36 protein-coding genes (1 of these 36 only partly in view) are annotated in these 57,671 nt (G+C 44.5%); 24 read left to right on the top strand and 12 right to left on the bottom strand.

The window, feature by feature from the left end; all coding sequences use genetic code 11:
• Window positions 1-512 precede the first annotated feature (512 nt).
• Together AAFP11_RS00825 and AAFP11_RS00830 are read right to left on the bottom strand one after the other, a co-directional pair.
• Window positions 513-1,427 carry a DUF1822 family protein gene (locus tag AAFP11_RS00825; protein ID WP_341735295.1) on the bottom strand — a complete coding sequence of 305 codons (915 nt, stop codon included), beginning with the start codon at window positions 1,425-1,427 and terminating at the stop codon, window positions 513-515.
• A 25-nt stretch (window positions 1,428-1,452) separates the two neighbouring features.
• Window positions 1,453-2,052 (bottom strand): hypothetical protein, encoded by a 600-nt coding sequence (locus tag AAFP11_RS00830; protein ID WP_341735296.1) that lies wholly within the window; start codon window positions 2,050-2,052, stop codon window positions 1,453-1,455.
• 296 nt (window positions 2,053-2,348) lie between these two features.
• Between AAFP11_RS00830 and AAFP11_RS00835 the strand changes: the two genes are divergently transcribed.
• The 4 genes from AAFP11_RS00835 (at window position 2,349) to AAFP11_RS00850 (ending at window position 22,052) form a co-directional block, all read left to right on the top strand.
• Entirely contained in the window at window positions 2,349-3,032 is a 684-nt protein-coding gene (locus AAFP11_RS00835) for a hypothetical protein (protein ID WP_341735297.1), read from the top strand.
• A gap of 451 nt (window positions 3,033-3,483) precedes the next feature.
• The gene (locus tag AAFP11_RS00840) at window positions 3,484-16,863 is read left to right on the top strand and encodes a DUF4114 domain-containing protein (RefSeq protein WP_341735298.1); all 13,380 of its coding nucleotides are present in this window, start codon (window positions 3,484-3,486) and stop codon (window positions 16,861-16,863) included.
• A 115-nt stretch (window positions 16,864-16,978) separates the two neighbouring features.
• A complete protein-coding gene (locus AAFP11_RS00845; RefSeq protein ID WP_341735299.1) occupies window positions 16,979-21,139 on the top strand; it encodes an RHS repeat-associated core domain-containing protein in 4,161 nt (1,386 codons plus the stop codon).
• Window positions 21,140-21,158: 19 nt separating this feature from the next.
• Complete coding sequence (locus tag AAFP11_RS00850; protein ID WP_341735300.1) at window positions 21,159-22,052, top strand: RHS repeat-associated core domain-containing protein; 894 nt, start codon at window positions 21,159-21,161, stop codon at window positions 22,050-22,052.
• Here AAFP11_RS00850 and AAFP11_RS00855 read toward each other — a convergent pair.
• Window positions 22,041-22,337 carry a hypothetical protein gene (locus AAFP11_RS00855; RefSeq protein WP_341735301.1) on the bottom strand — a complete coding sequence of 99 codons (297 nt, stop codon included), beginning with the start codon at window positions 22,335-22,337 and terminating at the stop codon, window positions 22,041-22,043. The genes AAFP11_RS00850 and AAFP11_RS00855 overlap by 12 nt on opposite strands.
• A 126-nt stretch (window positions 22,338-22,463) precedes the next feature.
• On the opposite strand from AAFP11_RS00855, the gene AAFP11_RS00860 reads away from it, so the two are divergent.
• Both AAFP11_RS00860 and AAFP11_RS00865 read left to right on the top strand, forming a co-directional pair.
• Window positions 22,464-22,694 (top strand): DUF433 domain-containing protein, encoded by a 231-nt coding sequence (locus AAFP11_RS00860; protein WP_340523706.1) that lies wholly within the window; start codon window positions 22,464-22,466, stop codon window positions 22,692-22,694.
• Window positions 22,645-23,058, top strand: coding sequence for a DUF5615 family PIN-like protein (locus AAFP11_RS00865; RefSeq protein WP_341735302.1), 414 nt, complete (start codon window positions 22,645-22,647; stop codon window positions 23,056-23,058). The genes AAFP11_RS00860 and AAFP11_RS00865 overlap by 50 nt, the downstream gene beginning before the upstream one ends.
• A 177-nt stretch (window positions 23,059-23,235) precedes the next feature.
• Here the strand turns inward: AAFP11_RS00865 and AAFP11_RS00870 are convergent, their stop codons facing one another.
• Entirely contained in the window at window positions 23,236-23,454 is a 219-nt protein-coding gene (locus AAFP11_RS00870; protein ID WP_341735303.1) for a hypothetical protein, read from the bottom strand.
• 118 nt (window positions 23,455-23,572) lie between these two features.
• Between AAFP11_RS00870 and AAFP11_RS00875 the strand changes: the two genes are divergently transcribed.
• Window positions 23,573-24,016, top strand: a complete 444-nt coding sequence (locus AAFP11_RS00875) for a retroviral-like aspartic protease family protein (protein ID WP_341735304.1) — start codon at window positions 23,573-23,575, stop codon at window positions 24,014-24,016.
• Between the two features lie 228 nt (window positions 24,017-24,244).
• Window positions 24,245-25,294, top strand: a complete 1,050-nt coding sequence (locus AAFP11_RS00880; protein WP_341735305.1) for a GNAT family N-acetyltransferase — start codon at window positions 24,245-24,247, stop codon at window positions 25,292-25,294.
• 184 nt (window positions 25,295-25,478) lie between these two features.
• Here the strand turns inward: AAFP11_RS00880 and AAFP11_RS00885 are convergent, their stop codons facing one another.
• Window positions 25,479-26,048, bottom strand: coding sequence for a type II toxin-antitoxin system Phd/YefM family antitoxin (locus tag AAFP11_RS00885; protein ID WP_341735306.1), 570 nt, complete (start codon window positions 26,046-26,048; stop codon window positions 25,479-25,481).
• Window positions 26,049-26,139: 91 nt separating this feature from the next.
• On the opposite strand from AAFP11_RS00885, the gene metH reads away from it, so the two are divergent.
• Window positions 26,140-29,703 (top strand): methionine synthase, encoded by a 3,564-nt coding sequence (metH, locus tag AAFP11_RS00890; RefSeq protein WP_341735307.1) that lies wholly within the window; start codon window positions 26,140-26,142, stop codon window positions 29,701-29,703.
• A gap of 280 nt (window positions 29,704-29,983) precedes the next feature.
• Here metH and AAFP11_RS00895 read toward each other — a convergent pair whose 3' ends face one another.
• Complete coding sequence (locus AAFP11_RS00895; RefSeq protein WP_341732315.1) at window positions 29,984-30,607, bottom strand: hypothetical protein; 624 nt, start codon at window positions 30,605-30,607, stop codon at window positions 29,984-29,986.
• A 257-nt stretch (window positions 30,608-30,864) separates the two neighbouring features.
• Window positions 30,865-31,191 carry a YbjQ family protein gene (locus AAFP11_RS00900; RefSeq protein WP_341732316.1) on the bottom strand — a complete coding sequence of 109 codons (327 nt, stop codon included), beginning with the start codon at window positions 31,189-31,191 and terminating at the stop codon, window positions 30,865-30,867.
• Window positions 31,192-31,344: 153 nt separating this feature from the next.
• Here AAFP11_RS00900 and AAFP11_RS00905 point away from each other — a divergent pair, with 153 nt between their 5' ends.
• The 7 genes from AAFP11_RS00905 (at window position 31,345) to AAFP11_RS00935 (ending at window position 41,059) form a co-directional block, all read left to right on the top strand.
• The gene (locus AAFP11_RS00905; RefSeq protein WP_341735308.1) at window positions 31,345-32,445 is read left to right on the top strand and encodes a tetratricopeptide repeat protein; all 1,101 of its coding nucleotides are present in this window, start codon (window positions 31,345-31,347) and stop codon (window positions 32,443-32,445) included.
• A gap of 325 nt (window positions 32,446-32,770) precedes the next feature.
• The gene (crtO, locus tag AAFP11_RS00910) at window positions 32,771-34,468 is read left to right on the top strand and encodes a beta-carotene ketolase CrtO (RefSeq protein WP_341735309.1); all 1,698 of its coding nucleotides are present in this window, start codon (window positions 32,771-32,773) and stop codon (window positions 34,466-34,468) included.
• Window positions 34,469-34,673: 205 nt separating this feature from the next.
• Window positions 34,674-35,768: a saccharopine dehydrogenase NADP-binding domain-containing protein gene (locus tag AAFP11_RS00915; RefSeq protein WP_341735310.1), complete on the top strand. Its 1,095-nt coding sequence runs from the start codon at window positions 34,674-34,676 to the stop codon at window positions 35,766-35,768.
• A 100-nt stretch (window positions 35,769-35,868) separates the two neighbouring features.
• Window positions 35,869-36,216 carry a hypothetical protein gene (locus tag AAFP11_RS00920; protein WP_341735311.1) on the top strand — a complete coding sequence of 116 codons (348 nt, stop codon included), beginning with the start codon at window positions 35,869-35,871 and terminating at the stop codon, window positions 36,214-36,216.
• A gap of 268 nt (window positions 36,217-36,484) precedes the next feature.
• Window positions 36,485-37,006, top strand: coding sequence for a hypothetical protein (locus tag AAFP11_RS00925; protein WP_341735312.1), 522 nt, complete (start codon window positions 36,485-36,487; stop codon window positions 37,004-37,006).
• Window positions 37,007-37,313: 307 nt separating this feature from the next.
• Window positions 37,314-38,648, top strand: coding sequence for a hypothetical protein (locus AAFP11_RS00930; protein ID WP_341735313.1), 1,335 nt, complete (start codon window positions 37,314-37,316; stop codon window positions 38,646-38,648).
• Between the two features lie 524 nt (window positions 38,649-39,172).
• Window positions 39,173-41,059, top strand: a complete 1,887-nt coding sequence (locus AAFP11_RS00935; RefSeq protein WP_341735314.1) for a PAS domain S-box protein — start codon at window positions 39,173-39,175, stop codon at window positions 41,057-41,059.
• A 356-nt stretch (window positions 41,060-41,415) separates the two neighbouring features.
• Here AAFP11_RS00935 and AAFP11_RS00940 read toward each other — a convergent pair whose 3' ends face one another.
• Window positions 41,416-41,733, bottom strand: a complete 318-nt coding sequence (locus tag AAFP11_RS00940; protein WP_341735315.1) for a hypothetical protein — start codon at window positions 41,731-41,733, stop codon at window positions 41,416-41,418.
• Window positions 41,734-41,845: 112 nt separating this feature from the next.
• On the opposite strand from AAFP11_RS00940, the gene AAFP11_RS00945 reads away from it, so the two are divergent.
• The 5 genes from AAFP11_RS00945 (at window position 41,846) to AAFP11_RS00965 (ending at window position 50,277) form a co-directional block, all read left to right on the top strand.
• Window positions 41,846-42,745: an ion channel gene (locus AAFP11_RS00945; RefSeq protein WP_341735316.1), complete on the top strand. Its 900-nt coding sequence runs from the start codon at window positions 41,846-41,848 to the stop codon at window positions 42,743-42,745.
• Between the two features lie 126 nt (window positions 42,746-42,871).
• Entirely contained in the window at window positions 42,872-44,047 is a 1,176-nt protein-coding gene (locus AAFP11_RS00950) for an exonuclease SbcCD subunit D (RefSeq protein WP_341735317.1), read from the top strand.
• Window positions 44,048-44,129: 82 nt separating this feature from the next.
• Window positions 44,130-47,171, top strand: a complete 3,042-nt coding sequence (locus AAFP11_RS00955; RefSeq protein WP_341735318.1) for an SMC family ATPase — start codon at window positions 44,130-44,132, stop codon at window positions 47,169-47,171.
• A 49-nt stretch (window positions 47,172-47,220) separates the two neighbouring features.
• On the top strand, window positions 47,221-48,390 hold the full coding sequence (locus AAFP11_RS00960; RefSeq protein ID WP_341735319.1) for a pyridoxal phosphate-dependent aminotransferase: 1,170 nt from the start codon (window positions 47,221-47,223) through the stop codon (window positions 48,388-48,390).
• A gap of 3 nt (window positions 48,391-48,393) precedes the next feature.
• Window positions 48,394-50,277, top strand: a complete 1,884-nt coding sequence (locus tag AAFP11_RS00965) for an aminopeptidase P family protein (protein ID WP_341735320.1) — start codon at window positions 48,394-48,396, stop codon at window positions 50,275-50,277.
• 200 nt (window positions 50,278-50,477) lie between these two features.
• Here AAFP11_RS00965 and AAFP11_RS00970 read toward each other — a convergent pair whose 3' ends face one another.
• Window positions 50,478-51,890: a CHAT domain-containing protein gene (locus AAFP11_RS00970; protein WP_341735321.1), complete on the bottom strand. Its 1,413-nt coding sequence runs from the start codon at window positions 51,888-51,890 to the stop codon at window positions 50,478-50,480.
• A gap of 49 nt (window positions 51,891-51,939) precedes the next feature.
• Here AAFP11_RS00970 and AAFP11_RS00975 point away from each other — a divergent pair, with 49 nt between their 5' ends.
• Window positions 51,940-52,680: a DUF1995 family protein gene (locus AAFP11_RS00975; protein WP_341735322.1), complete on the top strand. Its 741-nt coding sequence runs from the start codon at window positions 51,940-51,942 to the stop codon at window positions 52,678-52,680.
• Window positions 52,681-53,082: 402 nt separating this feature from the next.
• Here AAFP11_RS00975 and AAFP11_RS00980 read toward each other — a convergent pair whose 3' ends face one another.
• On the bottom strand, window positions 53,083-54,804 hold the full coding sequence (locus AAFP11_RS00980; RefSeq protein ID WP_341735323.1) for a CHAT domain-containing protein: 1,722 nt from the start codon (window positions 54,802-54,804) through the stop codon (window positions 53,083-53,085).
• Window positions 54,805-54,987: 183 nt separating this feature from the next.
• Here AAFP11_RS00980 and AAFP11_RS00985 point away from each other — a divergent pair, with 183 nt between their 5' ends.
• On the top strand, window positions 54,988-55,116 hold the full coding sequence (locus tag AAFP11_RS00985) for a hypothetical protein (RefSeq protein WP_341735324.1): 129 nt from the start codon (window positions 54,988-54,990) through the stop codon (window positions 55,114-55,116).
• A gap of 204 nt (window positions 55,117-55,320) precedes the next feature.
• On the opposite strand, the gene AAFP11_RS00990 is transcribed toward AAFP11_RS00985, so the two are convergent.
• Window positions 55,321-57,210, bottom strand: a complete 1,890-nt coding sequence (locus AAFP11_RS00990) for a ThiF family adenylyltransferase (RefSeq protein WP_341735325.1) — start codon at window positions 57,208-57,210, stop codon at window positions 55,321-55,323.
• A 26-nt stretch (window positions 57,211-57,236) separates the two neighbouring features.
• Here AAFP11_RS00990 and AAFP11_RS00995 point away from each other — a divergent pair, with 26 nt between their 5' ends.
• On the top strand, window positions 57,237-57,458 hold the full coding sequence (locus AAFP11_RS00995; RefSeq protein ID WP_341735326.1) for a hypothetical protein: 222 nt from the start codon (window positions 57,237-57,239) through the stop codon (window positions 57,456-57,458).
• On the opposite strand, the gene AAFP11_RS01000 is transcribed toward AAFP11_RS00995, so the two are convergent.
• Window positions 57,429-57,671 carry the final stretch of a hypothetical protein gene (locus AAFP11_RS01000; protein WP_341735327.1) on the bottom strand. The gene runs 300 nt beyond the window's last position, so only the last 243 of its 543 coding nucleotides appear in the window; its start codon lies beyond the right edge, outside the window; it ends in the stop codon at window positions 57,429-57,431. The genes AAFP11_RS00995 and AAFP11_RS01000 overlap by 30 nt on opposite strands.

Here is a 57,671-nt window from a genome sequence, read left to right on the forward strand (position 1 = left end):
AGAGGCTCTGCCTCATGGGATGGAAGAAGAGGCAGAGCCTCTGGATCTGCGTTACTAGGCAGAGCCTAGTAACGAGGAAAGCCTAGTAAATCTTATGTTTGTCTCGTTTCCAGGCTCTGCCTGGAAATGCAGATCTAGAGGCTCTGCCTCATGGGATGGAAGAAGAGGCAGAGCCTCTGGATCTCCGTTACTAGGCAGAGCCTAGTAACGAGGAAAGCCTAGTAAATCTTATGTTTGTCTCGTTTCCAGGCTCTGCCTGGAAATGCAGATCTAGAGGCTCTGCCTCATGGGATGGAAGAAGAGGCAGAGCCTCTGGATCTCCGTTACTAGGCAGAGCCTAGTAACGAGGAAAGCCTAGTAACGAGGAAAGCCTAGTAACGAGGAAAGCCTAGTAACGAGGAAAGCCTAGTAACGAGGAAAGCCTAGTAACGAGGAATGTAATTTTATTCTCAGTCCTCTTAGGAGGACTTTAGCTTTGAGGCAGGGGTTTTAACCCCCTGCCTGACTACAAACTACAAACGAAAAGATTGCCTGATATTTGCATCTCCTAACACGATATTAATGCTGAACAATTCCCTTAAATCTGGAGTAAATTCAAATTTAATAACGTTGTCAGCTTTTCTCGATTCTACCTGATAAAGTAGCTCCTCTGACTCATTAATCAGCATCAACTTTAACCCTGGTGGCAAATAAGTTTGGTTTCCCATTGGATGCACTGCTATCTCAATCTTCACTTCTAGCTCTGGTTCTGGGGGGAGACTGACTATTAGTGCTACGGAGTGTTCTGCTAGTTGCATTCCCAGGTCTATTTTATGACCGCGATCGATAGGTAATGCGTTGTTGCTTCTAAAAGAGCGAAACTGAAATTGTTTTGGGTTTAATAGCTCGTCAATTACTTGCCAGCCCGCATCAAAAACTTCATCGAACCAGTTCATTAAGTTAATTGGTTTCAGTTGTTTGATTCGATTCATGTATATGAGCAAATCTTCGAGGGAATTCATTTCATCCAGAGGTACTTGTTTAGCTACTTTTCTGGTAAATCCTAACAGCGTTGCTTGTCTCAAAGATTGGTCAAACTGTACGGCTACATAACCAATTCTGTCTCCCCAAGCATCGTAGGAAATCTCACAAGCGTCTGCATCTGGCAAGACGGGACAGCATTCTATTTTTCCTATTTGTTTAACGTGTAAATCTGCTACATCCATCAGTTTCAGCATTAATGGATTGCGACTGTCACTAACAGGCCAATCTGTCTCAAATCCCATGCAGCGCAGGTAAGAATCTACTGCATACACTGCGAGGGTATTGAGATAAACTTGTTTGAATTTTTTAGGACTGGATTGTTTGCCACACTGTTGGGCGATTTCGTGCGCTTCAAAGGATAGTGGCACTGTGAAAGTTATGGTTTCAATCATTTTACTCATCATTAATTTCTCCGCTTCCGCTCAATTCCTACTGTAATTTATTACGAATGTAATCTGAAAAATTCCGCAAATTTCGATCGAAAAAACTTTGGAGTGTGGAAATGCTTTTGTCAAACTTTTGAGATATAGTCTCCCATTTTTCATCATCTAATCTAGCTAAAGCTATGACTTGCCAAGTGATATCGGGACGACCTCTCATAGTTTTATTTCGGAAAATATTGTCTGGATCTTCTTCTATTAATTCCCGTAGTCTTTCGGTATCTTCAATTTCTTCTTGTTCAAATTTTTCTAATTCATCTAAACGTGGAATTCTTGTTTCTCTTCTATATCGATCGCACACATCTCTAAATCTAAAGTTAAAGAAGTAATTCACCCAAGCCATGACTGGTTTTTGTGAATCATAGATGTCAATGTTTTGACAGATGTATTCAACTATTTTCAACCGGGCTTCGCTGTAAATGTCTTCGTAAAAAAGATGACGAAGGTTATCGTCATTTATGGGGGGACGAGTAAGTCTGTTATGACGGTAAATTTGGTCTATCAATTTGGTTAATGCTATCTGTCGCTCTTGGCTTCCGGCTGGGTGCTGTTGAGCTTCTAGGGCTAGCTGTCGAAGTATTTCGTCCATCGGGCTCTCCTCACTCCTCTGGGCATTTTTATGCAGTTTGGTGAAACCTCTATTTATATTTCGGATATCGTCGGAAGTTTTTACGCATTTCTGGGGAAATTGTTACAAAACTTTATGTTTTAGGGGTTTTGGAAAAAAGTTTTGAGGTTTGCGGAAAAAGTTTGGGTGGATTTCGTAAGTAGGAATAGGGGGGCGATTTCCTGGGGTATGGCTTTGCTGGCGCGGGCTTTTGGAGGAAAGGGCGATCGTCCTTCTGAAATATTGCCATTTTTTACTTTTTCAGGAGAATCATTTCTATGGCTACTGTGAAGAAATTATCAATGATTGCGATCGGAGCAGCAGTTTGGGCTGGAATTACCAATCCAGTAAGTGCAATTACGCTGTCTATTGGAGGTACATCAGTTCCCGGACAAGGGCAATTCTCTAGCGTAGCTGAGGCAACAACTATTAATTTTGAGTCGGGTGCGCCAACATCTGGCCCTGCTATTTACTCGGCTCCTGGTGTCGGCCCCACTGTTGTTTCAGGCAATATCGCCTCTGTTTTTTCTGCACCTGGGGATGACTACACGAAATACCTTACAGTTGCACCATTTGGCGATTGGCGAGGAAATAATCCTGTCACAATTAGCTTTACTGAGAAAATTGATTACTTTGGTTTGTACTTGAACTCGTGGGATAATTATAATAGCATTGCTTTCTACCAAGACAATACTCTTCTCAAATTGTTGACTGGCAATGTTTTTGTAAATAACAGCAATTTTTACGCGAACTTTTTTGCTGATAAAAACGAGTCTTTCAACAAAGTAGTTCTAGCTTCGACTGCTCCTGCATTTGAGACTGATAACCATGCTTATCGTGTTGCGGAACCTGTTCCCGAACCGACTACTGTGTTGGGTAGTTTAGCTTTTGGTGCTGTTGTTTCTAGTTGGCGGATGAAGCGGAAGCAGCAACAAAAAGTTTTGAATTCAACGGTTGCTTAATTTGAGATATTTCACTTCGTTTTAGTCCGGCAGGGGTTTAAAGTTTTGCCTCATAGCGAAAGTCCGGCGGGGGTTTAAACCCCCGCCTCATAGCGAAAGTCCTCTGAAGAGGACTGAAGAATTAATTAGATATTTCCCATAAAAATATCTATTATTCTGGTCACGTTCAGGTGAAAACAGAAATTATACCCATGTCTATTAGTCCTCTTTAGAGGACTTTAGCTATGAGCCAGGGAATTAATTCCCTGGCGGCCTTTCGGGTGAAGTCGAGACTAATAAACATCTTGCGATCGCCCGTTTAAAAAAAGTTCCAAGATTTGCGGAAAAAGTTCTATCGAATTCCGTAAGTAATAACAAGAGGCCGATCGCATTTTTGGCAATATTGGCTTTGGCTTAATTTGATTTTATTGTATCATTTTTTACTCAATCCTAGACTAGGAGTGCAATTTCAATGGCTACCACAAATGAAGTTTCCAGCAACCAGCTCATCGATGTTTTGATAACTGACACTTTACCGGGAAGTGCAGCCAAAAATTCCATCCTCAATCCTTTAAGCAGCAGCAACAGTCAAAATATTGGCGGTAGTCCTTTGATAGCTGATACCAAAACTCAGCCGATTATTGAACCAGAAAAGCTATTGAGTTCGACAGACACGCTTAACTCAAAAAATGCGATTGCGGAACCCAATAGCAAAAAAATAGATGATTCATTAATTGTTTCGGACACTCTAAAAGGCGGTTTAAGCGGCTCACCCAGCACCAGTATTAGTCAGAAAACTCTATCTTCCAGTCCTGGTACAGATGTCAAAGATACCCTGACTGGAAGCACAAAAGATGCACAGTTAGTTGTGATTAAAGGCGACAGTATTACAGCAACTGATTCCTTGACTAATCCTCAGAGTGTGGAGAAGATAGCATCTGATAAAACTCCCACTACCTTAGCGGAGAAAGAAACTAAGTCGGAAATTGCGATCGCCCCAAATACCTCTGTCACAGAATCCAAACCAGCAACGACTACCTTAGCTGAAAAAGAAACTAAGTCGGAAATTGCGATCGCCCCAAATACCTCTGTCGCAGAATCCAAACCAGCAACGACTACCTTAGCTGAGAAAGAAACTAAGACAGAAATTGCGATCGCCCCAAATACCTCTGTCACAGAATCGAAAACCACAACGACTACCTTAGCTGAGAAAGAAACTAAGACAGAAATTGCGATCGCCCAAAATACCTCTGTCGCAGAATCCAAACCAACAACGAGTTCAGAACCGATTAAATCCGACAAATCGACAACAGAACAACCAGCCACTACTGTCGCTGATATCAGCAAGGATAGCAAACAAAACTCTACATCCAGCAGCCCTGAATCAGACAAAAAAGTTGCAGAAAAAACTGAAGTTACCGCAATTGAAACACCAAAATCAACAAATACAATCTCGCCTAAGCCAGAGATATTAGCAGCAAATAACCCTTTTGTATCTGGGAAGTTTCTGGTTGATTCAAAAGGTCAAGTGGGCATAGATTTTGTATTTGACGGTGGCTTGTTTCGGGGACAGCTAGCCATCTTCAGCCTCAAAGGTATGGAGAAGTTTGTACCGGGTTCAGACGAATTTATTAAAGAAACAGCTTCGAGAGCACTTAGTAACTCTGCAAAAGGTCATGTAGTGATTAATGATTTGAGTGAAGGTGCAAAATTTACGGGTAATTTACCAGAAGGCAATTCTAATGAAGGAAGTTACTTAGGAGTTAAGACTTTTGCGATGACTCCGGGTGAGGAATTTGGGGTGATGTTAGTGCCGAATGGGACTGTACAAGAAGTTTTGAATAATCCGGCGATCGGAGGAAGCAAACGTCCTTTGTTTTCTATGGCTACGGCGAACCCCAATCAGGCGTTTCAGGTAGGACAAATTGCTGATGTAACAGGGGATGGAAACACCTTCGCAATGGAGGATATGCGAGTCGATTTGGGAAGCGATCGCGATTACAATGACTTCGTGTTTCAGGTACGGGGTGCGAAGGGTAATGCGGTTCACTTGAATGATGTGATTAATCCTGATAAAGATTGGCGCAAAACGGACATGGGTAAGGCTTTGATTGCTTATGCTAAGCCCTACGTTGAACTGAAGGTAGAACCGAAAAAAGAAGATGCAAAACCTGTAAATAATAATGGATCTGGTTCAGTTTTAGATGTTCCTATTCCTGATGTTGCAAGTGCTTCAAAAGATGAGGATAAAAAGGCGATCGCACCTGTTTCTCCTGGTACTGAATCTGTATCGAAAACCGAAGTTGTTACTTCAGATAAGGCTGTAACGCCAGCGGTGAAGATTGAAGAGGAAAAAAAGGCGATCGCACCTGTTTCTCCCGCGACTGAATCTGTAGAGAAAACAGAAGTTGTTACTTCAGATAAGGCTGTAACAACTGCGGTGAAGATTGAAGAGGAAAAAAAGGCGATCGCGCCTGTTTCTCCTGCTGCTGAATCTGTCAATAAAACTGAGGTTGCTACTTCAGATAAGGCTGTAACGCCAGCGGTGAAGATTGAAGAGGAAAAAAAGGCGATCGCACCTATTTCTCCTGCTGCTGAATCTGTCTCAAAAACCGAGGTAAAAACTTCAACAAAAATCACGCACGAGGGCTCAGAAACCGGGTTTTTCTCGACAGATACTGCGTCACAGCCAACAGATTTGGTAAAAAACCCGGTTTCTTCAGTCGTAGCGCATCAGTCATCTTCCGAGACAACTGTAGCGTCGGTGGTGAAGATTGAAGAGGACAAAAAGGCGATCGCACCTATTTCTACTCCGAATGAATCTGTCGAGAAAACCGCAGTTGTTACTTCGGAAACAAGTGTAGCGCCAGTGGTGAAGATTGAAGAGGATAAAAAGGCGATCGCACCAGTTTCTCCTGCGGTTGAATCTGTGTCAAAAACCGAGGTAACAACTTCAACAAAAATCACGCATGAGGGTTCAGAAACCGGGTTTTTCTCAACAAATACTGCGTCACAGCCAACAGATTTGGTAAAAAACCCGGTTTCTTCAGTCGTAGCGCATCAGTCATCTTCCGAGACAACTGTAGCGTCGGTGGTGAAGATTGAAGAGGATAAAAAGGCGATCGCACCTATTTCTCCTGGTACTGAATCTGTGTCGAAAACCGAAGTTGTTACTTCAGATAAGGCTGTAACGCCAGCGGTGAAGATTGAAGAGGATAAAAAGGCGATCGCACCTATTTCTACTCCGAATGAATCTGTCGAGAAAACCGCAGTTGTTACTTCGGAAACAAGTGTAGCGCCAGCGGTGAAGATTGAAGAGGATAAAAAGGCGATCGCACCTATTTCTACTCCGAATGAATCTGTCGAGAAAACCGCAGTTGTTACTTCGGAAACAAGTGTAGCGCCAGTGGTGAAGATTGAAGAGGATAAAAAGGCGATCGCACCTATTTCTACTCCGAATGAATCTGTCGAGAAAACCGCAGTTGTTACTTCGGAAACAAGTGTAGCGCCAGTGGTGAAGATTGAAGAGGATAAAAAGGCGATCGCACCTGTTTCTCCTGCTGCTGAATCTGTCGATAAAACTGAAGTAACAACTTCAACAAAAATCACTCACGAGGGTTCAGAAACCGGGTTTGTTGATAACAATACTTCGTCACAGCCCACAGATTCGGTAAAAAACCCGGTTTCTTTGGTCGAAGTGCCTGAGTCATTTTTAACTGAACCTCAAACAACAACTAATACAAATCAGTCAACAGCCGGAACAGATAGAACTGAAAATCCAGTTATTCTGCCAACTCCAGAAGTTCCTCAATCAAAATTAGATATTCCTGCAAATAACTCCCTGTCGAATCTCACACCGGGAGTATGGACTGTTGACAAAACAGGTCAATTTAGCTTTGATTTCCTCGTTGATGCCGGTTTTTATGAGGGAGAAATTGCGATCGTTAATTTATCGGGAATGGAGCAATATCCGCTGAATTCCGATGCTTTTAAACAAGAAGCAGTTAAACGTGCTTTAAGTAGTTCCGAATTGGGTCATGTTGTGATTCGCGATCGTCTGGAAGGTGCGAGATTTAGCGGTGAATTTGGCGAACCAAATGTTAACAGCGGTGCATACCAAGGTATCAAAACTTTTGCAATGCCTCCTGGTGCCAAATTTGCTGTGATGTTAGTTCCTAATAGCACCGTGCAAGAGATATCGGAATCTCCCAGTCTTTTGGCGGATAAAACTCCCCTGTTTTCAATTCCAGCAGCTAATCCCGATAGTCAAGGAATGCTGGCTGATTTCACTGGTAATGGTAATACTTTTGGTTGGGAAGATATACCGGGAAATCGGGGCGATCGCGATTTTAATGACTTGATTTTTGCGATCGATGGCGCGACTGCCAACGTACCAGAACTCGCAGCCAATGTCAATGCCAATACTCAATGGCTGGAGTCAAAAGCAGGTCAGGAAATTCTAAATATAGCCCTATTTAATGATAAGCCTCCTGCGATTAAACCCGTTGCAGATGTGGCATTAACTCCCGCACAACCTACGCGCACGATCGACCTATCTCAAGTATTTGTTGACCCGGAAGCTAGCACTTTAAAATATGAAGTGGTTGAGGGTAACAGTCCGTCTTTAGCTGTTAGTTTGCAGGGCAATAATTTACAACTGACAGGATTGCCGCAATCGGGGGTAACAGATGTCGTAATTCGAGCAACGGATGCGGCAGGTAATTCTGTCATTCACAACTTTGCAGTTACTAATAGCAATCTCAGTACGGAGTCAATTGCTGCTGTCAATACTGCCCTGACAGGTTTCACAAAAGTCATCAATCAAAATTCGCAAAGTTTTAGCGACGCTTTGAGTACAGATGCAGCAGCAGAATCTCTGGAAAACTTGGCAACTTTATTAGAACAATATCCCGATGCTCTCCCGCTATTTAATAACCCAGATTCTCTGGCTAAACTTGGCATAAGTGACAGCAATATTCCGACTATCAAACAATTGCTGCAAAGTCCAGAAGTAGCGGCGGAATTCGGGCTTTCAGTGTCTTTAGGAGAAGCTTTGAGCCATCCTGATTCCACGGGATTTGATGAGTTTTTGTTGAATGCTGATGAGGCGATTTCTCTGCTGCCCTCTGATGCTCAGCAGCCGAAAATTGGGTTTATTGATTTTACTGAGGGAGAACACGTTCAGCGAGTTACTTCTGCATTTTCAGCGATTAATTCTCTGGCTAATTATGATACTTTTACTGTCAATAGCGGGGATTGGGCGGAGCAATTGAGGCGGTTTGTAGATGGGGTGAAGGCCAATGGTGAAAATCGGGCGATCGCCAATTTAAGTTTCGATTTATCCCAATTAGATGATATCGGCATTACCACTCGTTACGAACTGACTCCTGAAGAACAAGCAGCGATTAAATATGCCCGCGAAAACAATGTTTTGCTAGTTGTTTCCGCAGGCAATACTGGCGGTGTAATGTCAGCTTTGGGGCAAGCTAGCAAGCAATTTGATAACATTATTACTGTCGGTGCTGTTAATCAATTTGAGTCGAAAACTGACTATTCTGCCTACGGTGAGGGACTCGATTTAATGGCCCCTGGGGGTTCCTGGGCGAACGATGCTAATGCTTTTGTCGGTACTTCGCGATCGGCATCCTATGTCACAGCCGCAGCTTCTTTAGTGTGGGCGGCAAATCCTGCATTGAGTTTGACACAAGTCAAGCAATTGTTGATAGATACGGCAGCAGATTTGAATACACCTGGATGGGATAAAGAAACTGGGGCGGGATTGGTAGATGTCAAAAGTGCGATCGATCGCGCTTTGTCACTTGAACCAAAACCCCTAGAACCAGTAAAACCAGGGATGCAGGTAAGTTTATTCAGCGGGGAAGGCCGCGTTGAAACCTTAGCAAGAGCTGCATCTGAGCCAACTCAAAAGGCGATTTCTGAGTTAGAGAAAGCCCAGCAAGATTTACTCGAACAGTGGCAAGTATTAGCAGATTTGGGTAATCCGTATCTCACTTTATCTGAGTTACAAGCTGACTCAGTTCAGAAAATTGCCGATGCTTTGAATAAGTATCGAGAAGTTAGTACGAAGGCTGGGATTACTGACGCTCACAACCAACAAAGAGTAGAAGAATTAGCCCTGGCAACAAGTCACTATCTGATTGAAAACGACCGACTGCAAAAGCTTTTGGCACAGCGCAAGGAACTTGAGGAAAGATTAGCTAAACTTGGGAAAGATAAATCGGCTTTAGAGGCAGAAACTCAAAAACTGTTAGAAGCCATTCAAGCACAAATTGCCAAAGCTGAGACAGATTTGGCTAAAGCTCAAGCTAAATTGCTCAATCCTTTTGCGAATGTTGGCGATAATTTGCAGACAGATCCCGCACCTTGGCGAGAAGCGGCAAATAAACAACAGGAATTTGCTTCTAATTTCCAAGAACAAGCTGCAATTCAAAATGCAGAAGCGACGAGATTTAGCGCAATTTCTAACAGCATTAATCCCGCCCGCTGGCAACCTGTTGGTTCAGAAAAGGGCCCATCCGGCCGCCGGCGAGAAATTTGGGGTTGGGCAAATGACCCAAACTTGTTAAAACAGAAAAATCAATCGCAATGGCAATCCCAAATTGCTGCTCAAAATTCTCAAAATTTACAGCAGTTATCACAGCAAGCAGCACAGCAGGAAGGTGCTTTAAATCAGTACGCTCAATTCCTAGAAGAAAGACCAACTAATCTCGGTGAAGAAGGTCTCGATCGGGCAGGTAAAGTGCTGCAACTTTTGCAACAACAGGCCGCAGAACAAGCAAAGATTGCTGAAAACTATACCAATTTAGCGGCTATTGCTGGGTCGCGCCAGCAACAAAATCAAATTCAAGCTAATTGGCACAATTCTCAAATTAATCGTCGGGAACAAATAGGCACTAAACGTACAGGTGGTTCTGGAAAAAATACCGAACCAGTTTATGGAAATGTACACTATCCCGAACATATTGGGCCGCGGGATATGGCTCAACAATTAGCTAATCGAGCTGCTTCGGAGTCGCAAGCTTACGGACAGTTAGCGCAACAAGCACAGCAACAAGCAAGCGCCCTGAAAGAACAGGCAAGAAAGTTAGAAACTGGCATTAAAGATTGGCCTGTTTTGAAACAGGGAATTGACTATGAAATTGCGGCGGATGCGTTACGCTTGCAAGCTGAAAAGGATTTGTTGGATTTGCACGATCCGGTACAGCGGCAAAAGTTAGAAACGCTACTTCAAGAAATTGATTTAGCCGAAAAAGAACTGCAAAGACTGGAAAATGAAAAGATTCCCGCGCAAAAGCAGCTAACAGATTTAACCGAAAATCGGTTGAAGGAAAGTCAGGCTAAGTTAGAGGCAATTCAAGCTGAGAAAGCTGAAGCTGCGAAGAATTTGCAAAACTTCTTAGAAACTGCTGGTTTCTTGTTGCCTTATCGCGAGAGGTTGTTGGCGGTTGAAAAACAAATTGAGAAGTTAGAATCCGAACAACTGGATGCGTTCAAGACAATGCTGGAGTTGCAGAATCAATTGCAGAAAAATCCTAGCGATAGTTTGCAGCAACAGTTGAACAACTGGCGAAATTATTTGCAGAAGTTAGAGCAAGAATTGACTTGGGCAAAGTTACAGCGCGACCAGTTAGCAATGGCTTTGGCTGATTCGCCGGAACGATTGGCAATAGCTAACTTAATCAAAAATCTCGAAACCGCACCCACATCTCTCAATCCTCAAGCTAAAATTGCATTCCTGAAATCGATCGAAGGAAGTGGCGCGAATTTCTTAGCTGGTTTTGATAATTTAAATAATCGCTTAACTCAAGGGAAAACCGAGCAAGCACAAACTGAGAAATCTCTGGCTGCATTCCAGAAAGAATACCGCGAATTGGGTTTGAAGAAAGCCAATTTAGAAAAACAGATTCCAGAGAAACAAAAACAAATTGCCGATAAAGATAAGGAAATTCAGGGTACGGAAAGTGCGATCGCCCAAACTAAATCTAGTTTATCGATCCCAGCAGCACAACTGACGGATATCCCAAGTGCGATCGCCTCTACAGATGCCGCAATTCAGCAGCAAAAATCAGCGGTACAAGGCTATCAAAATCAAATCAGCCAAGCCTTTGCTGCTGCTAACTCATTTGAACAGCAACGGCAAGCTAATCAAAATGCAGCTAATTACTGGAACAATCAGATCTATGTATTTAATGCCGATGCTTATCTAGCTTATAACCCTGATGTGGCAAGGGCTTTTGGCTGGAACCACGCATTAGCTTATCGACATTATCTCTTGCATGGCCGATACGAAGGACGATTGCCTAATCCACAAGCAGCCGTCTATCGAAATAATCATCAAGCTGCTGCTAATTCTTTTGCACAACAGCGAGATTTAGCTACCTCAAATGCACAACAAGTAAATGCCAGTTTGCAGCCTCAAATTTCCACGGTTCAACAACAAATAGGTACACTAGAAACAGACAAAAACCTTTTAGTTCAGCTATCAGGATTAAATACCCAATTGTCTCAACAACAACAGCAGCGGGATACTCTTGTCAAAGATTTAGAAAAGCTGAATCAACAAAAAGCTGATACAGAACAAAAACTGATTGACAAATATCGAGAAATTGAACTTACCAGTCAATACTTGGAGCAAGTTGAAGGTGAAGTCGATCGCCTGCAAAGTCGTCTCGATGTTCTCAATCGTACTGGTGTTTTACAAACTAAGTATCAGCAGGATTGGAACGCATGGCAGCAAGCAAATCAAACTCAAGTAACTGCCACTGAATCTTTATTAGCTACTCGTCAAGCTGGATCAGCAGACAGGCAACTATTGGCAGATTTGCAGTCACAATTAAAGCCAGTTCAAGAGAATTTGCAAAAAGGGCGATCGCTCCAAACATCTCTTGCCGGTACTCAACAAGCCCTCGCTTTTACCAATCTGCAAATCGGAAACCAAAATTTAGTGATTCAAAGTGCGATCGATAACGATGCTGGACTCGCAGCAGCGGAACGCTCTTTCTTGAATTTGGCTGATGCAAGTCGGCAAAAAACCTGGTATTGGAATGGCAGTGCTTGGGCTTACAATGCTGGCGAAGCTGCGGCCGCTCGCAGTCATTTGCAAACAGCTTCATTTATCGCAGATGAGCGGAACAAATTGTGGCAGCGCCGTCAAGAAGCAGCGAAGAAAATTAACGAACTAACTCAGAAAGCGGCAGAGCAACAGTCACAAATTGCCAGTCTGAACTCCCAGTTACAAGCGCTGGGAGGGATGCCGCAACTTGAGGCAGAGTTTAATGCGGTGCAAAGTGCGATCGCCTCTGTGAATCAGCGCTTGCAACCACTGCAAATTCAAGAAAATCAACTGATTCAAACCATCAAAAATGCAGCATCTCAGGCCGCAAATCTGGCCGCAGAACTGGCACAAACAACTCAATTAAAATCGACCTCACTGCGTCAGTTAATTGGTTTGGGAATGCTAGCTTCGGAATCCGATGTTGATTTCTTTGCTACACAAGTCGAGCCGCAAGTCAATACTCATTTGGAAAAATTGCGCGGTCAAGGTCAAGATTTGATTAATCAAATCGACAGCATTAATGAATTAGTTGCTGATTGGGAACAGCAACTCGCCAATACAATCGATCCGGTGAGTCAGGAATATCTGAAGAATTTGATTCAACTATCAAAATCTCAGCTTGGCAATTTAGAAGCATTGCAAGCATCGAGTCAAACTGCTGCTGATGATTTAGAAAAATTGCTGAAACAAGCAACAGAAGCGCTGCTTCCCTTGCGCCAAAAGCAAGAATTAGAAATCCGCCAGAAGCTAGAAAGCAATGAAAATCGCCTCAATGCTTTGCAGTCTCAGCTTAATTCCGAAAACGCGGCTGAGGCGGCAATTAAAGATGACACTGTGCTAGCTCATGCCCAACTTACTGACCAAGTTCGCCAAGATTTAACTAATAGCGTCACCAACACAACTCAAGAGCTATTAGAGGGCAACCCGATGACAAAAAAATTGGGTGATAATCAGCAAAAATTGTCTGAATCTGTTGATACTTTGATTGCTGAAATTGACAGTCAATTTGCTGACCCCTACGGCGCATATCAGCGGAGTGAGGCGAATTTGGAGGATGGGATTAAGACTCTTGGGGTTGTAGAAAATCGTGCGGATGCACTGGATACTGCTTTTACTTCTACTGAGGATGCGATCGAGAAAATTCAACTCCGCATCAAACAGGATGAAGAGTTGTGGCAAGAAATTGCTCCGATTGCGATGCGTTACGGTGTTGAGTCGCAGGAATTGAAGGATTATCAAGCACAAATACAGGCAATTCTAGGTTCCAAAACATCTCAGACAGAAATAGATGCAGCTACTAAAGAATTAAGAGCGCAATTCCTCAAAGAGCATCCTGAAAACGGTACGGCGATTAATTTGTTGCAAGGGGCAACTTTAGAAGGACGCAGCTCAAATCAGCACATATCCAAATTGTTAAATTCAACGGTGGATACATTGCTGGCTGCTGATGCTGTCGAAGGGCGAAATCCAAATCAAGCATTATTTGATAAAGCAAAAACCGAACAAGCCTCCCACGAAGCGCAAGGTTATGCAGCTTTAGCACAAGCAGCTTGGTACGAACAACGAGCAGCTTATCATTGGTCTGTTAGTCGCAAAAATGGGCCTTACTGGTACGAGCAACGCTGGGTTAAAAGACGCTCTGGAAAAGGTCATTGGGAGACTGTTACTCATGTTGACCATAATTGGATTCTTTGGAGTCAATATTCACAAATATTTCCCCAGTTGCGGCAACAAGGAATTGCACATCTCGCAGAAGCCGATAAATGGCGCAAGGAAAAAGAGCGCATCGAACCGCTGGCAAAACAGTGGAATGACGCAAATAATGCGGCAAATCAAGCCCAACCTCCTGTTAAAGAAGCCCGCGATTTCTTTGCACAATTAGAAGAGGCTCGCAAATCGATTCCTGGTGACAAAATTCAATTAGAATTATTAGAAAACCTGTTGCCAACGCTGAAGCAACAGTTAGAACAAGCCGAGGCGGTCGCCGCCGCCCAAAATGCTAAAGTGCAACAACAATGGGAAGACTACGATACTAATTCTGAGGAGTATCGCGCGGCTGTTGCTGATATCCTGGAACGTCGCGGGGAACTGAACAAACAAGCCATAGAAACTCAGCAAGAAATTGCTGATGTAGAAAAATGGGTTGAGCGGCAAAGTGTAGCCCTAGCACCGGAATTAGCAGGCACGAAAGCGCTAATTGATTCCCTGAAACAGCAACAGCAAGCAATTGCTAATCAAATTGCCGAATTTGTCAAACAAGGTGCTACTGTAGACGGTTTGCAAGATTTATACAGCAAAGAATCACAGTTAAAACAAACCTTGCAGCTACTAACAAATAAAGCTGCCATCCTCACCGCACAGCAAACCGCGCTGACGCAAAAACGCACGCTGTTAACAGCACAAAATGAGGTAATTATTGCCGAACAAAGGTTACTTGATGCCTACACCAAAGACCCCGATGCCGACACTAGCAATTTGCAGCAACAATTGCAAGATGCCCGCGCTGCTTTAGCCGAAGCCCAGCGGTTAGCAGAACAAGCTGAAGCTGCTAGCAAGATTCTCACCGCACCATTGCAACAATTGAAGGAAGATTTGTTGGTACAAAATGACGAACATCTCAAGCAAGCGAGGGAAAATCAAAAGATTCTGAAAGCGTTAGTAGAAGCTACTCAGGCGAATGCTAACTACACCATTCAAGCAGCACAAAAGCAGCAAGAAGTCAATAACTTTGAGTTCCAGATTTTGCAGCGATTGCAGCAAGCAACTGACGCGGGTTTCAAAGAAGCGAAAGCGCTGTTAGATGTGGCCAAGAACAACGACATGGCGACGGCGGCAGAGATTTACTATCGCGATTACAGCGACTTAGCGAGCGATCGAGGTAGCAAAAGCAGTCCTGGTTTAGCGCAACCTCAAGACCGAATTTTAGCCGATCGATACTATCAGGAAATGCTGAATAACCGGGAGTTGCAGCGCCGTTCTCAAGCACAAGCTGATGCCTTTGGAGCAGCGAGAAAAACTGCTGAAGCACAGATGAAAACGCTGCAAGCACAGCAAGAAACGGCTGCTAAAATATTGAGCGATTTGAATGACAAAATTGCCACTACCCAGGAAGAAAGGGAGAAAAAAGAACAGGAATTAGCCATTGCTCAAGCGCGTCTCGATGGCATTACTCGCATCCGCGAACAAACGGAACAAACCTTTATTCAGTTAGTAACGATCGAAAAACTGAATTTAGCCCAAGCGCAATTAGAGCAAGAAATTGCCGAATCGCGAAAGCAGGGAATTGATGAAGCAGTGCAAGCGAGGATGGAACGAGACAGACTAGAAACGGCACGTCAGAGAACAGAAACTGTTGCCAAAATCGAACTGTTGCGGCAATTGCAAGCCGAAGATAATTTGCGGCAATCGTTAAATCAGGCGCGGGGAAATCTGGGAATGACTACCCTCGAAGCAACGGACGATCCGGTGCAATTGCAAACACAATTAGCGGGACTTCTCGCATCGCTGAAAGATTTGGAAACTCAGCAGCAATCTGATTTACCAGCGGATTTGAAGGCGTTGTTAGCAGAAGCGCGGGGCGATATCCATCTGGCATTGCAAGGGAAAGAAGCGGCGAATATTCAGGAAAATCTGCTGAAGGCAATGGACGGTTTGATCGGGCAAATTGAGCAGTACAAAACTGAGATAAATCGCATCGATCTAGAGGAACAGTGGGATACTCAGTTGTTGCAAACTGCCCAAACTGATTTGCAAGGTGCTTCTCAACAATTCTTGGAAGAGTTGCGGCGGGCGGAGGAATTATCGGGTGAAAAGCAGGTGATTGAACCGCTGTATATGGAGGCTTTGACTAAGGTTGCTTATGCGGAACAAGCGGTGGATATTTCTGAGGATTTGGCTAAGCAGTCGAAGGAGATGCTGGATCAGATTATCAAGCAGCGGGTTGCGGAACGGAAGGCTCGGAAAAAGGCTTTTTGGAATAAGATATTGGGGATTGTTAGTGGTGTGATTGGTTTGCTGAGTGCCATTACGTTTTTCATCCCAGGTCTACAGCCACTTTCCATAATTCTGGGGGCCGCTAGTGCTGGAATTAATGCGATTCAATCAATCATCAACGGCGACTGGTTGGGTGGTATTTTTAGTATTGTGATGGCAGGGGTAAATGTTGTTACCGCTGGCATGGGCAATGCACTAACTAAAGGCACTCAATTAGCAATTAAAGGATTGCAATCTGTTGCTGCTGGTGCTTTTAATGGTGTTCGTTCTATGATGTCTGGTGACAATATTATGGGATTCTTGCAAATTTTAGGAGGTGTTGCGGGTGCTGTTACTTCCGGGCTTTCTAGTTTCATTGGTCAAGCACCTTCTTTAATTCAAAAAATGATGCTGCAAGTTTTCAATAGTTTGGAAAAAGTACCAACCATGATTTATAGTGGGATTAAATCAATTGAGAATGGCGATTGGTTTAGCGCGATCGGTAACATTTTTAATTCTGTTATCACTCTTGGTACAAACTTCGCTGGAGTGTTTAATAGTACGGCTGGCAAAGTATTTGAATATCTGGGCAAAATTGGGAATACTGGCTTAGCCATAGGTGGCGCGATTAAGGAAGGCAGTATTGAAGGTTGGTTGTCTGGAATTACCAGCATCATTGGGATGTGGGGGCCTGATATTGCCAAGTTGGTCGATCGGCTAAAAGGAGAACCACTTAACCCAGTTCTGGTGGGAGAAGGTGGCGATTTGGTTTCTTCTTGTTTATCTGAAAAATCAGCACCGTAGGTTGGGTTGAGGTAACGAAACCCAACATCTAACCACTCATCAATGTTGGGTTTCACTATCGTTCAACCCAACCTACAATTTCACACAAACACACAATAATTTAGAGGACAAAATCATGTTACCCATTTCTTTTATCGAAATTCAAAACCAAATCTTAGGTGCAGCAGTAGGGATTAATGGAACGCCATTTAGCCTGAATTACAGCAGCGATCGCACTTCAGGCCGTCAAGCAGCTTATACTCGCACAATTCCCGTCAGCGGTTCCCACATCGCAGCCGATTTAGAACGGATTGAACTGGAAATTAAGGTTGCGGGACAAGAATTTAAGCAGGTTTTTCCGCCACAACCCAATCAAATTTACACCTTTGTCTGGGATGGGAAAGATGCTGAAGGTAAGCTATTGTCAGGGAAGCAACCCGTCACTATTCGCACCACTTTTATTTATCCCGAATCCCAATACAATCAATCGAAGGAAGGAACGACTACTCTGGGAACTTGGAATGCGATCGCGCAAGGTTTAGGCGGTTGGACTTTGAATGTTCACCATGCTTATGATGTTGTTGGAAAAACTCTGTATTTTGGTAATGGTCAACGAGGAAATAATGTAGAAGCGATCGCACATTGCAATCTGGAAGCGATCGTACATTCTGTCGGTAATTCCAACATCCGCCGGGGGTTAAAACCCCCGTCTCATAGCGAAAGTCGGTTGAAACCGACTGAAGATAATTCTTCTTCTTCAGTCAACACGCGCCAGGGAATTAATTCCCTGTCTGATAGCGAAAGTCGGTTAAAACCGACTGAAGATAATTCTTCTTCTTCAGTCCACTTCAGTGGACTTGAGCTATTAGACGGGGGTTTTAACCCCCGGCGGGATGACAACGAAGCGAACAATCCCCGGCGGGATGACAATGCAGCGAACAAAAACCAAACTAACGAAATAGCTATTCCCAGTGAAGGTGGCGGTCAACTCTACATATTCGACAACACAGGTCGCCATCTCCGCACTATTAGCACTCTGACTAAAGCCTTAATCTATCGCTTTGAATACGATGATGCTGGCTATTTAAAATCTATTGCCGATGGCGACAACAACATCACCAAAATAGAGCGCAATTCCGATGGTCTTCCCATTGCCATTATTGCCACTTACGGTCAGCGTACAAACTTGAGTTTCAATCCAGAAGGCTACTTAGAAAGCGTCACCAATCCTGCCAATGAAAGCAGCGCATTTAACTATACCAATCATGGTTTGTTAACCAGCTTCACCGACCCGAAAGGCAATCTATACCAATTTGAATACGACGAATTGGGACGCTTGAAAAGCCGTCAAGAACCCGATGGCAGTTTCGATTTATTGGCGCGAACTCGCACTAAAAATGGCTTCACAGTCGCTAAAATTACGGCTACGGGACGCGAGTCTACCTATTTAACCGAACGCTTGTCAACAGGTGAAGAACGTCAGGTTAATACAGGTTGTGGGGGCACAGGTGCGATCGTTGCGCTGACTGGCAAAGATGGTACAGAAACGATTACTTATCCTGATGGCAGCACTTTCATCCAAGAACAACAACCCGATCCGCGTTTTGGCAAACAAGCATCTTTATTAAAGCGAACTGTCCTGAAAACACCTGGGGGATTGACAGCAAATTTATCATTAACCCGGTCTTGCAATCTTGCCGATCCTAATGACCCGTTGAGTTTAATTTCCCTCACCGATACGGTAGATTTCAATGGACGCAAATCGACTACTACTTTTGATGCGGAAAACAAGCAAATTATCTACCAATCTCCAGCAGGACGGCGTAGTATTCTCAATTTAGATGAAGGGGGAAGAGTCATTAAAACTGAGACTGCTGGCTTAGAATCTGTCAGTTTTAACTACGATAATCGCGGGCGTTTAATTAGTGCGATGCAGGGTAATCAAACGATTCTTAATTACAGCTACGATGAACAAGGTCGCCTCAGCAGTCTTGGCAATGCAGAAGGCAATCAAGTTCAGTACACCTACGATGAAGTCGGGCGAATTATTCAGACGACTTTACCCAGTGGGAGAACTTACAATTTTGCTTACGATGCTAATAGCAACTTGACTCAAATTATCGTGCCAAATGGTGCGGTGCATAGCCTTAACTATACGCCAGGAAATTTAGAAGCGGGTTATGTACCGCCTGCGATCGATCCCTCTAACTCCCCCCTTCTTAAGGGGGGCTGGGGGGGATCGTATTCCAGCAGCGAAGAGAACCCCCCCAACCCCCCCTTGTTAAGGGGGGGCTATGAGCAAAACCTCTCTAACTCCCCCCTGGTTGATGAAGAAAATCTCTCTAACTCTAACTCCCCCCTTAGCAAGGGGGGCGGGGGGGGTTATTCCAGCACCTACGACTCCGAACAACAACTGACAAACTCTACTCTTCCCAGCGGTCGAACTGTCCAAGGAATTTACAATCAATCTGGCGATTTAGAACGTGCAACCTACCCAGAAGCAATGGTAGATGTCACCTACGAAAAAGAGTCGAAACGGGTAACAAAACTCGTCCGCACTCCTGCAAATGGCGACACACCCCAAGAAATGACCTTTACTTATGACGGCGGTTTAGTGACAGAAATGGCGTGGAGTGGGGTTGCAAATGGAACTTACCGCTATCGTTACGATAATAATTTTTCCCTAGTCGGGATGCAGTTAGATGACGAACCCGAAATCGAAATGAAGCGAGATGCGGACGGGTTGCTGACCCAATATGGTCAATTTCAAGTAGTAAGAAATCTGGCAACTGGTGCGCCGACTCAGATTACTGATGGCAAGATGAATGTTGACATTAAGTACGATAATTCCGGTCGCGTAATTTCTCGGAAAAATCTGGTTAACGGGCGAGTCATCTATCAATTACAGCTTAGTTATGACGTTCTCAGTCGCATTGTCCAGAAGCGGGAAACGGTGACGGGTAAAACCCATGTTTACGATTACACCTACGATCTTGATGGTCAATTGATTTTAGTCAAGTGTGACGGTGAAATAGTCGAGCGTTATGTCTATGATGACAATGGGAACCGTACCGAGTGGCAGTTAGGAACCCAACAGCATACCGCCAGTTATGATGCTCAAGATCGTTTGATTGAGTTGGATGGAACGCCCTACGAATTTGATGCGGATGGTTTCTTAATGCAGCGTGGTGATATGACGCTCAAGTACAGTGCCACTGGGGAATTGTTGGAGGTGAGTTGGCCTGATGGTAAGGCGATTAACTATACCTACGATAGTATGAATCGGCGGGTGGCGCGGACTGATGAAAAGGGGACGGTGCAGTATCTTTATGGGAATCCTAATCATCCGTTTCAGGTGACGGCAGTGCGCGATGATTTGGGAAAGTTGAGCGTTTATGAATATGATGATTTTGGTTCTTTGTTGGCTATTCGGCGTGGTGCTAGTTGGTATGGTGTTACTACCGATCAGTTAGGGACACCGCGAGTAGTTTTTGATAAGAGCGATCGGGTTGTTAAGGTTCTCAAATATGACAGTTTTGGTCAAGCAATTGATGATAGTAACCCAGAGTTTGAATTGCCTATTAGCTTTGCTGGTGGTTTGATAGAACTGGATGCGAATTTTGTGCGTTTTGGTTTCAGGGATTATGATTCTGTGGCGGGTAAGTGGGCGGCAAAAGATCCGATCGGGTTTGAAGGAAATGATACAAACCTTTATAGATATGTACAAGGCAATCCCATTAATTTTACCGATCCAAGCGGACTAATAATATGGTTAATTGTTGGTGGTGCAGCAGTAGGCGGTGTGGTAGGTGCTGGTACATACGCTGTGTATGAATGGTCTCAAGGACGAGAACCTACTCTTAAAGGGGTTTTATCAGCGGGTGCTGCGGGTGCTTTTACAGGTGGAGTTGGTGTGGTAGCTACACCAATAGCAGCTTCATTAGGATTAGGCTCTGGATTTTTAGGAACAGCAATTGTCAATTTCGGGGCTGGTGTTGGAAGCACAGCAGTAGCAGCAATGGTCGATCCATCCCAATTAACTGATTCAAACATGGTCATGAATGGGATATTCAATGCTTTTGGCGGTGCTGTTGGTATGAAGTGCTTCCCAACTAAGGGAATGTCAACCTTTAAGCAGCCATTTTTCCCAAGAACCCTGAAGGGTGTAATACCTAAACAAATTGGTGGTAATGCAGGTAAGAATGCTATCAATTCTTTTACAGGTGGATCAGTGGGATCTGGGATAAGCACAGCAGGACCAGGAATGGTTCAAGATCCTGCTAATAAACGTTTATAAAATTCACTTTGAAATCACTATGAATAAACTTGTTTTAGAACTATTTGACGAACAACAACACGGCAAAAAAATCACCTACACCTACGACAGCATGAACCGTCAGGTTGCTCGTACCGATGAAAATGGCACAACCCAATACCTCTACGGCAACCCCAACCATCCCTTTCAACTCACCGCCGTCCATTCTCCCTCCGGCAGTTTAAGCCGCTATCACTATGATGATTTTGGCTTACTCTTTGCCCTAGAACGGGATAACAACTGGTATTACATCACCACCGACCAACTCGGCACGCCGCGAGTCGTCTGCGATGCCAATGGTGAACTCGTCAAAGTTCTGGAATACGATAGCTTTGGTCAAATTATTGCTGATAGTAACTGGGAGTTTGAACTGCATATTAGTTTTGCCGGGGGGTTGATAGATGTGGATACCGAGTTAGTGCGGTTTGGGTTTAGGGATTATGATGCTGTAGCGGGGAAGTGGACGGCGAAAGATCCGATGGGTTTCGCCGCCCAAAACGGCAATTTATACCAGTATGTTGATAACAATACAATCAACTATAAAGATCCATTAGGGCTTTATCCAAATTGGTTGATAAACGTATCCAGCGCCATTATTAATCCTTTCGCCAGTCTCGCCAGTGGATTTGCGCCTTGGTGCGGCATCGGCCCCAACAGAGATGCAACCGATCCGCCTGAAGGCGCGTGTACGATGCCTAAAAACGCACAAGATCAAGCCTGTATTAACCATGATTTTGCGCTGAAAGGTTTAGGTAAAGCATTTTGGCAAGTGTTGAATGCCGATGTTTCTCAAGCTCATTGGGAATTAGCTAAAGAATCTACTGCACCTTTGATGAAATTTTTATTTACTCTTTTATCTTTGCCTGGTTTACCTGCAAGATTATTAAATCCATAAAGTTGATTTTTCAGAAACCGGGTTTCTGCGATAACTTTTGCATCCCACCGAAATATTTAGGAAGAAACCCGGTTTCTCGATCCACGCGATCGCACCTTTCCCAGAAACCGGGTTTCTGCGATCGCTTTTGCATCCTACCGAAATATTTAGGAAGAAACCCGGTTTCTCGATCCACGCGATCGCCCTTACCCCAGAGTCCAGAAACCGGGTTTCTCCAATAACTTTTGCATCCCCACCGAGATATTTAGGAAGAAACCCGGTTTCTCGATCCACGCGATCGCACACTTCTCCCAGAAACCGGGTTTCTGCGATAACTTTTGCATCCTACCGAAATATTTAGGCAGAAACCCGGTTTCTTAATTTACGCGATCGCCCTCTGATATAATGCAATAAACCCCCCAAATTTTTACTATGAAACAATTAACCAGAATCACGCTTAATCCCCAAGTTATGGGTGGCAAACCTTGTATTCGAGGCATGAGAGTGACAGTAGGCGCGATCGTTGGTCTGATGGCCTCCGGTCACACCCCCGCCGACATTCTTAAAGCTTACCCTTATTTAGAAGAAGCAGACATTTATGAAGCCCTAGCTTATGCAGCTTGGCGAGTCGAAGAACAAGAAGTCCCCCTGTTGCTGGCATAAAAATATTAATAGACATGAACCTATCACCCGACTGGTTTTGGTTTTTGCTAAATACTCAATTGACTCTGTTCACTGGTCAAATGTAGGAGATCCAACCGCCATAGACCAAATTATTATGGCTTGGGCCGTTACCAACGGCTACATTGTTTTCACTCACGACCTAGATTTTGGCATACTTCTAGCTACTACCCAGGCTAATGCTCCAAGTGTAATTCAGGTAAGAACTCAAGATATTTTGCCCGCTACTTTAGAAAATATTGTAATTCCAGTTCTGCGTCAGTTTGAATCAGAATTAGAGCGCGGTGCTTTAATAACGATCGATCCCTCGCGTTCCCGAATCAGGATTCTGCCGATTATTACATAAGCCAGAAATGTAACCTCTAGAATTAGAGAGCGATCGCACTTCTCTCCCAGAAACCGGGTTTTTGCGATAAATTTTGCATTCCACCGAAATATTTAGGAAGAAACCCGGTTTCTCGATCCACGCGATCGCCCCCTTTCTTTCTCCAACCTATCCCAAGTGCGATCGCCGACTTTTCGATTACTTCCGCAGCACCGAAGTGATAATAACTGTAATAGTAGCACTAGCAATTAAAGTAAAAGCAAGCTGCACCACCCATTGAGTAGCTTGCTGGTAATTAGAAAAGCGATCGTTAAACTTCTCGGAATCCCTAGATAGCTTGTCAACTTCAGTCGATAGCTTGTCTAACTTTTCGATGACATCTGCCAGGGTTGGTTCTTTATTGGTTGTACTTGTCATTTGTTGTGTTTTAACTCGCTCGATAATTCTATTGTACTATATTGCCGGAGCGATAGCCCATCAAAATAAGTTACAATTAAAGGATGTAATCACTCCAACTCTTAAGTAGGAGACAAATATGCAAACTCAAACCAACAAAGCAATGGGAAAAGTTTTCGCCACTCTGACAATCACCAATCGAGCCGACCAAATCCTGGCAGAGGCTGGGGTGAAATCGGAAGACCAAATTCGATCGATAACTCTCAAAAATGTATTGGTAGACACGGGTGCAACTACCTTGTGTTTGCCACAAGATGCGATCGCCCAACTGGGACTGAAACTCCTGAAAGAAGTAGACGTAGCAACCGCAATGGGCATCGGCAAAGCCCGAATTTTCCGAGATGCTACCATATCGATGTTCGATCGCGAAGGAACCTTTGAGTGCTTGGAGTTACCGGGAGGTAAAGATGCTCTTTTGGGAGTCATACCTTTAGAAGCTTTGGGGTTAGAAATTGATTTACAAAATCAAATTTTGAAACCATTGCCCATCAGTCCAACAGAAACCTATTTGACGATTTTGTAGCGAGATTTATCCAGGATTTACGCACTCCGACAAAAGAAACCGGGTTTTTCAGCAGATTCAAGGCTGTGATTCAGTATTTTCGTAAAAAACCCGGTGTCTGGGGCCTATGTTTGAGTCCATATATTAACTTTTATTACAAAAACTCCGATTTTGCGTAAAAATACCCCGCGAAATCCCAATACACAATAGAAGGCTTTCACCTTCGATGCAAATTCACCCCCAAAAACTATGACAGCCGTAACTATGCCGATCGCCCCCATCGCCCCTTACAGCCACCGTCTAGCCACCGCAACCGACGCAAAGGCGATCGCCCCCCTCTGGCAAGCATTCGCCCAAGAACGCGAATCCATCGACCCCTCAATGCTCGTCAAACCTAACTTCGACTTTGAAAAATACGTCACCAGCCAAATCGAAAAACCCCTTTCTTTCTGCTGGTTATTAGAACAAAACAACAGCATCATCGGCTGTCTATTTATCTACTATTACGACGAAGCCCCGCCCGCGAATCTTCCCGAATATTTGATTCAACAACACCACATTGAGAATCCCTTTCAATCCCGCCGCGTCGGTTCCGTTTTGGGGATGTACGTCCAACCAGAACATCGGAAATCAGAAGCAATTCAAATGCTAGCAAAAACTGCGATCGCCCATGCAAAAACCATGAAAGTTAGCGATATAGACTTACTAATTGCAGCCGATCAATCGGGTATGCAAGCCATGTTACAGCGGGCTGGATTCACCAAAGCAGCAGTGCAATATACCCGCCATTACGACATTCCAACAGATGCTGAATTGCCGAGTTTGCACCCGCCCCATCCCGAATTGCCAGATGTAGAATTGCCTGCACCAAGAGCAATTGCGCTGCGCCATCCGCAAACTAACGAACTCCTGCGCAATTCCCAAGGAGAACCTGTTTTCTTGATGCCCTTAGTTGATGAACAAGGTGAATTGCTGAAGTCATCTAGCGGGCAAAATGTTTACCCGGAATTGTTGCTAGATCCCGCAACTAATTCTTGGGTTATTGATGCGGAAGATAAATTAGTGGCTTGTCCGATTTTGCGGGATGAAAACGGACAAGTTGTGGAAAATCAAGGCCTAGTTCAATTTTCTCGTCCTGCTTACCAAATTGTAGACGGAAAACCTGCTTTAATGCGAGATGAAACTGGCAACTATGTATTCTGTGATGTTGAACTAGACCCACAGGGGAAAATATTGAAAACTCCTGATGGATTTGCGATTTTTAAACAGCCGCAAATCCAGATTAGGACTTACGCCTAAATACCAAAGAAACCGGGTTTTTTCGAGTTTTGAAAACAGGGATGCAAGATTTTTATAAAAAACCCGGTTTCTGCATCCAAGAAGATCATGAATTACGCACTCCGACGCAAGAAACCGGGTTTTTGACCGTTTGGAATACTGGGATGCAAGATTTTTATAAAAAACCCGGTTTCTGCATCCAAGACTATACTGATTCACCCACCATCGCTTGTCGTTCAGCCATTACATAATCCGGCACCCAAAATCTATCTACAGACATCACAATAGCAGCCGACATAAAAATATCAACATCCTCTCCCATCTCTTTAGTTGGTAGCAAACCAAATAATTCGTCAAATTCATTGACATCTGCTAAAATGTTTTCTAAATCATCTAAAAATTCATCTGGATAAATGCAGTGAATTGCTCCTTCATCTTCATAATATGCTTCTTCTTCAGGCATGAATTGTGATGGTTTGATTTCTGCCATCAAATAATCTAGTTTGTGAAATTCAGCTTCAGGAACGATCGCCCCTACATCTTCCCCCGCTTCCTGTAACAGAATCCGATCGCCCTGAAACATCACTCGTTTCATAATCTCCATCGCATTTTCCCGAAAATCCTCAAGACTTAAGCGAAAAAATCCCTCACCTGCGATCGCCTCTTTTTCCGTCACAGTCGCGCCGGGAACAAAATTTTGACAATGAGCAGGCGCGATCGGTAAAATTACAGGTACGATCGAACTATTGTCAACAGCATCGAATCCTTCAGTCATTAGTTACTCTCCAAGGTTCACATAACTGTTGAGAATATTGCACAATAGATGAAATTGTAAATATATAGCACCTCAGTTTTTTTAACCGCCCATGAAAAGCCTGTTCCTCGATCGCCTCCACCACCCCTCGCGCCCCGTCATCGTCTTCGACGGCGCAATGGGCACCAACCTACAAGTCCAAAACCTGACAGCAGAAGACTTTGGCGGCAAAGAATACGAAGGCTGCAACGAATATCTCGTCCATACCAAACCCGAAGCCGTCGCCAACGTCCACCGAGGTTTCCTCGAAGCAGGCGCCGACGTCATCGAAACAGACACCTTTGGCGCTGCTTCCATCGTGCTCGCCGAATACGATTTAGCAGACAAAGCCTATTATCTCAACAAAACGGCCGCAGAACTCGCCAAAGGTATCGCCGCCGAATTTTCCACCCCAGAAAAGCCGAGATTTGTTGCAGGTTCGATCGGGCCTGGCACCAAATTACCCACATTAGGACACATTGATTTTGACACACTCACCGCCGCTTTTACCGAACAAGCAGAAGGACTCTACGACGGCGGAGTTGACTTATTTATTGTCGAAACTTGTCAAGATGTGCTGCAAATTAAATCAGCATTAAATGCCATTGAAGCAGTATTTAAGAAAAAAGGCGATCGCATTCCATTAATGGTATCAGTCACAATGGAAGCCACTGGCACAATGCTAGTCGGTTCCGACATCAGCGCCGCCCTAGCCATTTTGCAACCCTATCCGATCGACATTTTAGGATTAAATTGTGCCACCGGCCCCGATCGCATGGCCGAACACATCAAATACCTATCCGAACATTCACCCTTCGTCGTTTCCTGCGTTCCCAACGCCGGCTTACCCGAAAACATCGGCGGCCACGCGCACTACAAACTCACGCCCATAGAATTAAAAATGGCCTTGATGCGCTTCGTCGAAGACTTAGGCGTACAAGTCATCGGCGGCTGCTGCGGCACCCGCTACGATCACATTCGCGAACTATCAGAAATTGGCAAAACTCTCACCCCCAAAAACCGTGAAATTACCTGGGAACCAGCCGCGGCTTCAATTTACACCGCCCAACCCTACGAACAAGACAATTCTTTCTTAATAGTCGGCGAAAGACTCAACGCCAGCGGTTCCAAAAAATGCCGCGACTTACTAAACGCTGAAGACTGGGATGGTTTAGTCGCAATGGCGCGGGAACAAGTGCGAGAAGGCGCGCACATTCTTGATGTCAACGTCGATTATGTCGGCCGCGATGGTGTGCGCGACATGAAAGAATTAGTTTCCCGCGTTGTCACCAATGCAACTCTCCCTTTAATGTTGGATTCCACAGAATGGGAAAAGATGGAAGCGGGGTTAAAAGTTGCTGGCGGCAAATGTTTGCTGAATTCCACTAACTATGAAGACGGAGAACCGCGTTTTTATCAAGTTTTAGAAATAGCCAAGAAATACGGTGCCGGTATAGTGATCGGGACAATTGATGAAGACGGGATGGCGCGGACTGCTGACCAAAAATTTGCGATCGCCCAACGTGCATATAACGCCGCCGTCGCCTACGGAATCCCCGCCCAGGAAATCTTTTTCGACACCCTAGCATTGCCAATTTCCACCGGGATTGAAGAAGACCGAAAAAACGGCAAAGCTACCATCGAATCCATCCGCCGCATTCGCCAAGAATTGCCCGGTTGTCACGTAATTTTAGGAGTTTCTAACATCTCCTTCGGCTTAAATCCGGCGGCGCGGCAAGTTTTGAATTCCATGTTTTTGCACGAAGCAATGCAGGCGGGGATGGACTCAGCCATTGTCAGCCCCAACAAGATTTTACCCCTCGCCAAAATCGACCCAGAACACCAAGAAATCTGCCGTAAACTGATTTACGATGAACGGGAGTTCGACGGCGATATTTGCGTTTATGACCCCTTGGGCGAGCTGACAACGGTGTTTGCGGGCAAAACTACTAAGCGCGATCGCACAGAAGACGCAAACCTCCCCGTAGAACAACGCCTCAAGCAGCACATCATCGACGGCGAACGCATTGGACTAGATATCCAACTAGCCAAAGCATTAGAAACCTATCCACCTCTCCAGATTATCAATACTTTCCTATTAGACGGGATGAAAGTAGTCGGAGAATTGTTTGGTTCAGGACAAATGCAACTGCCGTTTGTATTGCAATCAGCAGAAACCATGAAAGCCGCAGTTGCCTATTTAGAACCGTACATGGAAAAGTCGGAATCTGGGGACAATGCCAAAGGCACATTCATCATTGCCACTGTCAAAGGCGACGTTCACGATATCGGTAAAAACTTGGTTGATATTATCTTATCAAACAATGGCTATCGAGTAATCAATCTGGGAATTAAACAGCCAGTTGATAACATAATTGATGCCTACGAAAAGCACAAAGCTGATTGTATCGCGATGAGTGGCTTGCTGGTAAAATCCACAGCGTTTATGAAAGAAAACTTGGAGGTATTTAACCAGAGAGGAATTACGGTTCCGGTAATTTTGGGTGGCGCAGCTTTGACACCCAAGTTTGTCCATGAAGATTGCCAAAATACTTACAAAGGTAAAGTGGTTTACGGCAAAGATGCGTTTTCTGACTTGCATTTTATGGACAAACTGATGCCAGCTAAATCTGCTGGTAAATGGGAAGATTTGCAAGGATTTTTAGGCGAGTTTGCTGAAAATGGCAATGGGGCGGTTAAATCAGCTAAGACTTCTGAAGAAATCGCTGTTGAGGATGCGAAACAAGCAGCTAAAGCCGAAATTCCGGTTGTTATAGATACTAACCGTTCGGAAGCAGTTGCAGCAGATATCGATCGCCCAAATCCTCCATTTTGGGGAACTCAGTTATTGCGGCCAGAAGAAATCCCCTTTGAAGAGATTTTCTGGCACTTAGATTTGCAAGCCTTAGTTGCTGGACAGTGGCAGTTCCGCAAGCCGAAAGACCAATCGCGAGAAGAATACGATGCTTTCTTAGCTGAGACAGTATATCCGATTTTGGAACAGTGGAAACACAAAATAATCACTGAAAAGCTATTGCATCCCCAAGCAATTTATGGCTATTTTCCCTGTCAGTCTGAAGGCAATTCTTTGTATGTGTATGACCCGGAAATTATGAAGGGCGGGCAAGATGTATCGACCTCCGCAGCAACATTCACATTTCCCCGCCAAAAATCGGCGCGCAGGCTGTGCATTGCGGACTTCTTTGCACCGAAAGAATCGGGTAAAATTGATGTATTCCCGATGCAGGTAGCGACAGTGGGCGAGATTGCGACAGAGTATGCACAAAAGCTGTTTGCGAATAATCAATATACCGATTATCTCTACTTTCATGGGTTAGCGGTACAGACAGCAGAAGCAGTGGCAGAATGGACTCACGCCCGGATTCGTCGGGAATTGGGATTTGCTAGCGAAGAACCGGATAATATTCGGGATATGCTGGCCCAAAGATATCGGGGTTCGCGCTACAGTTTCGGTTATCCTGCTTGTCCGAATATGGCGGATCAGTATAAGCAGTTGGAGTTGCTCAAGTGCGATCGCATTAATCTGTATATGGATGAAAGCGAACAACTTTATCCAGAACAATCCACCACCGCAATTATCACCTATCACCCAGCGGCAAAATACTTTACCGCTTAATTTGTAGAGTGCGCCCGCGCACTTTCTACTCGTTCCCTACTCGTTCCCAGGCTCTACCTCTACTCGTTCCCAGGCTCTACCTCTACTCGTTCCCAGGCTCTACCTCTACTCGTTCCTAGGCTCTGCCTGGGAACGCATTTCTTGAGGCTCTGCCTCTCTTTTTTTTTCGACGAGGCAGAGCCTCTGGATCTGCGTTCCCAGGTAGAACCTGGGAACGAGAAACCTGGGAACGATAAATTTTCGAGGGAAAATGCGCAATTCCCAAGGCCCGAACTCCATCTTAAGAGTGAGTGCGGGGAGTGCGCGCGCCAGCAGATGCTCCAGCCATTGACGCCACTAAACCCAACAGGGAACCGAACAAAAACGACCAGCCAGCTTTCGCAGCATTACCAGCAATATCGCGAGCATTCTGAGCGGTAACGTTAGGTGCTTGGTTAGGTAAATCCACCCCGCCCTGCTGCGCTTGATTAATCGCTTCTCCCGCATTAGCAGCAACTACTCCAAAAGTACCTGCTACTCCATTTGCTAACAGCCAAGAGCCAATTGTTAAGGTAGTCGCCCACAAAATTGCTCCGTTCAACAGCGCTGTGTTGCGGTTCATTGGCCCGCAAGCGCGAGCAGTTACCCAACCGCCAAGGCCCAAGCTAATTAATAAACTGATTATTGACCAGATTCCGACGCCGGTACCGACGCTGCCGGCTATACTGCGGGGAGCTCCTGAATTAGCAATGTTACTCAAGCCGATCGCGGCACCCAAAGCACTTAATACCAATTGCGAGCCGATCGCAATTACCAAACCTGAAAAAATCGGACCCCACCGGACTCGATCGTGGTATTCCATCACTGAATTCACCACAATTGGTTCGGCAACAATGTTATCTACAGGTCTATTTGCGTATGCCATAGCTTTTTCTTTTCTTGTGTTTGTTTACATTTGATAGCTGGATTTTTTTTAACAGCATTCCCTACAAATATTGATTGTTGCCCAGATGGATAGAAACTATATCTGCCTAGGGAAATAACCAGTATCTATGTCTCAAGAAATAAACGAAAAAGTCATTAGCCCTCAGTCCACAGCTAATAGCTATTAGCTAAGGACTAATGACCAATGACTAATCGATCCAGTTAAAAAAATTTACGGATGTATAAAGAAAGGACTGCTTAGCGCAGTCTTACCGCTGTCCCAACAGCAGTAATCAGCAGCAAAGCCCCCTTGGCGTCTACATTAATCGTGCCGGTGTCAATTTCCACCCCGATTACGGCGTTTGCTCCCAGCCTCTGAGCTCGTTGTTCCAGCTCTGCGAGGGCATCTCGCTGTCCTTTGAGGAAAACTTCCTCGTAACTGCCGGTGCGCCCACCAATGATGTCCCGAATGCCCGCAAAGAAATCTCGCAGGGCATTGGTGCCATAGACCACCTCAGCAGTTACAATTCCCAGGTAAGATTGGACTTCCGATCCTTGAATGACATCAGTTGTTGTTACAATCATCTGTTGGCCTCGATCGCGAATATTTTGAGTTTGTCTAGTTCTGTAGATTTACTACATCTGGTCCCTCAAACATTCCTGGTTAATCCTCAGTTGTCTGTTTAGCAAACGGATACTAATTCGCTCTTTCCTTCCACCACACACTCTTTGAAACAAATGGCCGTGTACAAACAAAGTCTCTTGGTATTCAGTACGTTGTTGCTAGCGGGATTTGCTGTCTCCGCGCCACTGCGAGCACTCTGTGCGGAAACTTCTGTTCAAGTCAATCCTGAAAATAATTCTAATTTGGACGCTTTGCTGCGAAAAGGGCGCGAATTAGTCGATTTGGGAGAATACGGTAAGGCGATCGCCATTTATGAGCAAGCAGCCCGTTTAGATGGTGAAAACCCGCGTATTTTTTCCGGTATTGGTTATTTAGAAGCACGTCAGGGCAACTATCAAGCAGCAGTTGAATTTTATCAACAAGCCATCAGTCTCCAACCCAACAATCCCGACTTTCAATACGCCCTAGGATATGCGATGGCGAATTTGCAAAACTATCGGGCCGCTGCTACCGCCTACCGCCGCGCCGCCCAACTCGATCGCAAAAATGTGAATGCCCTGATCGGTCTGGGCGTGGTACTCTTTCAGCAACAAGATTACAGTGGCGCTTTTAAAGCCTACCAACAGGCGATCGCCATCGAGCCTAAAAGTTGGCAAGCTTATTCTTCCATGGGTTTAGTATTAATCCAACAGGGCAATTTTTCCAGTGCCGTTGACATCCTCCAGCAAGCCGCTAAACTCGCTCCCAAACAAGCCAGCGTACAGTTAAAATTAGGTACTGCTTTACTGCGTAATGGCAACACAGCCGAAGGGCTGGCCGCTTTTGAAGAAGCTGCGAAACTAGAGCCTCGCAATCCCGATGTGCAGTTAGAAATCGGCGAACTTCTCAAAGGTCAAAACGACTTAGACGGAGCCCTTGTAGCTTATCAGCGGGCTGTGGCGGTGCGACCAAATTTAGTGCAAGCACACGCTGCGATCGGGGAAATTCAACTGCAAAAACAAGATTTCTTAGGAGCGATTATCACTTTTCGGCGCGTCATTCAGCTTGAGCCTAACAGAGCCGAAGCTTATTATAATTTGGGTACTGCTCTCCAAAGGCGCGATCGAACATCCGAAGCAGTTGAAGCTTTTCAACAAGCCCTCGATAATTATCGCCAGCAAGGTAACAATGATGGTGCAAAAAAAGCTGAGGCAGCCTTGCAACAAGTTAAGTAATTAGTTACGAGTTATAGCCTTTCTCAGTTAGGTGAGTTACAGGCGTTCTGGGTAATGGGGAACCCCCCCTAGCCCCCCCAAGGGGGGAAGGGGGATGGGCATAAGGCATTACTAATTACCAATTACCAATTACCAATTACCTATTACCAATTACCTATTACCTATGATATAATGCAGTCGCTCTCACCATGCAGTTAATATAGGCTGCATCTTTTGTCAGATACTAAAACTATTCTCCAAGATTAATCTATTTCTCCTGGTAGAGTTGGTGAAACTGTTAAGATTTGTAAAATGAGCAAAATATCCCATTCTCAGAGCTTCATCTATGCAAACCTATGATGTGATTATCATCGGAGCAGGTCATAACGGACTGGTCTGTGCATCTTATCTCCTCAAAGCCGGATATACCGTCCTCCTGTTAGAAAAACGTTCGGTTCCAGGTGGTGCCGCAACTACTGAAGCTGCGATTCCCGAATTGCCGGATTTTAAATTCAACCTGTGCGCGATCGACCACGAATTTATCCATTTAGGGCCTGTCGTAGAAGAATTAGAACTGGAAAAATACGGTTTAGAATATCTTTACTGCGATCCAGTTGCCTTTTGTCCCCATCCCGACGGCAAATATTTCTTAGCGCACAGTTCCGTAGAAAAAACTTGTGCTGAAATTGCCCGCTACAACGAGCGCGATGCTAAAAAATATGCCGAATATACCGATTTTTGGCAACGAGCGTTAAATGCGATGATTCCGATGTTTAACGCGCCGCCAAAGTCGATTGTAGATATTGCGGGTAATTATAATATTGCCAAACTCAAAGATTTATTTTCAGTCATCGGTTCCCCAGACAAAACCCTGGACTTTGTACGCACGATGATTACCAGCGCTGAGGACATTCTCAACGAGTGGTTTGATGAGGAATTTCTGAAAGCACCCTTAGCCAGACTCGCCGCAGAACTAGGCGCTCCTCCATCCCAAAAAACCATTGCCGTTGGTGCCATTATGCTGGCAATGCGTCACAATCCCGGCATGGCAAGACCGCGCGGAGGAACGGGTGCATTAGTCCAAGCACTACTCAATTTAGTGAAAAGCTATTCGGGTGTGGTGCTCACCGATCAGCACGTCGAAAAAATATTAGTGGATGATGGCCGCGCTGTCGGAGTTCGAGTTGCCAACGGCACAGAATATCGCGCTACCAAAGGTGTTATTTCTAATATTGATGCGAAGCGTTTGTTTTTGCATTTAATGGATGATAGTGATGTCGATGCTGCTGACCCGAATTTGCGGGAAAGATTGGAGCGTAAAATTGTGAATAACAATGAAACTATTCTGAAAATAGATTTAGCTCTCAATGAAGTACCCAAGTTCGATCGCTGGAATCATCGAGACGAATATTTAATGGGTTCGGTGTTAATTGCCGACTCGGTGAAACACGTTGAAATTGCTCATACCGAGCCTGCTATTGGCAGAATTCCCGATTCGGACCCCTCGATGTACGTGGTGTTTCCGACGGTACGAGACCCGTCAATGGCTCCTCCCGGACACCATACAGCTTGGATTGAATTTTTTGCTCCTTACCAGATCGAAAATGCTGAGGGAACGGGCCAGCACGGTACGGGTTGGACGGATGAGCTGAAAAACAAAGTTGCCGATCGCTGTATTGACAAATTGGCAGAATATGCACCCAATATCAAGAGGTCTATTATCGGCCGTCGGGTGGAAAGTCCGGCGGAATTGGGAGAGCGTTTGGGGGCGTTGAAGGGAAATTATTACCACGTTGATATGACGCTGGATCAGATGATATTTTTCCGCCCTTTACCGGAGTTGGCGAATTACAAAACGCCGATCGATGGTTTGTATCTCACCGGGGCCGGTACCCATCCGGGCGGCTCAATTTCGGGGATGCCGGGGCGCAACACGGCTCGCGTTTTCATGCACGCACAGCAGCCAATCGCCCAGACTTTGGCGGATGCTGCTAATTCTTTGAAATCGACTGCTAAGTCGGTGTTTGGCGGGAATGAGAAGTAAGCTTTTTAGCAACCGCAGATAAACGCAGATGGGCGCAGATGAATCACATCTGCGTTTTTTTTTACTGATTTATATAGTTCCTAAATTTTAGTGCTTCCAGCCTAGGTTATTTTCACACTCATCTATCGCAAATTCATACTTTGTGTAGATGCAAACCATCACCTAAAATTCAAATACTCATATTACCGTTACCCATTTTTGAGCAATGGCAAACCGAGTTTTGATTATTGGAGGCCGGGGACGAATTGGCAGCAGCGTCGCCCAAGACCTTGTTACCCATACCGATGCCGAAATTACTGTGACTGGACGGGAAGCTGAAGGCTCCATAGGGGATGGATGGCCGCCGGAGCGGGTGCAGTATTTGCCTTTAAATATTGCAGACAGTACAGTTCTGCGAGAAGCAGTTTCATCCTCTAACCTGGTCATTCACACCGCTGGGCCTTTTCACTACCGAGATGCGAGTGTACTGAAAACTTGCATAGAAGCTGGTGTTAATTATACGGATGTCAGCGACAGCCGCAGTTTTACTCGCCGAGCGTTAGACTTGCGCGAAATGGCTAAAAAATCGGGGATTACTGCGATTATTAATACGGGAATTTTCCCTGGTATTTCTAATAGTATGGTTCGCCGAGATGTGGAGGAGTTAGATACAGCGGAACATATTCATTTGAGTTATGTAGTTGGCGGTTCTGGTGGTGCTGGTGTCACCGTTATGAGAACCACTTTTTTAGGTTTGCAAACACCTTTTGATGTTTGGAAAAACGGTAAGTGGCAGCAAGTTCAACCCTACACCGATCGCGAAATAATTGAATTTCCACCACCCTACGGCAAAACAGGGGTTTATTGGTTCGATATGCCGGAAGTTATGACTTTGGCAGAAACTTTTCCCGTCAACACAGTTATTACTAAATTCGGCACTTTTCCTGACCTTTACAATCATCTTACCTGGTTTGTTGCTAAATACTGGCCCCCTAGCTGGCTCAAAAATAAAGGAGTGATTGAATTTCTGTCCTATGTTAGTTATGGGATGACTGGTGTTACTAATAGTTTTAGTGGGGTTGGGGTGGCGGTGCGATCGCAAGTGAGTGGCATTAAAAATGGCAAACCAGCTCAAGTTTGCTCCATCGCCCTACATGACAATGCTGCTGCTGCTACGGGCATCGGTACTGGTAGCATCGCTCAATTAATTTTAGAAGGCAAATTGACAAAACCAGGGGTTTGGTCTGTAGAACAAGCCCTTTCTACGGAGCTATTTGAACGATCCATGGAGAGCCGTCACCTCAAAATCGATCGAGTTTGATGGGTTAATCTATCTTCAGATAGAAGTCAGTGTAGCAATCAGCGTCTTACTATAATTGCTAGCACAATAACTAATTCTTAAAATACCAGGAGAAATTGACATGAAGCGCGTTTTAAAAACTTTGGGACAAACATTAGGTCGCTGTATTTTTTTGGGTTTGATGCTGGCTTTAATTGGTTTAGCTGTAGTACCCACTCAAACTGCTCGCGCAGCAGGCATCTATAACAATCAAGTACCACAAGACGCTAAAATTACTGACCCGGCAGAAAAATTTGAGGATTTGAATCCCCAAGCAGCTTATGATGACATCGTGAAAGCTGCTCAAAATCCTGCAAAAGTAGAGCAGGTTTACGAAGAAAGCTTGGATGAGTACAAAGCAGAGCATCCAGAAGAAAGTTTAGTGGAAAAAGCTGAATATTTTATCGAAAAGGTCACGGGGAACGAATAAATTAACAAAAGTTAATCATCGGGCATGGGGCACCGAGCATCGGGAAACCCCACAATAAGTGTCGGTTGTAGGCGAAGTCTAGAACCCTCTAAATCCCCCACCTCCCACCAAGGGGTGAGGGTTGTTTCATTCTGGGATTGACATGAAATTATTACCCATAGGCAGAGTAGACAAATGAGTAGAACCAGCCTTAAGGAAGATGAATAAATAGCGGTTTTTCAACTAGATTTAGTGATAGTTAGAGTGAAAGAAAAAGGAAAAAAATATCATGGCAAATAATGAAAAATCTGTGAAACAACCTGATGCCAACCTAGACCCGATTTCCGGGGAAACCGGAGCACATCCAGTGGGAACTGGTATCGGTGCGGCAAGTGCTGGTGCTGCGGGTGCTGCGATCGGCGGTGCTGTCGGCGGACCAGTGGGAGCTGTTGTCGGGGCTGTTGTGGGCGCGTTTAGCGGTGGTTTGGCGGGTAAAAGTGTGGCTGAAGCGATCGACCCTACCGTAGAAGATGCTTATTGGCAAAATAACTACACTTCTCGCCCTTACGCAGACACCAGCACTACTTACGAAGATTATCAGCCGGCCTACCGCACTGGTTATGAGGGATACAGCCGCTACTCCGGTACTGGTAAGAGTTTCAATGAACTCGAAGACGATTTGCAGCGCGATTACGAAACCAATCGTGGTAAGTCTCATTTGCAGTGGGAAAAAGCTAAGCACGCTACGCGAGATGCTTGGGACCGGGTGGAACGGGCTATTCCTGGAGACATAGATAAAGACGGCCGCTAAGGGCGATCGCGAGTATTTCGGTTTTTAGGTGTACATTCTTTGTCACACAAGTTTAGCCAAATTATGCGAGTTTTAAACCCCTCTCTGTTTCAGGGAGGGGTATTTTTAAGCTTAGTTAAAAAAAGATTTTTTGGGCAAGATGACGACACAATTAGCACTATAGCAATTCTAAATCATTTGTGAATTTCTTGCTCCCGGACCTTAATAAGGGGAGGGTTGGGGTGGGGTAAAAAACTTGCGACTCCTGCAAGGATTACTATATCATTAAACTAATTCAGAACAGACAGTTCAAACATAGGTATAACTTGTGAAAGAATTATTGGCACAAGCTTGGACTCTCAAGCAAAATTTAATTGACTTTGTACTGGAAGCTGAGGGAGAGTTGGCGGTAGCTTTGGAAGCTTATGTTGCCGATCGCTCTTCGCGGGAACGCTATGATATTGCTCATCAAAATCAAATAATTGACAGCTTTACAGTAGAAGGTAAAGTTGGAACAAAAACGCCGATCGACCTGTTTGTCGCCAGTCAGTCAGATTTAACCGAGGGCGATCGCAATTTACTAGACAGTTGGCTGCACAGAAGCTTCACAGGCTTGTTTGAAATCAGTCAAATTGCCCCCGATAGCCTGGAACTAATGAATTGGTTGACGGCCAAACACTACACTGTCCAACCCAACAGTCCTACTTTTGAGCAAGAAATATCTCGGTTTAAGTTGGGAGACATTTTGCTAACTCGCATTGCACCTCTGACAGATAACTCCTGGATACTATCGGGCCCTCCCATACCGATGGGGAAATTGGGTAAGCCGAAATTGGCAGTGGCGATCGGCAATTTTAAGCAGAATTACAAAAATCATCTCTACAGCGATGCGCCGGAATTGTTAGAGCAAGCTTGGAGTTCCGTAGAACAGTACCACAAGGATTTTACGGATTTTTTTGGTAGCGATGAATTGACTCTATCGGGATATCATCTCAATAAAAAACTGGCAGAATTTCAGGAAGTAATTACTAAAAAACGCTTAACTGACGCAGGCTTTGACGAAACCAAGTCTCTCGCCGAGATAGTGGAAGATGCGGGAATGGATCGAGAACAAGTCAAAGCAGCAGCGATCGCAGCCAGCGGTGCCGATGCCAAAGTAGTTGAAGTGGCGATCGACAGTAATGCTAACTCAAAAATGGTCATGCCTAAAGTCGAATTGCCCGATCGCTTCAAAAAGGCCGAACAGGTGACAGCACTTTCTCATCCCCGCTGGGGCCAAACATTTTTATCCACCTATACTCAATTTACCGCCATCCTAGCAGCAGCAGAATTTGCTAGCATCCCCGATGCGCAAAAGTTGGTTCGCAACTATTTAGAAGATCCAGCCATTAATGCTGGGATTTGGCATCGGCTAGCTAAATTTGACTCTGCAAAATTAGAACAAGTGTTGCAAACATTTTTGGAACGGCCTGATTTTCAGATCGATCGGGATTTAGAGCCCTTGCTGCAAGAATTCAAAAAACCCTTAGAACCAGAATTGCCGGAAATAGCCAGCGTTCCCCAGCACCTGCACAATTTATTCCAGGAAGCTTTAGGCGAAGTCAATAAGTCAAAATCCAAGCCCCAGGACAAAAAGAAAACCTCTAAGGGCTTTAAATCCTGACCGCACAAAGAAACACCAGCCCCAGGGTTTAGACAGAGGGATAATTCCGCGGCGGCTTCACTTTGTTACCGCATCAGGACTTACGCACAGCAACAGCATCTATAGCAATCCTAAATAATTTGTGAACTTCTTACTCCCTCCCCTTAGTAAGGGGAGGGTTGGGGTGGGGTTAAAAATTTGTGACTCCTGCAAGGATTGCTATATATCATGGCCTTTGGTGGGGGGTGATCCCCCGTGATTGTCCCGATCCCTGGGCATTCTACGTAAGTCCTGTTACGATTTTGTGATTCAGGTGGAATTCAAGCTTGAACAATCACAACTCTTCTCCGTAATTTAACGGAGCCAAATATTTTTTTGAGCGATCGAACCGATTGTCAATCTGTATCATCCCGGACAGATTAGTATCGTAATTGCATCTCTAGGGCTGATTTTCAAGATTTGTTTCTATTGCCACTTGACTCAAATTAGTTGCTATGATAGTCCCTATAATCAAAAAATAATTCTCATAAATTTCCACAACTACAATGATGCAAAATGTCTTTAAACAGTTGCAACACTTGCAGGGAAAGATCGCGCAACTACCTCTAGAGCAACAACAGGTTTTAGCCAGCAATTTCCAGCAATTATCCGCATCTTTACAAGAATTGGCTGCGGAGTTTGAGTCGCTTGTGTTGTTGAAACAAGCCGAAGCAAAGTTAGAAAGAATTAATAGTAATTTAGAAATAAAAGTTACCCAGCAAGCTGCTAGCATCAGAAATTTAGAGCAGCAGTTAGAAAGAAGCCAAATGCTTTACCAAAGGGTAACTCAGGCACTCACCAAAGGAGAAGCTAGACTACAAACTCTCCTGCGAAATTCTTCCGACTTAATCACAATTATAGAAGCAGACGGACGGATTCGAGAACAAAGTTCCATCGCATTAGAGCGGATTTTAGGCTACAAACCAGAACAAAGAATTGGCGAATCGCCAGAGGATTTGCTCCACCCAGACGATGTACCTATTTGGCAAGCATATTTTGCCCAATTACTCAAACAGCCAGGGATTGCACCGCCTGTAGAATATCGGAAACGCCACGCTAACGGTTCTTGGGTGTATTTAGAAGTGATTGGTAACAATTTACTTCACGATTCCAGTATCAACGGCATAGTCATCAATTCCCGCGATATCACAGAGCGCAAGCTCTCCGCCACAGCCCTGGAAAAATCGCAAAAGCAAATCGTTAATATCTTAGAAAAGATTACCGATGGTTTTTTCACCCTCAATAGCAATTGGCAGTTTACCTACGTCAACCAAAAAGCAAAGCAGTGCTGGCAAAAAAACCGCGAACAACTTATAGGTAAAAACATTTGGGAGGAGTTTACCGACACAGCAGACAGGAAAATTTTACAGCAGTTGTACATTTCAGTATCTGACCATGTTAATCTTCAATTTGAAACCTATTATCCGCCACTAAATGCTTGGTTTGAAATCGAGAGTTATCCGTCTGACGAAGGTGTATCGGTGTTTTTTCAAGATATAAGCGATCGCAAAAAAGCCGAAGCAGCCCTGCGAGCATCAGAATCCCGCTACCGTATTATATCGCAAATTACCTCCGAGTTTGCCTATGCTTTTAAAGTATTGCCAGATGGTACTTGGATCTGCGAATGGATGACGGAAGCGGTGACTAATATTACGGGTTATACTAAAGAAGAAATCAGAACTTCCGGCGGTTTACAATTCCACTGCATTCATCCCGACGATGTAGAAATGTTATTGGAACAAATGCAGTTTCGTGCATCGAGTGGCAAGGAAGTTAGCGAGTATCGAATTATCACGAAATCTGGTGAAATCCGGTGGATTTGGGATTTTCGGCAAGTGATGTGGGATGAAGTAGAAAAGCGTGTTGTGGGCATTTATGGTGCTTGTCAGGACATCACCAAACACAAATTAACCCAGGCTAAATTGTGCGAAACCAATCAAGTTTTACAAGGTTTAATTAAAGCTTTGCCCCTACCCGTTGTCGGGGTTGATACTAATGCCTTGGTGAAGGTGTGGAATCCGGCAGCGGAGCGAGTTTTCGGCTGGAAAGAGTCTGAGGTTTTGGGGGAGCTGTTGCCCATTATTGCTAGCGATCAAAACGTAGATTTTTATGCCATGTTTCACTCGGAATTGGCGGGGGAAACTCAAGTTGCTAGGGAATGTCGGCGACGGCGGAAAGACGGCTCATCCATTGATATGTGTCTGTGGACTGCACCGATGCGAAATGCTCACGGTTTGATTTCTGGGAGTATCAAGATATTTTCGGAGATTTCCGAAGCAAACGGCAAGGAAGAAAATGTCGGGCGATTGCCATCTCGCAAAGATAGACTAGAGCCATTTTGGGCCCGTTATGTCAACCTGCCTACGGGAATTAAAAACTTACAAACAATTTGAAATTTTTGTGAGGTGGGCTATAATCTTGACCCAAATCTTGTAGGGTTGGCACGGGTGCATCTGTGTTTTGCAAATATATTCGTAGGGGCGAATCATGACCGCTGTAAATCTCTGGTTATCACTAATAAATTGTCTGCGGTCATGCTAGAGCATCGTACAAAATCGGGATGCTCCCGTTGGCACTCCTAGGGCGTGTTTTCAAACTACTCCTTAAGATTTAGATCCCCCTAAATCCCCCTTAAAAAGGGGGACTTAAAGACTCTTTCCCCCCCCTTTTTAAGGGGGGCTGGGGGGGATCTTTGGGTTTGAAAACACGCCCTAGCCCGTGCCTCGCATCAAATTTGAATAGATATAGTTCACTCTTTGACTTGTCGAACAGCCATTCGTTGTAGCGGCAGACTGAGGATGCTGGAAACAGTTAACAAGTAAGAAAGAACCGTCGTCAGCTTTAGGGTGGCAAACAACCAGTGGTCTTCTGACAGGGGCATCTTGAGCCCTAGGACTGAGATGGAGTAGACTATAGAGTACAGAAAACTCATCTTCATCAGCATTTCTTCATTTAATGTGCGATCGTCCGTGGGCCCAGAGTGGCGATCGCCCAACAGGACTAGACCGGCAATAGAAGCGACAAAAGAAACCATGACCAGATAGTCGTGCAGGCTAAGCTCAACCATTTTCAAACTTCCTTGTTATCCTACTTTTTATAATTAAACCTCAGTCTAAAGGATCTGTTTTCTGCTACCTAGCAATAGTTACAAATTGACACAGCCGCATTTACAAATCTTTATGAAAACTAATCGCGATCGACAGCCACACCGTTTAGTCAGCAGAAAAGGACAATTCACCCTGAATGTGGTGAGGCTAGGCTTACCTCGCCTGCATTTTGCCGATCTTTACCACGGGCTGCTAACTCTTTCTTGGCCGAGATTTTTTATTTTAATTAGTCTGCTTTATGTCCTTACAAATTCCTTATTTGCCTTAGCTTATTTAGCAGGAGGAAATTGCATCGCCAATGCTAGACCTGGTTCTTTCCAAGATGCCTTTTATTTCAGCGTGCAAACAATGGCTACCATCGGCTATGGTTCCATGTATCCGCGCAATGATTATGCTAATACCATAGTTGCGATCCAAGCATTTTTTGCTTTGTGGGGAGTGGCGATGGTGACGGGACTTGCTTTTTCGAGATTTTCTAAGCCGACAGCTAGAGTTATATTCAGTCGCATCGCTGTTATTGCTCCTTTCAACGGTGTTCAGACTCTCATGTATCGTACTGCAAATCAGCGCTTCAATCAAATTTTAGAAGCACAGCAACGAGCTACTTTGATTCGCGATGAAGTAACATCGGATGGGGATTATATGCGGCGTTTTTACGATTTGACTTTGGTGCGTAGTCAATCTCCAATTTTTGCATTAACTTGGACGGTGATGCACATAATTGATGAGAATAGTCCTCTTTACAAACTTAGTGCTAAGGACTTGAGCGAGCAGCAAGCTGAAATTGTAATTACGCTAACGGGTATTGATGAAACAGTGTCGCAAACTATTCATACTCGCCATTCTTTTGTAGCTTCGGAAATTCTCTGGAATATGAAGTTTGTAGATATTATCTCCAGGACTCCAGAGGGAAAACGGGTAGTTGATTATACTCGTTTCCATGATGTCAAGTCTATTGAAGATAAGTTGTAGGGGCTCACAGGCCCCGTGGTTGCCCCGCTTATGCTGGGGTAGGCACAGGGGCACTACCCCTACAAATCCTCATGAATGATTTACGATCGCCCAAAGTATTAAAATAGACAAAATACTCTTGGTACTATGCGAATAATTCATACTGCTGATTGGCACTTAGGACGACGTTTTCGAGGAATTGACCGCACTCCCGAAATTGCGATCGCCCTGGAAGAAATTTTGCACGCAGCCAAAACCTGGGATGTGGATGCTGTGCTCATCGCCGGGGACATTTTCGATGTACCCAATCCCACTGCTTACGCCGAACGCATTGCTTATCATTTTTTCTGTGAATTGCAAGCAGCGGGAATTCCCGCCATTGCGATCGCCGGGAATCATGACTCGGCATCCCGGATGGACAGCATTGCCCAATTGCTTTCCCTCGCCGGAGTTCGTGCTTTAGGTAAACCCAGGCGATCGGCTGATGGTGGCACAATTCATCTTAACACAAAAAGTGGCAAACTTTGCGTCGGAGCCATGCCTTTTGCTTCGGAACAAAAGCTATTAGATGCTAATGCCTTGTGGGAATCTGACGATGGCGAGTTCCGCAAAAATTACCGAGAAATGGTAGCTGATTTATTACAAAACTTAACTCAGGATTTTCGAGACAATACTGTGAATATGCTCCTGGGACACATGAGTATTGATGGCGCGAGATTAGCTAAATCTGAAGTCGCTTATTACACGCGAGAAAAATACCTGCTTTCGCCCCAAACTCTGCCTGTGGAAGCTCAATATATCGCCCTCGGACACATTCACATCCACCAGCGCCTAGCCCATAATTCTCCTGCTTATTATTCCGGTTCTTTGATTCAGTTAGACTTTGGAGAAGCGGCACAAGAAAAAGGATTTTGTTTGATTGAACTTGAGCCGGGAAGTCAGCCAAAAGTGGAATTTAAACCTGTGACTTGCCATAAGCCCTTAAAAGTGCTTCAATGTCATTATGACAATCTAGATCAAACTCTAGAAGCTCATCGCTATCATCCCGGTTTTTTGAAAGTAATTGTTGAAATAGAAAGTCCACAAATCGGACTTGCCGATCGAGTGCGCCAAATCTGTTCTCAAGCGCTGTTAATTGAACCGCGCTACCCAGAATCATCCCTAGAATCGACAGACATCACTCACATCGATCCCAATAATTTCGATCCCGCAGCCGAATTCTGCAATTACTATCAACATCGATTGGGAACCACACCGCAACCAGTAGTCTTGAAAGAATTTGATAATTTGTACAAAAAATTTAAGGAAAAAGTTAATACTTAAATAATTGTGTAACTGCGTTACCAGGAATAGCCTGATAACAAGTAAACGAGTAAAAGTCCCAAATCCCAAATCTAAAATTAGTATGCGTCCACTTGAACTTTCAATCGAAGGATTTACCAGTTTCCGCAACGAACAGCGCTTGGATTTCTCCGAACTGGATTTATTTGCAATTACTGGTCCTACCGGTGCCGGTAAATCTTCCTTGCTAGATGCGATGACTTACGCTCTTTTTGGTACGACAACTCGTAGCGGAAAACAAGTAAGTGATTTAGTAAGTCAAGGGAGCGAAAATTTAAAAGTTCAGTTGCGTTTTGTCGTGGGTTCCTCCCAGTATCGGGTGACGCGGAAGTGGCGCTACCGTCCTAAATCTCCTGAAACCAAGGTGATTTTGGAAAGTTGGCAACAGGGCGAATGGGAAACTTTAGAAACCAGTATTATTGCTGTTCAAAAAATTATTGAACAGATTTTGGGAATGGATTTTGATACTTTTACACGAGCGATTATCCTACCTCAAGGTAAGTTTGATGAATTTATTAAGGGTGATAAATCCAAACGTCGGGAAATTTTGCGACAGTTAGCGGGATTTGAGATTTTTGAGCAGATGCGGAAGGAAGCAACTGAACTGGCGAAGTTGTTGAAACAAGAGCGGGAAATGGTGGAACGTCAGTTAGTTGAGTTGAGTGCCCCCATCGCCGAGGAATTAGCCCAAAGGCGATCGCAACTGACAAGCTTAGAGCGGCAATTGCCAGAATTGGAACAGGAGTATATTAAATTACAAAAGGCTCTAGAGGAAGAAGAACAACTATTTTTACAAATCAGAAAACTGGAGAGTTTGCAACAGCAATTAACTCAATTAACAGCTAATTCTCAAGGGATAATAGTGCTGACGCAGCGCCTAGAAAGGTCGAAATCTGCCAATAATTTACAGGCAGATTGGGCTTTGGTTCAACAAGCTCGCGGACAATATGTCACCGCGGAAAATAATGCTAAGGTGACGCAAGAACAACTAATCAAATCTCGCTCGCAATTAGCAGCACAGCAGCAGCAACTGGAGGCTGCACAAGCTACGAAAAAGGCTGTGGCAGTTAACATTAAAGCGCGTGAAGATGCTCTGGCTACTGCCAAAGTATATGAAGAACAACGCTGTCAATTAGAAAAAGAAGTGGCGATTGTTCAAAAAAAGGTACAGGAAAAATTGCGGAATTTAAAAGTAACAGAAAAAGAGCTGGAAGCTGCTAATCAGAAAATGCAAACTTCTGGCTTCTTGCTTACTCAAACAGTCGCACTGATGCAACAGTTTTCGGCGGGGGGACAATATTTGGAAAAGTTGCAGCAAGCATCACCTTTATTGATCGAATTTCAGTTATTACAAAAACAGGCGAAAAATCAACAGCAACAGTTAAATAAAAATGTCACAGAACGGCAAAATGTCCAAGAGAATTATAGTCTGATTTCTGAGAAATTAGCAGTAGCAGAAGCTAAGCTCAAAAAGTGCGTTGAGGAGTTAGAAGCAGCGGAAGCAGCTAATGCGGAAGCTGCGGGTTTAGAGCGTGTGGCTGCTGTCAGAATGTCCTTGAATGCCGGGGATATGTGTCCGGTATGTGGGGGGTTACATCCTGAGAGCGATCGCCTGCCCTATTTAGCCAAGTCAAAGATTGTCGATCTCGCTCCTTTCCGTGAAAAAATAGCTACAGCCAATCAGGTTGTTAAGGTGATTCAACTAGCGACAAGTGAAGCTAAAAGCTCTCTTTTAGCCAGTGAAAAAAAGGAGGCTGAAATTGCTCAGGCATTAAAAGAAAATCTGAAGATAGTGACAAAAATACAGGAAAAAATTAATGAGATAATGGATGCTTCTGACTGGGAAGCTGCTAAATTGCAGCAGGAGTTATTAAGTTTAAAAGAGAGCGATCGCCAATATCGAGAAACTGAACAACAGTTTCAACAAGCATCAATTGAATATGAAAAAAATCAACAATTATTGACTTTTTTAGAATCGACAACAGCAGCGAAACAAGAAGACTATCAAAATGCGATCGCCGAAGCCGACCTCCGACAGCAGCAGTTACGAAATTGCGCCAATGCGCTTTATCTAATTACGGAAGATCGACCTTACTATAATTTAGCAAAATCTCTAGAACAAGACAAACAAAACTTAGAAACCTTGCTCAACTCGGCAGAAAAGGATTATCAAAAAGCCTATGCTAATACAATTCAAGCCATAGAAATACATAAACAAGCCACCACGATGCTGGAAGCAGCTATTACCCAAAAACAGGAAATTAACGGAGATTGGCAAAAAAAATTAACCGAAGCTAATTTTACAGAAGATACTTTTGTAGCAGCAGTTGTCCCACCTAAAAAACAATCTACCTGGGAAAGTGCCATTCGGGACTATCGGGAATCCAAAATCCAGTTAGAGACCAGGGAAAAAGACTTGAACGAGCTGATTGCAGGCAAGACTACTAATGAAAATATCCTAGCACAGATGCGATCGGCAAAATATGTCGCCCAAGAAAACTTAAAACAAGCTAACAACAACCGTGCCGAACTATTAGTTTGGATTAAAGTCGCCGAAAAAAATCTCGAACAAGCCGAAAGACTGTCGCAGCAAATCACCAATTTAACAGAACAAGAGCAAACTTATCATACCTTAGCCCAAAATCTAAAAACCAACGAATTTCAATCCTACATCTTAGAACATTTAGAAGCAGAATTAGTCGGCAGCGCCACCTTAATTTTACAAGAATTAACCGAGAATCGTTACACACTAAAAATCCAAGAGGGCGAATACTGGGTAGCAGATAATTGGAATGGTGGGGAAGCCAGACGAGTGCGAACACTTTCCGGTGGCGAAACCTTTGCTACTTCCTTATCAATGGCCTTAGCTTTGTCGGAAAAGCTGTCTCAAGGTGCTCACTTAGGTAGCTTGTTTCTAGATGAAGGATTTGGCACTTTAGATGCAGAAACTCTCGAAAGTGTTACCCTGATCTTAGAATCTTTGCGGCAGCAAGAAAGGCTAATTGGAGTCATTACTCATGTTCGAGGATTGGGAGAAAGATTACCAGCACAGGTGAAAGTTTACAAATCCCCTAAAGGCTCTAGAATTGAAGTAAAAAAACTTTAAAAAGAAGAAAGTTCGGCGGCGGATAACGCATCAAAAAAACAAAGATTATATGAAAATCAACCCCACTCGAATGGAATCGGTACAGTCGCCAATTATTCCTGTTGTCGGTGAACTAATCCGCCAAAATCCAGGGACTATATCTTTAGGACAAGGCGTAGTTTCTTACAGTCCACCGCCACAATCCTTTGCAAAAATTCCCGAATTTCTCGCAAATCCCGACAATCACAAATACAAAGCTGTGGAAGGAATTCCCGCACTACAGGATGTCATAGCAACCAAACTCAAAGCAGACAATGGCATCGAAATTAATCGAAACAACTCCATTGTCGTGACAGCAGGTAGCAATATGGGATTTATCAATGCTATTCTTGCTATCACGGTGGCGGGAGATGAAGTAATTATTCAGTCACCCTATTACTTCAACCATGAAATGGCGATTATCATGGCAAATTGCCGTCCCGTCATCGTAGCAACTGATGAAAATTATCAACTCAATTTAGAGCGAATAAAAACCGCAATTACTGACAAAACGCGAGCCATTGTCACGATTTCACCAAACAACCCAACCGGCGTAGTCTATAGTACCGAATCACTCCGGGAAGTGAATGAACTTTGTCGCCAACATAATATTTATCATATCAGTGATGAAGCCTACGAATATTTTACCTATGACGGGGTTAAACACTTTTCACCGGCTGCTTTTCCCCATAGCAGCGAACATACAATTTCCCTATTTACGCTTTCCAAAGCCTACGGTTTTGCTAGTTGGCGGATCGGGTATATGGTAATCCCAGAAAAGTTGTTGGTTTCTGTTAGGAAAATTCAAGATACAATCCTGATCTGTCCCCCAGTCATTTCCCAGTATGTAGCCTTGGGAGCCTTGCAAGGGGGGCGAGAATACTGCGATAATTATGTCAGGGCGATCGCCTCCGTGCGACAACTCGTATTACAGGAACTCAATCACCTGCAAAACTACTGTACAATTTCGCCTGCTGCGGGAGCTTTCTACTTTTTCTTGAAAATTGATACACAAATTGATACAATGGAATTAGTAGAACAATTAATTCGCGAATACAAAGTGGCGGTGCTTCCAGGCACAACTTTTGGTATGGAGAATGGTTGCTATTTACGCATCGCCTTCGGTGCCCTGGATTCAGGAACCTGTGTTGCAGGGATTAGCAGATTAGTTACAGGTTTGAAAACAATTTTAGGAGCATAAAAAATGGTAGCAACTAATGTGAATCCCACTACGCTTTCTCAGCAATTAACGGCATCAAAACTTGCTGAATTGCGGGTGTTCATGGCAATACATAACTTGGATTGCTATTTCATTTCAGCGGTGGACGAACACTTGAATTTATCTGTTGCACCAGCTAAGCAAAGACGAGCTTGGATTAGTGGGTTTACTGGTTCCGCCGGTGATTTGTTGGTGGGGAAGAATTCGGCTTGGTTGTTTGTGGATTCCCGCTACTATGAACAAGCAGAATTGCAAATCGCTCCGGGACTAATGGAAATATGTAAACTGGGTTTAGAAGGTCATTTAAATTTAATTGAAACTTTAGAAAAACTGGCAGCAGAATCGACAGCGAATAAACCTAAATTGCGTTTAGGTTTCGATTCATTTACTCTGTCGGTGGAGTCTTATCAAAATTGGCAGAGTAAATTGACGCAGGCGGGAATTGAACTGATAGCAATATCGGATAATTTAGTAGACAAAGTGCGATCGCACAATCTAGCACAAACAGCAGAAACCTTACCCGCCATTGACGAATCTCCCCTATTTAGTTTACCTGTATCCCTGACTGGAGAAAGCACGGAACAAAAATTAACCAGAGTCAGGGAAGCGATGAAGCAAGCAAATATTGATGTGCTACCGATTACCAACCTCAATCAAATAGCATGGCTGTTCAATCTCCGAGGCTCGGATATTCCTAACATTCCGATTTTTATATCCTATGCTATTGTCACTGCCAATATAGCTTTTTTGTTAACTAACCCCCAGCGAGTTGCAGCAGAAGTTAAGCAAGAATTGCCTGGGGATGTAACTTTGCTACCCTACGCAGAATACCAGTCTACTTTAGAAAAGTGTGTCAGTGCGACCCAAAAAATTAGGGTGCTTTTAGACCCCAAACATACTACAGCAGGGACTTATCAGTTAATCTTAAATCAGCAAAAAGTACAGAAAGATGCTGTGGAAATAGTTTTTGAGACTAATCCCATCGAAGGGATGAAAGCTCGGAAAAATCCTGTGGAAATAGAACAGATGAAATCTGCGAATTTCAAAGCAAGTCGAGCTAAAACTCGGACTTTTAAGTGGTTGACAGAACAACTAGAAAATGGTAGTATACTGACAGAGTTTGATGTCAAAGAAACCGTCGAAAGATTTTATCAGCAGGAAACAGACTTTCAGACTTTAAGTTTTAGAACGATCGCCGGTGCGGGAGTCAATAGCTCGATCGTGCATTACGGCACTCCCAGTCCAGAAGTGAGGCTGCAACCAGGGGAACTACTGTTACTGGACTCAGGAGCGCAATATTTAGGGGGTACAACGGATGATACCAGAACCGTGGCGATCGGAGAACCAACGGCGCTACAAATAGAACACTACACGACAGTTTTGATGGCACATATTAACTGTGCAATGCAGCAATTTCCCAAGGGGACAACCGGTGCGCAATTAGATGCGATCGCCCGTGGTGTATTATGGCAACAACAACTGGACTACGGACACGGGACTGGGCACGGAGTCGGGGCATTTTTAGCCGTTCACGAAGGGCCAAACGGTATCAGCAAATCGGTACAATACGCCCTAGAACCTGGGATGGTAACTAGCATAGAACCGGGATATTATCAACCGGGATGGGGCGGAATTCGCATCGAAAATCTCTATGTTGTCAGAGAAATGGGGTCAAATAATGATACGGTTTGGTATGGGTTTGAACCGCTGACCTATATTCCCTTTGACCGGAAATTGATTAATGTCGATCGACTGTCACAGACTCAACTGGCATGGTTAAATAAATATCATAGTGCGGTAGTGGAGAAGCTGGCAACGGTGTGCGATACAGGAACTGTGGAGTGGTTAAAAAAAGCCACCGCCATCTAATTTGCAGTTAGTTAATTTGTAGCTAATTTGTAGGGTGCGTCGCTGGGGGACATGGACTCGAATGTGCTGATTGACTGATGGCGACGCACCTTATATTTTTAACTGTTGCATGGTCATGATTTAACCGCAGAGAACACAGAGAACACAGAGGAAGAGAATAGAGAGATGAATAATTCAGATCCTACTGGATTGGATGTAAATCAATCAAAAATAGAGACATAAGATGCTGGCTCCCAAGTCGGAGGTGCTTCGGCTGGATTATGAAAAATCACTGGCAACCAACTTGCACCAGGATATGTATCTTCTAACCCATGCAATCTTTCTCGTGTTTCTCGTACTGAAGCGTATAAAGATTTACCGCTTGAAAATGCCTCCAGAAAATGTTCCAAGAATGTGTATGCAACTTCATTGGGTATCCTGTAACGCATGACGATAGTTGTGAGACTTCCGAAATTAGCTAATTGATTGGCTATTCCTAACCCATCACAGGAATTGAAAATAGCTAATTTTAAACCGCGTCCCATAGCTTTTTCCAGTGCATTTTTTAATTCATTTGCCATTAAAGTATCTGTTGGATTCAAAGAAATTTGACCATTACTACCATCACTATCACTAGCACTAGAACCTGCAAAATAGAAAATATCCCAACCTTCTGCATTCCAAAGTGTCTCAAAAAGTTGATCGCGACTTGGATTTACTAAAAATACTGTCTCTGCACTAGGTAATTGTTCGAGTAAGCTTCTATCTACATCCAGATTTATTCCTATAGATTCACCTAAACAACCTAAAATTCTGACTGTATTGTTTTTTCTAGACGTTGATTTTTTGATTTTTGTATATCGAGAATATCGAGGCAAACTGAAAGCGATTTCAGCCTTGGGATAATCTTGAAAGAAATCCCAAAAATGCCAGGGTAATCGCCATAATACCTGGTTCTTAGTTTCAATGAACACTCGTACTTCATCAGTTGGTAATAGGTTCCTGCGTAGAGAATCAACACAAGGAAGAAATGATTCTGATTTGAGCCAGTTGTTGATGATATTTTGGAATATTTCTAGGTTTTTCTTTAATTCAGAAGAAGAGAACTTGGTAACTGAAATTTTTCTGAGTACCATTCTATGGGAAACATCATGAGAAGTAGAAAAATATTGCCCAGATAACTGCCAAGCATCATAGGATGAGTAAACATCTGGAGCCGGAGGTAAGTTTCCAATTAGAGGTAAGTTTCCAATTAATTGTTGAACAGGAAACAGCTCGTTAGCTTTGAAAATCTTCATTACCACTGGAAAACCGCTTTCAAAATCCCCATCTCCTATGGTCAGAATAACAGTTTTTATTCCTACAACATTGTTTTTTGTAGGCTCTTTTTGAGAAGATGGGTTGATGGTTAATACTTCCTGAGCATACTTTGGTTGGCTGTTTTCTGGCGATGCCTTGCTAACTTCAGTAACAGCGCCGACTGAAGCACTCGGTGCAAACTTCCCTATCTCACGGGCATAAACTAATAGCGGCTCAAATTCAGCCAGAGGTTCGGCAAAAGTTTCTACCAAAGATGCCAGTCGTACTTGCTCTGCCCTATCCTGCTGATAAGCATTCTTTAATGCTAATGTCAATTCACGCGCCGCCTCGCACCGCTGTTTCTGCCAACCGCTGGGACAAATCGTGGAAGGGCACCATCGAACCGTCGCGATCGCGCAATCCCGCATTGCAACCGCAGCCGCTCTCTCCGACGGGCAAACTCTACTGCAAGTTGAATTAGTATTCCCAGAAATCGCACTCCAAGCACAGTCTATCGCCGCACAATTTCTCGCAGAATTTGAAGACATCCACTCTGGAGTCAAAGTCTTCTTTCCTGATGCGGGTTCGGCCGCCCTCGCCCGTCGCGACTGGGGACAAACAGCGTTTAAGGTGACAGATTTGGGCAGCAGCCGCACTGCTGTTGAAGATAAAATAGAACCGGAAGACCAACTGTTTTTGTTGATCAATCCCGCAGCAGTGGAAGCTGCTCAAGTTGAAAAACTTTATATAGCTGCGGGCGATCGCCCAGTAATTATACTCAACCCCCGGCTGGAAGATGTTGCCACCACAGGTACAGGCTATGCAGGCCGCCAATTGCGCGATCGATTCCTGAACAAAATCGAATCCTGCTACTACATCAGACCCCTAGAAGATGCAGCCCTATTCCGTTGCTACCCTCAACCCTGGCAAGTTTGGCTAGAAACAAACGACGAATACGAACTAATTTCCGAAACCGCCCAAAAACCCGTAGGAGACGATTTAGAGCGGATTTTAGCTAAAGCCTTGGGAACCGCCGATCCAGATTCCACGACACCTGCAAAACCGCTAAAAAAGAAAGGTTTTCTGGCAGAACTCCAGACATTTCTCAAAGCTTTGACACAGTGACATCGTTTGCAGAAACACAATATAGCAATCCTAAATGATTTGCATAATTATTGTAGGGGCTCTTGGCCCCGTGGTTGCCCGATAGATAGGGGTAGGCACGGGGGCACTACCCCTACAAATCCTCATGAATGATTTAGGATTGCTATATAATCAGGCGCCCATTCAGGAATATCTACCATTCTTGAGGCCAATTGTTTTTGGGGGTTTAGGTATGGTGGAGCGCATTAGTGTCAACTTAAGCCTGAAACCCTTGGTATCTCTTGCTTTTACCTAAGTCTAGATCCCCCTAAATCCCCCTTAAGAAGGGGGACTTTGAGAAGACTCTTGTCCCCCCCTTCTTAAGGGGGGCTAGGGGGGATCTAGATTTAATAGTCAAACAGCAGTCTCTGACTGGGTTTGACGTTAAGTTGACACCAATGGGTGGAGCGATCGCCATGTCGGGGGCACTTCAGCGGGGTTTTGACAGATAACGGGGAGCCACGAAGCACAAGGAAAATCATTTTCTAGACTTTGCAACCTCTCCCGCGCTTCTCTGACTGCTAGATAGAAAGATTTACCACTTGCAAAAGCGGTGAGGAAGTGTTTTAAAAATTCCTGTGCGACGCGATCGGGTACTGGTTCCCGCATAACAATAATTTGGGGAATGTGTAAAGATGCGAGTTGATTGGCTAATCCTAAACCATCGCAAGAATTGAAAATCGCTATCTGCAAACCCCGTTCAATGGCTGTGCTGAGAGCATTTTTTAAGTCAGGAATGGTTAGTTTATCGGTATCATTGATATAAATCCAACCGTTGCTACCATCCATTTCGCTAGAACTGTGACCGGAAAAACAGAGAATATCCCAGCCTTGTTCTGACCACAATTGTTCATTTAATTCTTGGCGGTTAGGCTTGACAAGAAAGGCGGTTTCTGCATCAATTTTGGCGAGTAACTGTCTGTCTTTGTCGATATCAATTCCTTGATCATCGCCCAAAATTGATAAAATTCTGATTCTGTTTCTAGTGACAGCAGTTTTTAAAGTTCGGTCATAAAAAGGTGAACTTAAAGCAATTTCAGCTTTGCGGTAAGGCTTGAGAAAATCCCACAGATGCCAAGGAAGTCGGCGCACGTATGGATTTTGAGATTGAATGATGACTCGCACTTCATCATAAGAGCTAAATTTCTCGCGCAAGATGTAAGCAATAGAAATGAATTGCTCTGTACTAAGCCATTGATTCAAATGTTCTTCTAACTTTTTAGTTAAATTGTCAAAGTCTTGGCGAGAAAAATTTTTCACCAGTGCTGGTTTTTCCTCTAGTTTTCTCTTTATTCCCAGGCTGGCTTCGTACATTGATTTCCAATCACTATACAAGGCTAACAACTTTGATGAGGGAGGGAGTTGACCAAAACATTGGGCTGATATTTGCCCGCTTTCCGTGATGATTTGAGCAATAATTGAAGGGAAACCATCGTTCAAGTTTCCTTCACCAAGAATTAGCATCGCTTTGTTATTGATACTAAAAACTCCTACATCTAAAAAATTTTTAACTTTCTTTGCTTCTTCCAAAGATTTTAAACTATACTCCCATACATCTCTTATCCCATAATGAGTAGTCAACGGATCTTGATACTCAGCCTGTTCAAATAATAATTTGTCCTTTTGTCCAAATCGACAGAGTAAATCAAAATTAAATGAACCCAAACGTGAACTACATTTTAAGTAAATAACAAAACATTTCTTTTGATCATCTCGGATAACTTCTTTTTGATATTCACGCTCTTGTCGCATCGGGTCTGTAATGCGAATTTCCTCTGGAACTGCATATTCTGGCAAGGAGAGTGCATAGTAAGAAAGCTCATTCATTTTTGTAGTAATTCCCTCCCACGATGTTCTAAATTCGTAGCAATCATCTAAACGGCGAAAGCGGCTCTTTCCAACTCGCCGCGCCCGACATTCTCCAAATTCTCTTGAAAATCTTTCAGCATACCGCCTATCCAGAAAGTGAAAAGGCCCCTCTCTTGGGTCGTCATACTCATCTGCTAATGCAATCCAGAGAGTATAATTTCTATCAGCTTCCATCGTAAATGTTTTTACTGTACCATCGATATCTAATTTTTCAACAATTACGGTATTTACCTGCATAACTTACCTCCCAATATTATTTATGCTCAAAATTAGCTATATTCATCCAATGGTAACAACGGCAACCTTACCGAAACAGAATCACGCTTCACCCCAGATAGGAAGCACAAATTAATCCTCCTATCGCCCAACAATTGCCGCATCATAACCTCATTTTAGCAGACTCCGGCGGGTGCTGAATTGATGTCAAAATTTCCCTCTCCACACCGCCTAAAAATTAATGTGAACTTCCCCTTATTGGCGATCGCGATCCGCCGTCAGCACCGCCGCAGTGGGGCGACTGGCAATCATTCATCGCGATCGGCTGCATGAGGCATATTTTATCGATGAGAATCAAAGAGATTATTATACAGGAGAAACCGGGTTTCTGGCAAAAGGTTTGATTTCAATCGAGAGATAACATGAGAAACCCGGTTTCTGGGCACCTGTGTGATCCAAAAGAAACCGGGTTTATTAACAAACTTTTGATTTGAACCGAGAGATCACATGAGAAACCCGGTTTCTGGGCTGCTATTCTTAAGAACGAGAACGACTTAAAGCAGCGCGAATATCACCCGCTTGCAACTCCTGTAATGGTACTTGGCGCGGATCAACTCGATGGTGAACGCTACCACAGACGGGACATTCTTCCCGCCGTTGCGCGGTCAACCAAACACTCTGATAAGCGTACTGTCCGGGGGTATCTCCAAACACATTTGGATAAAACCAATAATTAGGAACCATCGACAGCGTGAGATAATTTAATCCCCCATCGATCGCCGGATTCAAGAAACCTTTAAGCTTCGCCTCAGCATCCTCCGGCAACAGCAGCGACAGCGCCATTTTTACCGCCACACTGGTAACGTGTTGAATATCCGCCCCGATCGCCACTTCACCCATCACCCGACCATTGTTCCCATAATCCCCATCCGCACTCACCCGTCCCAAATTCGCTTCCGCTTGATGACGATTAGCCGTCGCACAAAGATAACAAGGAGTGAGATCGCGAAGACTCACAATCACCTCACCTCCTTCCGCACCTTTGTATAATCCGACAAACAAAGCAGGTTTGCCGTGAAAATAAGCAAAACGGTTGAGAATGCGCTGGGCGGCGGGGTCATCGGTAGTCGCAATAATCAAGTCCGCTGCTTGTACCAAAGCATCGAAAGCCGTAACCTCATAGTCAGACAAGCTTTTAGGCTGTACCGTCAATTCCAACAACGGGTTAATATGCAGCAGTCGCCGCGCCAAGGCTTCCACCTTCAGACGACCCAAATCCGTAAAATCGTAAGTAGTGCGGCACAAATTCGCCACTTCAACCGTTTCAGGATCGATGAGAGTGAGAGCACCAACACCGCTGCGAACCAATTGTTCCGCAAAGTAGGAACCGACAGAACCCGTCCCCGCAATCAACACCCGTTTGCTGCTGAGATGCTGGCTGAGAATCCCTTGACTGCGCGCAAACAATCCTTGCTGGATTTCGGCTGCGGCAATTTTGGGGTCAACGCCCGAATAGCAACCACTCCAACCAGCCAAACGTGCGCGATCGCCGTCGGCTGCGATCGGGGACTTTCCCAAAGGGCCATACACCTTCTGGTAGGGGCCAGAACCCGTAATCATACCCTGAACAGCGGTTAACAAACGCTCTGCTGGTGGCGTTTCCAGCGACCAATCTAACTTGACTTCCTCCGTATCTCCCCCAAATGGTGTTAGCATCAGCAGAGGCGGCGTAACGGGATAAGATTCGCTGAACAGAAACAGCAATTCCAAACCACCGTTGAGAATAACGCGACCGGCCGGTATCGCCTGTCCTTCAATCTCAGCCACAAAGATTTCTGGCGGTTGAGTGCTGCCAAAAGTCCGGCAAAGTCGCTGTAAGTCAGGTTGTAGCGGTATGCGTTTGGGTGTAGCCGTCGGTGAAAGTGTTTGCAGCATCCGGGGTAAATCGCGATCGCGCACTGACCTAACTGATAGCGTTTCCACTCGCAGATAATTGCGATCGCGAGAAGCAACATAACAGGAAATTTTACCTTGTGCGATCGGCAATTCGTGTTCGCGCAACTGCCCCCCGTAACGCTGTAAAGTCACAATTGGAGCGACAAAGTAGGGAATGTGAGGATTAAGATTCAACCCTTCTAACATCGCAGTTTCATCGGGGCCAGAAGGACGGTCTAAGCCGCCGGGGTGGGAGTGGATAACGCCTTTAAACTCGACTTTTTCCATGAGTTCTAACTGCTGTACCCGCTGAGTTAATTGGGGTGATGGGAGATAGCTGGCCCCACTGGTGCGGGCTTGTTCGTCTAGGAGAAAGTGAGTGATGATTGGCTGACCCACAGGCCCTAGAATCGCCCCGCCGCGTTCGGGAGGATGGTTGGCGATATCCCGTTCGATTTGGCGCAAAACTTCCTCGGAGATGTATAGCATCATGGTTTTCAGTTGATAGTAGGTAAAGTTTGGAAACCCAGAAACCGGGTTTTTTGCGAAATATTCGATCGCAGCCCGCAGATTTGGTCAAAAACCCGGTTTCTTTGGTCTGGATGGGGGGGCGAGAAACCGGGTTTTTTGCGAAATATTCGATCGCAGCCCGCAGATTTGGTCAAAAACCCGGTTTCTTTGGTCGGAGTGGGTCGGTTGCGATCGCCCTTTTAGACGTTGTTGATAGAAAAGGGGAATAGCCCTGTACGGAGGTAACTGCTGAAACCTGTTGCCCAGAGAACAGATTTGGCATAAGCTTGCTCTAAAGTGGGCAAACCTCCCTCATCGCCGAAGCATACCCGACCGTCTTGGAATAGGTGGGAATCGTGTTGGTTAAATTTACCGGCAACTTCTGGGAACAACACCATCACTTGATATAAACTGCCGTCGCTGTAAGCGAACATTGTATATTG

Origin of the sequence: Microcoleus sp. CAWBG640, from assembly GCF_020883015.1 — a bacterium.
GTDB classification, from domain to species: Bacteria; Cyanobacteriota; Cyanobacteriia; order Cyanobacteriales; family Microcoleaceae; genus Microcoleus; species Microcoleus anatoxicus.

Coding starts and splice junctions, on each gene's coding strand:
- AAFP11_RS00825 (WP_341735295.1), bottom strand. CDS start 1,427: ATGATGAGTAAAATGATTGAAACCATAACTTTCACAGTGCCACTATCC.
- AAFP11_RS00830 (WP_341735296.1), bottom strand. CDS start 2,052: ATGGACGAAATACTTCGACAGCTAGCCCTAGAAGCTCAACAGCACCCA.
- AAFP11_RS00835 (WP_341735297.1), top strand. CDS start 2,349: ATGGCTACTGTGAAGAAATTATCAATGATTGCGATCGGAGCAGCAGTT.
- AAFP11_RS00840 (WP_341735298.1), top strand. CDS start 3,484: ATGGCTACCACAAATGAAGTTTCCAGCAACCAGCTCATCGATGTTTTG.
- AAFP11_RS00845 (WP_341735299.1), top strand. CDS start 16,979: ATGTTACCCATTTCTTTTATCGAAATTCAAAACCAAATCTTAGGTGCA.
- AAFP11_RS00850 (WP_341735300.1), top strand. CDS start 21,159: ATGAATAAACTTGTTTTAGAACTATTTGACGAACAACAACACGGCAAA.
- AAFP11_RS00860 (WP_340523706.1), top strand. CDS start 22,464: ATGAAACAATTAACCAGAATCACGCTTAATCCCCAAGTTATGGGTGGC.
- AAFP11_RS00865 (WP_341735302.1), top strand. CDS start 22,645: ATGCAGCTTGGCGAGTCGAAGAACAAGAAGTCCCCCTGTTGCTGGCAT.
- AAFP11_RS00870 (WP_341735303.1), bottom strand. CDS start 23,454: ATGACAAGTACAACCAATAAAGAACCAACCCTGGCAGATGTCATCGAA.
- AAFP11_RS00875 (WP_341735304.1), top strand. CDS start 23,573: ATGCAAACTCAAACCAACAAAGCAATGGGAAAAGTTTTCGCCACTCTG.
- AAFP11_RS00880 (WP_341735305.1), top strand. CDS start 24,245: ATGACAGCCGTAACTATGCCGATCGCCCCCATCGCCCCTTACAGCCAC.
- AAFP11_RS00885 (WP_341735306.1), bottom strand. CDS start 26,048: ATGACTGAAGGATTCGATGCTGTTGACAATAGTTCGATCGTACCTGTA.
- metH (WP_341735307.1), top strand. CDS start 26,140: ATGAAAAGCCTGTTCCTCGATCGCCTCCACCACCCCTCGCGCCCCGTC.
- AAFP11_RS00895 (WP_341732315.1), bottom strand. CDS start 30,607: ATGGCATACGCAAATAGACCTGTAGATAACATTGTTGCCGAACCAATT.
- AAFP11_RS00900 (WP_341732316.1), bottom strand. CDS start 31,191: ATGATTGTAACAACAACTGATGTCATTCAAGGATCGGAAGTCCAATCT.
- AAFP11_RS00905 (WP_341735308.1), top strand. CDS start 31,345: ATGGCCGTGTACAAACAAAGTCTCTTGGTATTCAGTACGTTGTTGCTA.
- crtO (WP_341735309.1), top strand. CDS start 32,771: ATGCAAACCTATGATGTGATTATCATCGGAGCAGGTCATAACGGACTG.
- AAFP11_RS00915 (WP_341735310.1), top strand. CDS start 34,674: ATGGCAAACCGAGTTTTGATTATTGGAGGCCGGGGACGAATTGGCAGC.
- AAFP11_RS00920 (WP_341735311.1), top strand. CDS start 35,869: ATGAAGCGCGTTTTAAAAACTTTGGGACAAACATTAGGTCGCTGTATT.
- AAFP11_RS00925 (WP_341735312.1), top strand. CDS start 36,485: ATGGCAAATAATGAAAAATCTGTGAAACAACCTGATGCCAACCTAGAC.
- AAFP11_RS00935 (WP_341735314.1), top strand. CDS start 39,173: ATGATGCAAAATGTCTTTAAACAGTTGCAACACTTGCAGGGAAAGATC.
- AAFP11_RS00940 (WP_341735315.1), bottom strand. CDS start 41,733: ATGGTTGAGCTTAGCCTGCACGACTATCTGGTCATGGTTTCTTTTGTC.
- AAFP11_RS00945 (WP_341735316.1), top strand. CDS start 41,846: ATGAAAACTAATCGCGATCGACAGCCACACCGTTTAGTCAGCAGAAAA.
- AAFP11_RS00950 (WP_341735317.1), top strand. CDS start 42,872: ATGCGAATAATTCATACTGCTGATTGGCACTTAGGACGACGTTTTCGA.
- AAFP11_RS00955 (WP_341735318.1), top strand. CDS start 44,130: ATGCGTCCACTTGAACTTTCAATCGAAGGATTTACCAGTTTCCGCAAC.
- AAFP11_RS00960 (WP_341735319.1), top strand. CDS start 47,221: ATGAAAATCAACCCCACTCGAATGGAATCGGTACAGTCGCCAATTATT.
- AAFP11_RS00965 (WP_341735320.1), top strand. CDS start 48,394: ATGGTAGCAACTAATGTGAATCCCACTACGCTTTCTCAGCAATTAACG.
- AAFP11_RS00980 (WP_341735323.1), bottom strand. CDS start 54,804: ATGCAGGTAAATACCGTAATTGTTGAAAAATTAGATATCGATGGTACA.
- AAFP11_RS00985 (WP_341735324.1), top strand. CDS start 54,988: ATGTCAAAATTTCCCTCTCCACACCGCCTAAAAATTAATGTGAACTTC.
- AAFP11_RS00990 (WP_341735325.1), bottom strand. CDS start 57,210: ATGATGCTATACATCTCCGAGGAAGTTTTGCGCCAAATCGAACGGGAT.